A 57,671-nucleotide genomic window follows, 5' to 3' on the forward strand; every position below is an offset into this window, starting at 1 on the left:
AGTGATGCGGTAAATCTTGGCCTTGCTTGTGTTGCCCCAATGAAATGGGACATCCGCAATTTCTTCTCCACCTGCCTCGGAATAGGCTACCATACCCCGGTCGCTTCTCCATACGGCCGGCATAAACACCGTGTTCTTTCTTCGCAAAACCCGGTCGTACTGACGGACTACACTGTCCTTCAGGGAAACGAAAACGCCATCCGAATACCAGGCAATGCGGTCGTTTCCGCTTCCGGAAACAGAATCCCGATCCAAACGGTTCAGAAAGAAATATTGGGGTACCTTCAGCATGAAATCCTTTACCAAAGCTTTTTCCCATCCTTTATAGTCGGCTCCCTGCCAGATCGGCTCCCCATAGCAGGAGGTTCCAAAGAGGAATCCCAACGCATGGTCGCTTGTTTTAATATCCGGATTCAGTCCCGTTCCGGTATAAACATGGGCCGGATATTTCAGGTAATCCGCCTGCGTGAAACCATTAAAGTGCCACGCATAGGGAACATATCCTATCATATAGTCCATAACCCACTCACTGGTTATATCTATTCCTTTCGACTTCCAGTACAAAGCCGCCTTTTGCTGATACATGGCCTCGCAAATCTCCGTTTCATGATGCCCGGCGCTGGGACGTGCTATCCAGGCATCGCTATGAATCGTACCGGCTTCCTTCAACTCCGGAACCAAAGACAACAAAGAATCTATTCTCTTTTGGGTATAACCGGCCTCCCATTCTCTCTGATAATTTATCTGATAGGCCTTACGGTTGTTATACTCTCCGATGACCATCAACGAGCCGTCGGCATTCTTCGAAATCAGGTCCTTTGCCACATATTCATTCCAGAGCGGACTGTCGTCATAGGCATCGGTCATGTTAATGTGCAGACTCACGATGGTGTGATACTTGCGCGCTTCCCGGATCAGCCAGCGCAGACTCTCCAGCGCGGTGCGGTCGGCCGAACGCTTCAACAAAGGATTGGCATCAAAGAAAGCCGGGTATTTGTCATCATGCCCATTATACTGCCATCCCACCAGATAGACAATCTTCGGAATTCCCAAAGATAAATTGTCAGTAACCTTTATGGCCTCCAAAGCCTGTTCAAAGGTCATATTTACCTGACAACCGCCTTTCGGATCGGGCTTCGACAAGAACATCTTGGTGACCCACGTCTGAGAATAGTCATGATTGAAAGCTCCTAAGGAACCAATCATGCAAAGGCAAAATATCAAGAAACAGATTCTCTTGCTTTTCATATTATTTATCTCCATCCTAGCTATCAGAATATATTAATGGTAGTCACAGTCAACATTTTGCGAATCAGAGATCTGAACCTTATTGCCCTGACCTTGCATTTTTTCAAAAGAGTTATTACGCACAGTCAGTCCGTCAACACCTCTCGCATAAATGGCCGGCACGTTGGGATTATCCGACTCAAAGACATTATCCTCAATCCGGATATTGCGGTGAACAGGCCCGTCATACTTCTGATACTCCGGTGCGATGCAGATTACCGGACCGCCACATTGCAGGAAGGTGTTCCGACGAATCACCAGATCGTGAACCGGACCGGATTCATACCAACTCATCGCATCATCGGCCACAAGAATGGCGCTCATCTGCATGCCATAGAACACATTGTTTTCAATCACCGACTTGCGTCGTGTAGACAACAGAATGCCACGGGTCGGTACCCGTGAAAAGCGGTTTCCGGAGATCAGTACCTCAGGAGTCCAGGTAATATTCTCCATGACCACATTCGACAGACTGCGAACCGCTTCGGGAACACTCTTATTCAAGGTGACAATCATTTCGCGAGGATTAGCCATACGGGCTGAAGCAATCTTACCGCTCCACACGGCACGCAATGTTTCCGCATTGACCAATTCCACCTCGTCGCCCTTGAAAAAAGCCTCGAAGCCGTAAGTCTGCGGATGCATAAAGCGGATCTTCAGAGTTTTTCCATCCACATATTCCATCACTTTCAGATGTGTGCCATGCACATTGATCGGATCGTCATGAGCCCCAGCAAAGATACAGTCGGTGACGCTCACCTTTCCCTTGCATCCCGACACATGGAGGAAATCGGCAAAACCGGCGTTGGTTCTTCCGGAACCGGGCTTCGGCATGAAAGTATTGTGATGGAACGTCAGGTCCTCGCTATACTGACAGACCACACTGAAATTGCCCAGATAATGAAAATTCACATTCTCCAGACGGACATTTTCCGAACGGTTTATGAAACCGCAAACCTCATCACGGATTCCATCGCGCATCTGAAAAACGTATCCGGGCTGTGCTTCCGGTTTTCTGTCATATTGCAGATAAAGCAAATGTGGTTTGATTTCCACCGCTTTCTTCAAGCCATCCATCGGACTCCAGGAGCGCCAGGTAATATCTTTCACCGGGTCGTAAGACTGGGCTATACCCCGCTGGAAAGACCATCCGTCACCAAACCACGCCAGTTTTCCGTCCACAATCTGATAACGGGAACTGGGATGCACCTCAACAACAAGATAATCCTCTCCCACTTCCTTCACCGTGCATTCGGGCTGTGTGGGGTTTTCATGATCAATATTAAAGTTCTTGAGCACCATGTTGCGACAATGATCCACTACCAGAGAAGTCATTTCACCGGTCATCAAAAGAGTTGAACCGCAACCGTCCAGAGTAACATTCTTCAAATCTTTCAGCAACACGGCAATATGTTTTACCGGATCAGCATCTTCAGACTCCGAGGTGGTGTTGGACACATAATACAGGCTTTTTGAAGCCTCGGAACGGGAAAAGTCATATACTCCGGGCTTCAGTTTAATAGTCACCGGCTTTCCCTGACATTCGGCCGCCTCTTTAATGGCCTGAACCAACACCTGGTTATCACTTCCGTCTACCGGACTCACTTCGATAATCTTTTCTGCGGCAAAAAGGTTACAAACGCTCGAAAAGGAAAAAAATAGAAATAAGGTTTTCTTGAACATAACAGTCAATGAAATTAGTAAATACGGTTATCATAATATTCGATTTCCCTGCGGGAAGGTTTTTCGGTGCAAAATTCGCAAAAAACTCCAATATCTGCAAGCAAATCCTAGAAAACTTGATGTTTGTTAAACAATCGGCAAACCGAAATTATTCCAAGGAAAATGCGTAACTTTGCAGCCGTTTTAAAAATAATTCTTTTTATGGACAAGGTATCGGAAAACCCTTTCAAAAACCGAGAGCGCGAAAACACTTCGCTGCTGGTTGCTACGGCTCTCTTCGTGGCACTGTATCTCATTTCGAACATCATGGCCGTCAAGGTTATCGGTCTTTTCAATCTTTTTTATTTTGATGCCGGAACGGTGACTTTCCCCTTTGCCTATATGCTGGGCGATGTCATTACCGAGTTATGGGGATTCCGTATCTCCAAAAAGATTATCTGGATTACTTTCCTGTGCAACATCGTACTGGTGGTCTGCACACAAATCGGCATCTGGCTCCCTTCTCCCGCACATCTGGCAGCAACGGCCTCAGCCTACAACGAGGTGTTCACCTATGTGCCCCGCATTGTGGTGGCTTCGCTGGTAGGTTTTCTTTTGGGCGAACTGTCGAACGCCTGGATTATGGAAAAGATAAAAATCCGGATGAAAGGGCGCCACATGTGGGTCCGCACCATCGGCAGCTCGGCCATAGGCTATGTGTTCGACACCCTGCCTTTTGTGCTCATCGCCTTTCTCGGAACGGTCACCACACGAGAACTCCTGCTGATGATGGCCCTGCAATATGCCTCCAAACTGCTGATCGAATCCGTTTTCGGTACCCCGATGGCCTATGCCACCGTGCATCTCATCCGGAGATACAACCGGTAAAGTTTCCCATTAATCCATTAAATCCATTCGCATCATGAACCGATATGCAAGAATAGACACCCACATGCCCCGTGAATTTGTACTGCTTCAGGGCACAGGCTGCCGTTGGGGCAAATGCACCTTCTGCGACTATCACGAAGACCGCAGTGATGATCCTTTCCCGCTGAACCGAACAGTCCTGAATCAGGTTACGGGCTGCCACGGTGTGCTGGACGTCATCAACTCCGGCTCCGCTCCGGAACTCGATGAACAGACGCTGGAGCTGATTACCGAAATTGTCAGCCGGAAAAAGATACACACCCTGTGGTTCGAAGCGCATTACATGTATCGGAAACGGTTGCAAGAGCTTGCCGCCCGCTTTCCGCACTGCGAAGTGAAATTCCGCTGCGGTGTGGAGAGTTTCAATCCGGCCTTGCGTTCCAGCTGGAACAAGGGTATACCCCCTCAGACCACTCCGGAAGAAATAGCCCGGTACTTTCAGGGAATCTGTCTGCTGTGCTGCACCCAAGGCCAGACGCGCGAAGACATTCTGCAAGACATTGCCACGGCACGCCGCCTGTTTGAGTATTTCAGCATCAACATATTCTGCAACAACTCCACCTCCGTAAAGCGGGATGAAGAACTGGTCCGCTGGTTTGCCCGGGAAGTGTATCCCACCCTTTGCCACGAACCCAAGATTGAAATCCTGATGGAAAATACGGATTTAGGTGTCGGTTAAATATTGAAAAGTCGAGTTCCCCAAAAACAGACGCTTCAAAAAAAGCCCTCAAAACAGTTTGTCGGACTGTTTTGAGGGCATTATTATAATCAAAAAACAAATCAATTAAAGAGGAATATATTCCACAAAGGCCTCCATAGCCTCGTAAGAAGCCAAGCCTAAAGCCTGATACAGTTCGGCTGTTCCGTGGTTACGGTCCTCAGAACGCTGCCAGAACAGACGCTCGTCGTTACCCAGGAACGGTGCACTCTCCATCTGTGAAGCATGACGCAAAATCGCATTACGCTTAGAGCGCAGCTCTTCCGGACTGATCGGCACCACCATCTCGATGTTTTCAATCTCCCACTCGGCCCAGGCACCGCGATACATCCAGATGCGGCAATCCTTCAGCCACTCGGCACCATTCTCTTTCTCAATGTCGATGGCAGCAAATACGGCATCGGTACATACACGGTGTGTTCCGTGCGGATCGGCCAGGTCACCGGCAACGAAAATCTGATGCGGCTTCACCTCGCGCAACAGTTTCAACACGATTTCGATATCTGCCTCGCTAATCGGGTTCTTCTGGATTTTTCCGGTTTCATAGAACGGCAAGTCGAGGAAGTGCACACGGTTCAACGGAATACCGCTGTAAGTGCTTGCCAGGCGAGCCTCGCCACGACGGATCAGACCTTTGATGGTCAGGATATCGCGGGTATCAAAGTCGCCCGACTGCTTTTCGTTCAGGAATTTCTTAATCTCGGCATACTTCTCACGGATCACCTCATCCTTGCTGTCGTTGAACAGCTGGTTGAAGCCGTTGATGAAGTGCAGGAAGCGCATTACCTCTTCATCGCCCACGGCAATGTTTCCGGAAGTCTGATAAGCCACATGCACCTCGTGGTTCTGACGCACCAGACGCTGCAAGGTTCCACCCATTGAGATAACGTCGTCATCAGGATGCGGAGAGAAAATCACCACGCGCTTCGGATATGGGTTGGCACGCTCCGGACGGTAAGTGTCGTCTTCATTAGGTTTTCCACCCGGCCAGCCGGTGATGGTATGCTGCAAATCGTTGAACACACGGATATTCACATCATAAGCCGAACCGTAGAGCGCCAGCAACTCGCTCAGACCGTTCTCGTTATAATCCTTATTGGTGAGCTTCAGAATCGGTTTGCCGGTCACGCCGCACAACCACACGATAGCACTTCGGATCAGCTTGTTGTTCCACTCGCAGGAAGTAACCAGCCAAGGACGCTGGATGCGGGTCAGCTTAGCCGCAGAAGTCAGGTCCAGATAAACGCGGGCCTCACTGTTCATCTGCAGGAAAGAAGCCGGAACTGATTCTGACATCTTCTCTTCTACCGCACGACGCACCACATCGGCCTTTTCCTCGCCCCAAGCCATCAGGAATACATGGCGGGCAGCCAGAATGGTGGCGATACCCATAGTCAAGGCACAAACCGGCACATGCTCCTTGCTGCCGAATACCTTTACGGCCTCCTGACGGGAGTTGTTGCCCAACAGCATCAAGCGGGTCTTGGATGATGGCTGTGAGCCGGCCTCATTGAGCAGTACATTACCGCCCTGACCGATTCCGAGCAACATGATGTCCAAACCGCCACAGTCCTGCACCGCTTGTTCAAAGGCACGGCATTCGGCCGATACTTCCTGCTGCGGCACGGTTCCGTTGAGCGCATAGCATTTCTTGTACTCGATCTTGCTCAGGAAAGCATCCTGAATAAAACGGTAGTTGCTTGCTCCGTCGGCCGAAGGCAGCGGATAATATTCATAACCGATGAAGAAAATCACATGGGCAAAGCTCAGACCCTCTTCGCGGTTCATGCGCACCAGCTGTGCATATACCTCGGCAGTGGAAGAACCACCGGCCAGTCCGATGACACAATCCTTTCCCTGCTGTTCTTTCTCCCGTATGATTTTGCTTACCTTTTGTGCCAAAGCCTGGGCACCCTCAGAGGCAGACTCAAAAATATCTGTACGCACGCGCTCGTTTCTGGTCAAAGCCGAACGCTCCAATTCAGATTCCGGCTTGTAATAACGAGTAGGAATCTGATTCAGTTTAATCTGTGAACTTAAATTTGTTCTCATAAACCATTATGTTTTTACTGTTTATTAATAAGGTAGTTCAATATGAAATGACATAACCACGAAGCAAATATAATACATTCTTGTAATTATTACAAAGAAATATCACTTTTTTACAAAAGAAAAACACTCCCTGCAAAAAAGCAACGGTCCGCCCCTTTTCCAATGTCTTGAAAAAGAAAAACGGACCGTATCTGTCTGCTATATCTGTTCGAATCAGAAGTAGAAGCCAAGGCCCAGTTTCAGTCCTACTTTGCTGCCGTCGGCAAAATTGTTCAGGCTCATGTTGTAATATAAGGCCGGCTCCAATGTGATGAATTCATTCAGGAAGAAAGCGTAGCCGATTTCCGGGCACAGCTGCAGGTTGTTGACATTCTTGAGCACATGCTCATACTGCAAGCCCAATCCCAGATAAAGGCCGTTTTGCTTGATATAATAGCGGCCGCCTACACCCAGCGACACATTGTCTTCATAGCGTGTATGCGCATAACCCAGTTTTCCATAGAGCATCCAGGCGTCTTCCACAAAGATACCTCCGTTCAGATCCATGCCGAAGGTAAATTTCTCATTATTGCTATAAGACAGGTTCAACCCTGAAAAAGAAGTAGAAAAATAACAGGTGTTCTTCTCAAACTGCGCTTTGGCTCCTACTGCCATCAGCACAAACATCAAACTTAAAAGTAGTTTCTTCATAAGGTAGTTTTTTGGGAATTAATTAGTAATAGGAGTCTTGTCCCCGCCTTTACGCGTGCGATCCATCAGTTCGCGTTCGCGCTCCAGAGCCATCTTTTCTTTTTTACGGTAGAGCCACCAAAGAGCCAGAATAATCAGGGCATTCAGAACAATGGCAAAGATAATCGTTCCCGTACCGGCTGTGCTGCGCGGCAACAGATAGGCATAGATGACGATGGAATACAAGGTAAAGGCCAAAGGTATCCAGGTGGACTTTCTTATTTTGTTCTTTCTCATGCTAATTCTTTTTTAAAATTGTAATACCAGCGGACAAACAGGACCAGCAGCACGACCGATGCCACCAAGCCTCCGGCAATGCTCCAGAAATAAGGGAGCGAGAAGCCCTCGGGGGCCACCAGTATGTAAGAGGTGCACACGGCTGTCATGAAAAGACCGGGGAAGAGCGTGATGTAGAAGTTCTTCCGGTGACGCGCCAGCCACACTGTGATTGTCCAGAAAGTAAAGATAGACAAAGTTTGATTAAACCACGCAAAATAACGCCACAATATATCAAAATTAATATTCATTAAAACGGCGGCAATGACAAAAAGCGGCAAAGAGATGACCAGACGGCGCCACAGACTGTCTTGTCGGAATTTCAGAAAATCGGATGCAATGAGGCGGGCACAGCGGAAAGCGGTATCGCCGGAAGTGACCGGAGCGGCCACCACTCCCAAGATAGCCAGCACGGCACCGACCGTACCCATCCAGTCGTTGCAGATGAAATTCACGATCAGCGCGGGGTTGGAGTTTCCTTCGGAGTTGAGCAATGCCTGCAACTGTCCGTAGCCACCGGCATACTTGATGGCAGCGGCCGCCCAGATCATGGCCACGATGCCTTCGGTAATCATCGCTCCGTAGAACACACGCCGACCGAGTTTCTCGTTCTTGATGCAGCGGGCCATCATGGGACTTTGTGTGGCATGGAAACCGCTCACGGCACCGCAGGCTATCGTGATGAAAAGCATCGGGAAGATGGGCAGGTTGGCATTGGGATGATGGTTGGTAAAGGCCTCGGTAATCTCGGGCATCCAGTTGTCGTGGGTAAACAGTCCGTAGAGCACACCCACCGCCATGATGAGCAGCGCGCCGCCAAACACCGGATAAATGCGTCCAATGAGCGCGTCAATCGGCAACAGGGTGGCCAGAATATAATAAATGAAAATCACGACACTCCAGAAAGTGGCGCTTCCCCAGAATCCCCAGGTGGGTGTCATCGAAGCCAGCAGTCCGGCGGGTGTGGTCACAAAGACAGTGCCCACCAGAATCATCAGCACCAGCGAAAAGGCGCGCATCACCTGACGCACTCCGCCTCCCAGTTCGTCGCCCACAATTTCGGGTAGACTCATGCCGGCCTTGCGTATGGAAATCATGCCGGAGAAATAATCGTGCACCGCACCGCCGAAAATACAGCCCAGCACAATCCACAGATAGGCGGCGGGACCGAACAGAATGCCCATGATCGCACCGAAGATGGGACCGGTACCGGCAATATTCAGAAACTGGATGAGATAGACTTTCCAGGTGGGCATCGGAATGTAGTCCACTCCGTCCTGGTGCGTATAACAGGGAGTCTTACGCGTGGGATCGGCTCCAAACACGCGCTCCACAAAGGAGCCATAGATTAAATAGCCCAAAACCAGGGCACATAACGCTATTACAAAGGTTGTCATGATAAATTGTTTATTTGTTCCCTGCAAATGTAACAAATTTAAGGATTATTAGAGAGTGGAATTAAAAAAAACTTTTCCAACCTTTCCAGAATATCTTACCTTTGTAGTTGCTATTGATAAAACGAACTGGAAACTATGAAATTGAAATCCCTATTCTGTCTATTCTGGGTATTCTTATGCGGCATCCCGGCGCTGGCTGCGGATTATGTGGGTCCTGTAGAGGCTCCGAAACGCGAGAGCCGCGCCGTGTGGCTCACCACACTGAGCGGTCTGGACTGGCCGAAAACCAAAGCTACCGACGAGGCATCGCGCCGGAAACAGCAGCAGGAGCTGTACGACATTCTGGACAGCCTGAAAAAAATACGTATCAACACGGTGTTACTGCAAACCCGTGTGCGGGGTACCATGATCTACCCCTCGGCCATCGAACCGTGGGACGGCTGCATGAGCGGCACCGTAGGGCGCGATCCGGGCTACGACCCGCTGGCCTTTGCCATCGAAGCCTGCCACGAACGAGGCATGGAGCTGCACGCCTGGATGGTGACCATCCCGTGCTTCAAGACCTCGGCCGCCAAGGCTATGGGCAGCAAATCCGTGCTGAAAAAGCACCCGTCGCTCTGCAAGAAGCACAACGACACGTGGTATCTCGACCCCGGCATGCCGGGCACAGCCGACTATCTGAGTTCGCTGTGCGAAGAGATTGTCCGCAATTATGATGTAGACGGAATCCACTTTGACTACATACGCTATCCCGAGAACGCACGCAATTTTCCCGACCAGGCCACTTATCGCAAATATGGCAAGGGAAAGGACAAGGCCATCTGGCGCCGCGACAACATCACCCGCTGCGTGGAACGGATGTACCGCACCATAAAAAACCTCAAGCCGTGGGTCAAGGTGAGCAGCTCGCCCATCGGCAAATATCGTGACCTGACCCGCTTCTCGTCTTACGGCTGGAATGCCTACGATGCCGTGTATCAGGACGCCCAGAAATGGATGAAAGAAGGAATCCACGACATGCTCTTCCCGATGATGTATTTTCAGGGCAACCACTTCTACCCCTTTGCGGCCGACTGGAAAGAAGATTCGGGCGGCAAACCGGTGGTGCCGGGACTGGGCATCTACTTCCTGAGCGAACGCGAAAAGAACTGGGATCTGGAAGTGATTGAACGCGAACTGCAGTTCATCCGCAAGGAACAGATTCCGGGACAGGCCTACTTCCGCGCCGACTTCCTGCTGGACAACGTGAAAGGACTGTATGACTACCTGAAGACGTTCTATTATCCGTATCCGGCTCTGACTCCGGTGTGCAACAGTTGCGACTCCGTAGCTCCGTCTGCTCCGGGAAATCCGCAAATCAGCATGTCGCAATATCATGCCTCCGTGTCGTGGAACCGTTCCTATGATGCCGTGAACGGACATGATGTGCGCTACAATATCTACGCCTCACGCACGTTTCCGGTGGATGTGACGCAGGCACACAATCTGATCCGCACCGCCATGCGCGACACGGTATTCGAATTCAATCCGATGTTCGTGGGGCTCTACGGTTATCATTTTGCCATCACCGCCACCGACCGCTCGGGCAACGAAAGTGTGGCAGCCATTCTTCGGAATCCTTCGGCCGCTCCCGTATGCACTACCCCACAGACACACGGAAAGGTCATTCTGGATCAAGACGGAATGACTCTGAAACTGCCCGAAAGCGAAGCGGAATTTTTCATGATTCAGGATATGCAGGGCAGAGTGCTGCATACGGTGCCTTATCAGAAACAATATCGCACGGACGGACTGAAGAAGGGAGTGTACCAGGTACGCACGCTGGAAAAGAAAGGCTTTTCGCGCACACTGGGCTCCTTTATCAAACCTTAATGAGGCCGAATCTTACAAAAAATATTTCCCATCATATCTATCCCCTGCTCCAAAAAACAAGGTTTCCCTTGCCCGGAGCAGGGGATTTTTTATGTAACAAAAAGTAAGTTGCTGACAAACTGTCAAAATCAGTCGGTTCAGATTTGCGTTTTTGTATCCGTATTCCGGGTTATCCGGAAAAAACTGAATCTCAGAGGTCAGATTTCTTATTATCATCAAGATATTCAAAGCATTATCCCGTTTTTCTCTGTTCTTTAAGAACTCCCATACAGACAAAAAAGACGGTTTTTCCTCTCCCTTTTGAAGCCTTTTTAAAAACATTCTGAACGTTTCTGCACTTCACGGTGTTGATTTTGGCAAAACACCGTGGTGCTTTTTGCTGCCCACCATGCGAATCCTTTTCCTTCCACTCGAAAAAAACTGTATAAAAACAGTATATATGCATTCATTATTCAGAATTGATGTGAATATTTATGCAAAGATTATCCGGAATGCCTCCAAACAAACTAAGCACATGTAAGTAAAAATCATTTTCTACTATCAAAATGAAACCCGTTCATATCCCCAACAAATCTTTAACATTTTAAAGAAAATCAAGAAATCAGATACTCAAAAAACAAGAATTTTACAAAAATACAACAATATTGTTTTTATTTACAATATAAATCTTTCTCTATATCTTTGCGAAAAATAAGACTAGTCGACCTAAACTTATTTAATAATAACCCAATTACTAAATTATCCCAAGCAACAAAGATTACAAAAGATAATTACACCAAACGTCTTATTGGATTTTATCTGTAAAGTAAATCATTATAACAATTTTATAAAATCTTACGATTATGAGAAAGAGCCTATTATTAACAGCTTTATGCATCACCGGAACAATGATGCTGACTTCTTGCGAACAAATCAAGGATTTTTTTGAGGAAGAAGATGGAGGTAGTACTGAGAAAGTGGACCTCAATTATGGTTTGGATGCCGACTTTGCTTTTGAAGGCAGTTTTCAGAATTCTGTTGCCAACGGAGTAACCATAGCCAATTCCAACGATGTTAGTTTCGTGGAGGGAACCAAGAAAGATACAAAAGGTATCAAATTCAACCGTGAAAAGAATTCTCAGCTGAACATCAGCAAAGCACTGATTGGTGGAGAAGATTGGACTATTTCTTTCTGGGGAAAAGATTTATATGACGGAAGTATCTTCCATGCAGAAACAGCTAGTGGAGAACAAATTATGTCTTTGTCAGCTAATGAAGGTAAACTACGATTTGCAGATTCAAGACAGAATAACAATAATTCCGTATATTTCTGGGGCTTATCAAGTTTCAATTCCTCTTTCATCAATGATAGTCAATGGCATCATATCTTATTGACAGTAACCTATGATTCTATTGATGAAAGAAGAAAAGTAAATCTCTATATCGACAATCAGTATCAGGACCAGAAAACTTTCACATATAATACAGATGGTGTGAAATTAACATTTGGTGGTGAAATGAAACATTCTGTAAACGCCACCAATATGTCTATCGACAATTTAAGAATCTACAGTTCTCGTGCTATCAATAAGAAAGAAATTGCGGCACTTTATGAAAAAGACAAACCTAATTATGTAGCAGAAGTTCCTTCATTCGTTGTGCCACAGAGCTTGTACACTTATTATACCTTCGATAATAATCTGAATGACATTACCGAAAATAAGATTAACGGATTCTTCTCTGGTACTCCGGTTTATGCTTCTGGAGTATACGGTCAGGGAAGTGCTCTGAAAATAGAAGCTAATAATTCATCTAAAATGATTGTAACCAAATCCTTGAATGGAACACGAAAATGGAGTATCTGTTTCTGGACCAAGGATATAACGGATGGACACATTCTTTCCATGTATGATAAAAATGCATCTACAATGGTTTCATTATCAAAGAAAGGTTATGAATTAAAATTTGCAACAGGAACTCATAACAATAACAATCCCGTATACTTTGAAGGTTTCCCCACATTCAGCATTCCGGAATTAAATGACAATCAGTGGCATCATATTGCCATTACTTGTGATTATACAGAAAATAAAGCCAGACTTTATGTTGATGGTGTGGCTATTGATATAATATCAGAAACTACTTCCAATGATATCGGTAGCAAATTCGTTCTCGGCGGTGCCTGCGAAAAACCGGCATTGGATGCTGCCAGCTTCACAATTGACAACCTGCGTGTTTACGACACTCGCCTGTTAAGCGCCGAAGAGATTCAGGCATTGTATCAGGCTGGTGAATAAGAAAGATATCAAGCACTGACTAGCTAAACCTTAGCAAATCTCCCCCACTACCGGATTCGGTAATGGGGGAGAATCTTTATCAATATATCGCATCAGGCGGCTACTGAGTTTCTTTTTCTTCGGACAACCAGCCAGTAAGCCAAAAGCACCAGCAGACCGGTAAGTGTCCACGACACAGGATAAACCATCATCAGCACATTGTAGCTTCCCCACTGCGGACAAATGACATACACCCAAACAATACGAAGCAGACAGGTACCGAATATGGTCAGCACGGCCGGAGTGAGCGACCAACCCATACCACGCATGGAAGAACCGGCAATCTCATAACTGCATGCCAGAAACTGTAAAGCCAACACAATATGCATGCGGATGCCACCGTACTGGTGCACACCGGAAGTCTCTGAAAAGAAATCCAGAAAGAAATCGCTCCACGTAGCAAAAATGGTATTGAAGGCACCGCAAAAAAGAACACTCAATCCCATGCAAATCCAAAAGACACGATGCACACGGTCCATCTTTCCGGCACCGTAGTTCTGGGCAATAAAACTGATGGCCGCCCCATTGAATCCCTGAATGATAAAGTAGCAGTAATACTCAAAATTGAGCGCCGCAGACGAACCGGCAATGGCTTCTGAGCCGAATCCGTTGATGGATGACTGCACAACGACATTAGAAATGGAGAAGATAACGCCCTGCACTCCGGCCGGAAGACCGATACGGAGCATGTGAACCAGCTCACGCGTATTAATACGCATCTGGTCAAAATGAAGACGGTAAGGCTCTTCCTCACGACGCAACACCCGAATGATGAGCAGAGCACTCAGCAGATTGGCAAAACCTGTGGCGATGGCCACACCCAATACTCCAAGATGGAAGAACACCACAAATATCAGATTCAACACCGTATTCAGCACTCCGGCTGCCACCAGAATATAAAGCGGACGGCGCGTATCGCCCACACTGCGCAAAATAGCAGACCCGAAATTAAAAATCATGATAAAGGGCATGCCCAGAAAATACACACGCAGATACATCACCGCATCGGGAAGTACATCGGGAGGAGTACCCATCCACGTAAGAATCGGACGCGCTCCTACCCATCCTAGAAAAAGCAGAAAGACACCACTGATCAGAGCTACCAATGCCACGGTATTGACCGTATGGCGGATACGCTCCACATTCTGCGTTCCGATATGATGGGACAAAACCGCACAGGCTCCCATAGAGATGCCGACAAACAGATTGATCAGCAATCCGATTACCGGTGCATTACTGCCCACTGCTGCCAAAGCATTGCTGCCGACAAAATGGCCCACCACAGCCACATCGACCGAATTAAACAACTCCTGTAACAAACTGCTTGCCGCCAGAGGAAGGGCAAAAAGCAGTATTTTCTTCAACAAAGGTCCGTGAAGCATATCAATCTCATTGCTCTGAGAACGCTTCACACTTACATCCTGACTCATCTTTTTACCTGTTTTTACTACAAAATTTCGGCAAAGTTAGAGGTTTACAACTGAATAAAGAGGAAATGAGTTCGGATTTTCTGTTTTTTTCGCAAATATTTCTTTCGCTCAACAAAGCGAAAAGCAAAAGACAAACAGAAAAAAGAGCTGTATCAAACTTTATGGACAAGTAAGAATACAGCTCTTTTTACTAGAACAGAACGGATATGTTTCCAATCAAAAGTTCGTCATTTCGAGAAATAAAGTGGAACACATCTTTCCTTTAAAACTATTTTTTCAGGATTTATTTTGAAAAAATCCAAAGCAGAATAACGGCACCGACAATGGCAGTCACCATCTCGCCCAACCAGCTATAGGCTTCCAGACCTACCAGACTGAATAGCCATCCTCCGATCAGACCGCCAATCAGTCCCAGAAACAAGTTGGTGAGACAACCGCTGCCCTGTCCTTTGTGGATGCGGCTGGCTACATAACCGGCCAGAATACCGCTGATAATTCCTGTAATCATATCTTTCTGTCTTTAAAAACGCTTTTTGTAAATGTGGCAATATGGTTCCTCACCGGTCTTGGCATAATAGTTCTGGTGATACTCCTCGGCAGTCCAGAACTCTGTAGCCGGAGTCAGACGGGTAACGACATCATATCCCTTCTCTTTCAGAATGGCAATGAGTTTCTCAGAAACCTGTTTCTGCTCCTCACTGGTATAGAAAATCTCCGAACGGTACTGCGGACCAAGGTCAGGGCCCTGACCGTCGGTCTGTGTCGGATCGTGAATCTCAAAGAAATAACGGGCCAGCTCCTCAAAACTGACTTCCGACGGATCGAACTGTACGCGCACTGCCTCGGCATGACCGGTGGTATGCGCTTTCACTTCCTCATAGCGCGGATGATCTTTATGCCCGCCGATATATCCCGGCATCACGGATTTTACTCCCGGAAACTTGCGCATCATGTGCTCCATTCCCCAAAAACAGCCTCCGGCAAAGATGGCTGTTTCCAATCTTTCATTTTCCATTTATCTAGTTTTTATCATTCCAGTTTGCAAAGATATGGTTTTCCGTACAGAAGCAAAGAGCAATGCACTATTTTTATCTCCCGATCTCCTGAAAAAATCATCACTCACTTGCGACTGACTCCACCAGAAGACAAGCCCGGTAATTGGTGTCGGAATAAACCGGAGTGAGCGACAGACAACCGCCAATCAGCTTTCCGTCGAGGAAGCACGGCGGTCTGCATTCGGCATCTTCCAGAGCCCGTTTTTTCAGTTCTTCGCCATTGGCGGAATAATCTATATAGTAACGGGCCTGAACTCCTCGGGCCAACCAGCGCTGTAGCTCCAAGGCTACCATTCCCATAGTCATGCGCAAATTGATCTCCACACACGGATGCAGCAGGAAGCGCCCGTCGTCCGACCGGCAGACCATCATATCCACTCCCAACGGACCACAATAAACATTTCCTAAAGAGTCGCTCAAAATACGGCTCAACTCGCAGCATACCCAATCCAACAGTCTGAGGTCAAGCCACTGGGCCAGAATGTTTTCTTTCTCCGTTTCCGGAGCCACCACATTGCCGGAATACGCTCCCTGATGAGTCGTGGTAAAGAGCGAAAGTCCTTCATAACAGACATGCCCCTGACCGTCAGAACGGAATTCGCAGGCAAAATCACACACCTTATTATATAGTGGTTCCACAACAACCCCTCCCTGCTCTCGGATCAGTCGGGTGCACCATCCTGTAAGGGGCGGTTGTAATTGGGGCTGTCCCAACCGAAGTCCCTTGCCGCTGCCCGACCAGGGAGCCTTCAAGATGGTGCGTTCATACTGCCGAAACAAAGCGTCAATCTGCTCTGTCGAAGTGCAATAATACGAACGGCCGCACAAAGCATCACTCCAACGGGCATGAACAGCCGCTTCCGAACGGAGTTCCTGTAAAACACGCACAGCAAATTTTCTGCCGGAAAATTCCCGCAACGTACGCAACAGTTCCTCATCGGGCAACAACGAATCGTCCACACCTCCTCGCTGCAACTGTGATTTGATGAGCGGGCTCCATCCCCACGGCTCTATCCGGTCCACAGGACAGGTATCGGGATGCAAAAGAAAACGGTCGTTCAAAGAAAGCAGATCCAGCGGCTGATGAACCGGATATCGGGTTACCCACACCCGATCCGTTTCCGACGTCCACCACACCGGCAACATCTCCAGATCCAGACGCATCTTACGCGCTGAAGCCGGAGCAATAAAGTTCCACTGGTTGTTTGCCAAAGCCAGATCATTCTCAGGATTAAATACAAATAGCTTCATAAATGCAAAATTAGAAAAAACATAAATATTTTGCCAACTCTACTTTGCATTTTTCTAGTTTTACACTATCTTTGCATGACGTAAGAGACAAATATTTATGGAGACATTTTTCAGAACACATGCTTATCTGGTGGAGCACCTGAATGTGCCCGTACGGAGAGCTTTGATGGACGAAATAGACTGGAATGACCGTCTCATTGGTATCAAAGGAACGCGAGGTGTGGGCAAAACCACCTTCCTGCTTCAATATGCCAAGGAGCACTTCCGTCTTTCCGACCGTAAGTGTCTGTTTGTCAACATGAATAATTTCTATTTCCAAGGACGTGGCATCGCCGACTTCGCCCGTGAATTCTACGAATCCGGCGGACGGGTACTGCTGATTGACCAGGTGTTCAAACAGCCCAACTGGAGCAGCGAGCTCCGCAAATGCTACGATGAACTCCCTAATCTGAAAATCGTGTTCACCGGCTCTTCGGTCATGCGCCTGAAAGAAGAAAATCCGGAACTGAACGGTCTGGTCAAGACCTACAACCTGCGCGGCTTCTCTTTCCGCGAGTATCTGAATCTGCAAACCGGCAACGAGTTCAATTCCTACACCCTGAAAGAAATTCTTGAAGACCACGAGCAGATAGCCCGGCACATCTTGTCAAAAGCCAGTCCACTCGCTCATTTTCAGCACTATATCCATCATGGTTTCTATCCGTTCTTTTTGGAAAAGCGCAATTTTTCAGAGAATTTGCTCAAGACCATGAACATGATGCTGGAAGTTGATATTTTATTAATCAAACAAATTGAGCTGAAATATTTGGCCAAAATCAAAAAGTTGCTATATTTGCTCGCGATAGACAGCCCGGTGGCACCCAACGTCAGCCAGCTGGCTTCCGAGATACAGACTTCTCGGGCCACGGTCATGAATTACCTGAAATATCTGGCTGATGCACGGCTCATCAATATGATCTATCCCAAGAACCAGGCGTTCCCCAAAAAACCGGCCAAGATCATGATGCATAATCCCAATCTGATTTATGCCATCTACCCGAACCGGATGGAACTGAAAGACATTCTGGAAACCTTCCTGCAGAACACACTGTGGAAAGACCACAAGGTGAACAAGGGAGACAAAGACTGCTCCTTCCTGGTAGACGGCTCACTCCGCATCAAGGTATGCGCCGATGATGTCAAGAAGAAAAAGAACGATGTCATCTATGCCTGCCATCAGATGGAAATCGGTCACGGAAAACAGATTCCGCTTTGGCTCTTCGGATTTCTGTACTAATCAAACCAAGAAATTACAGACAACTACTATACTATCTAATAATATTAAATATTATGGCAAAAGAAAAAAAATTCATCACTTGTGATGGTAATCAGGCTGCTGCACATATTTCATATATGTTCTCAGAAGTAGCAGCGATCTATCCGATCACCCCATCTTCAACAATGGCTGAATATGTTGACGAATGGGCCGCTCAGGGACGTAAGAACATCTTTGGCGAAACTGTATTGGTTCAGGAAATGCAATCAGAAGGCGGTGCAGCCGGTGCTGTTCACGGTTCTTTGCAGGCGGGTGCTTTGACTACAACTTACACTGCTTCTCAGGGTTTGTTGCTGATGATCCCGAACATGTATAAGATTGCTGGTGAATTGTTGCCATGCGTATTCCATGTATCTGCCCGTACTCTGGCTTCTCACTCTCTGTGTATCTTCGGTGACCATCAGGATGTGATGTCTTGCCGTCAGACTGGTTTCGCTATGTTGTGCGAGGGTTCAGTACAGGAAGTTATGGACTTGGCCGGTGTAGCTCACTTGTCTACTATCAAGAGCCGCGTTCCATTCTTGAACTTCTTCGACGGTTTCCGTACTTCACACGAGATCCAGAAGATCGAAATGTTGGAGAACGAAGACTTGGCTCCACTGGTTGACCAGGAAGCTCTGAGCGAGTTCCGCAACCGTGCCCTGTCTCCAGAGCATCCAGTTGCTCGCGGTATGGCCGAGAACCCGGATACATTCTTCACTCACCGTGAGTCTTGCAATCCTTACTATGACGCAGTTCCTGCAATCGTTGAGGATTACATGAACAAGATTTCTGAAATCACTGGCCGTAAGTACGGTTTGTTTACTTACTACGGAGCAGAGGATGCAGACCGCGTCATCATCGCTATGGGATCTGTAACCGAAGCTATCCGCGAAACTATCGACTACCTGAACGCTCAGGGACAGAAAGTCGGTTTGGTTGCCGTACACTTGTATCGTCCATTCTCTGTTAAACACTTCCTGGATGCTGTTCCTGCTACTGCTAAGAAGATCGCCGTATTGGATCGTACCAAGGAGCCGGGTGCAAACGGAGAGCCTCTGTACCTGGACATCAAGGAAGCTTTCTATGGCAAGGAGAATGCTCCTGTTATCGTGGGCGGACGCTATGGTCTGGGATCAAACGATACTACTCCAGCTCAGATTCTGGCTGTATACGAGAACTTGGCTTTGCCAGAACCAAAGAACCACTTCACTCTGGGTATCGTAGACGACGTAACCTTCACTTCTCTGCCTCAGGGCGAAGAGATCGCAGTTGGCGGCGAAGGTATGTTCGAGGCTAAGTTCTACGGTTTGGGTGCTGACGGTACTGTAGGTGCCAACAAGAACTCAGTGAAGATCATCGGTGACAACACCAACAAGCACTGTCAGGCTTACTTCTCTTACGACTCTAAGAAGTCAGGTGGTTTCACTTGCTCTCACCTGCGTTTCGGTGATGATCCTATCCGTTCTACTTACTTGGTAAACACTCCGAACTTCGTAGCTTGCCACGTACAGGCTTACTTGAACATGTACGATGTAACTCGCGGTTTGAAGAAGAACGGTACTTTCTTGCTGAACACAATCTGGGAAGGCGAGGAATTGGCAAACAACCTGCCTAACAAGGTTAAGGCTTACTTTGCAAAGAACAATATCAAGGTTTACTATATCAACGCAACTAAGATTGCTCAGGAAATCGGTTTGGGTAACCGTACCAACACCATCCTGCAGTCTGCATTCTTCCGTATCACTGGTGTTATTCCAGTAGACTTGGCTGTTGAGCAGATGAAGAAGTTCATCGTGAAGTCTTACGGTAAGAAGGGTGAAGATGTTGTAAACAAGAACTACGCTGCTGTTGACCGCGGTGGTGAGTACAAGGAACTGGTTGTTGATCCGGCATGGGCTTCTCTGGAAGCTGACGCTCCTGCAGCAAACAACGATCCTGCATTCATCAACGAAGTAGTTCGTCCTATCAATGCTCAGGATGGTGACCTGTTGAAGGTTTCAGCATTCAAGGGTATCGAAGACGGTACTTGGCCACAGGGAACTGCCGCTTACGAGAAGCGTGGTGTAGCTGCATTCGTTCCGACTTGGAATGCAGAGAACTGTATCCAGTGTAACAAGTGTGCTTACGTTTGTCCTCACGCTGCTATCCGTCCGTTCGTTCTGAACGCTGACGAGAAGGCTGGCTTCAGCGCTGATACTCTGGAAATGAAGGCTCCTGCCGCTATGAAGGGCATGAACTTCCGTATTCAGGTAAGCGTTATGGACTGCTTGGGTTGCGGTAACTGTGCCGATGTTTGTCCGGGTAATCCGAAGTTGGGCAAGGCTCTGACTATGGTTCCTCTGGAGCAGGAATTGGACGAGGCTCCAAACTGGGAATACTGCGTGAAGAACGTTACCAGCAAGCAGGATCTGGTAGACATCAAGTCTAACGTGAAGAACTCTCAGTTCGCTCAGCCATTGTTCGAGTTCTCAGGAGCTTGCTCTGGTTGTGGTGAAACTCCATACGTGAAGTTGATTTCTCAGTTGTTCGGTGACCGTGAGATTATCGCCAACGCTACCGGATGTTCTTCTATCTACTCTGGTTCTATCCCATCAACTCCTTACACTACCAACGCTAAGGGTCAGGGTCCGGCTTGGGCTAACTCTTTGTTCGAGGACTTCTGTGAGTTTGGTTTGGGTATGGTATTGGCCAACAAGAAGATGCGTGCCCGCATCGAGGCTATCCTGAACGAGGCTATCGCTTCTGAGCACACTCCAGCAGAGTTCAAGGAAGCTGCACAGGCATGGATCGACGGTAAGGACGATGCAGATGCAAGCAAGGCTGCTGCCGAGAAGTTGGTTCCTCAGATCGAGGCTGGCAAGGCTGCCGGTTGCCCATCATGCGCTAAGCTGTCAGAGTTGAGCCACTACTTGGTAAAACGTTCACAGTGGATTATTGGTGGTGACGGTGCTTCTTACGATATCGGTTACGGTGGTTTGGATCATGTAATCGCTTCTGGCGAGGATGTAAACATCCTGGTTCTGGATACTGAGGTTTACTCTAACACCGGTGGTCAGTCATCTAAGGCTACTCCTCTGGGCGCTATCGCCAAGTTCGCTGCTTCTGGTAAGCGCGTACGCAAGAAAGACCTGGGTATGATTGCCACAACTTACGGTTATGTTTACGTAGCTCAGATCGCTATGGGTGCTGATCAGGCTCAGTGCTTGAAGGCTATCCGTGAGGCAGAGGCTTATCCTGGACCATCAATCATCATTGCTTATGCTCCATGTATCAACCACGGTTTGAAGAAGGGTATGGGTAAATCTCAGGCTGAAGAGGCTGCTGCTGTTGAGTGCGGTTACTGGCACTTGTGGCGCTTCAACCCAGCTCTGGAGGATGAAGGCAAGAATCCGTTCTCACTCGACTCTAAGGAGCCGAAATGGGAGGCATTCCAGGATTATCTGAAGGGCGAGGTTCGTTTCGCTTCTGTAATGAAACAGTATCCTACTGAGGCTGCTGACCTGTTCAACGCTTGCGAGGATATGGCTAAGAAGCGCTACGCTTCATACAAGCGTATGGCTGCCATGGACTGGAGCGATGAGAAAGTTGCTGAATAATCAGAATTCACATAACTCATAATGAAGGGCTTGTATCGTGAAATGCGATACAGGCCCTTTTCCTTTTCGGAAAGTTCATCCGATAAAAGGAACGACAATCTCCACGCTCCCTTTTAGCTAAAAAGAAGCCTTGCTGACCTGCCGGAGTATCCTAAAGAAAACAGAAAGAGTCGCATCATCACTCGAAAATGAGTTTCTGATACGACTCTTTCTGTTGTTATAAAATCCTTACGCAAAGCCCACAACCTTATAACGTATGCCGTAGCGCGTATGTATTCTCTTGTAAAGCACTCCTTCACAAACCAGGAACTCCTGTCCCCGCTTATGAACGACATGCACCCGATGACGGGGCAGGACTGGGATGATCATTCCGATGAATGGGCGGAATCTCTCATAATATCCCCCGTCGCAGGGACGGTAATAAAATCCGTCGTGATAATAATAACACTTCTTTCCGTGATACACCTTCTCATAATGGGGCGGTATTTTCCGGAACCGGCGATCCTCTTTTCTCTTCTTGTCCGGTTTGTGATGGTGTTTGTGTCCTCCGCGAGTCACTACCTGGGCATTTTCTGCGGCACTGACCGGGAGCGGAACACCACCGCCGAGCAGGACCAGAAATCCCAATCCATAAATCCAATTCTTCGCTTTCATGATTTTTTCATATTAAAGTTTATAGTCTGGTTTCTTCTTAAAAACATTCCCATGTTTACGGGTTCTTTTATCCTTTGATTGAAAAAAGGAAGAATGGTTTAATTTCCGCTCCCCTTTTCTACGCACAAAGAGTCCACAAAGATAAGGAAAGAAGTCCGCCACCGAAAAACAGCCATCATTTTTAAAGATATTTTACCTTTTTGGGAAGAAAAGGGAGAAAAAAGCAATCCTCTTGCCTGTTTCCCTGAAAACAAGGAACACAGGCAAGAGGATTGTCTGACAAAAAGCGAAAGTTATTTTTTGCGGATAAACACAAGTCCCTTCGTGTCGTTGCCGTTTACTCCGCAAGCCTCAACCTCAACATAGAAAGGTGTTCCGGCCTCGAAAGCATCCACCTTAAAGGTACCTGTAACCGCCTTATCAGTCTGCGATGACTGGTTGATTGAGATTTCAGCCAGTTTCTCATCGCGCTTCCACAGCGACAGATTACCCAGTTTCAGAGCATTCTGTCCGCCGGTCTGGATAAAGGCAATCTCAAATTCACCGTTTCCGGACACCTTTCCGGTGCACTCGAAGCGCCATTTTGAAGGCGAGGTCTGCACCTGAAGCGGCTTCCACTCTGTGGTAAACTCACCATACTGCTTATAAGCCGAATAGTCCGGCGCAAAATAAATAGGCAATGAGAAATGGCGGTTGTCCACCACGGTCATGGCATGAAAATCGGCTTTGTTCTTTACCCGTACCGGACCGTTATACACAGCCGAGTGGATGGTCGGATAACTGCCGTTGGTCGTATAGCAGATCGGAGCATCGGCAACCGTCGGAGTCAGCGTGAAACACAGACTGTCGCCCTCCTGAGTCATCGACTGGATTTTCGGTTCGGGCACCCGATAGTTGCAGCCCTTGGCATCGAGCTTGGCATACTGATATTTCATGCGCTCAAAAAAGTCCTCATACCGGCGCTCACCCTTAGGCAACCAGGCCACCTCGGCCAGTGCCAACATACGCGGGAAAATCAGATACTCGGCATACTGCTCGGAACGGTTCTCGTTCAGCGGAGTGATTTCCTGAAGCACGGTGCCGTGAATAAACTGGTCGCTCCAGAAGCAACCCTGCACACCCATTACCGTAGCTGCCGGACTGTAATCGTTTACCTCTATGCCATAGCACTTCTCCAAAGAGATAGGCGGCATCCAGGTGGCAGCCTTCACCTCGCCGGGAGTACGGCTTTCGGGGAAATCAAAATACAAGTGTGTGGCCGGAGTCAGAATGGCTTTATGTCCGGTGCGCGTGGCCTGAATCGTGTCACCCACATTGTGCCATATGAGAGCCACCACCTGCTCATTCAGCTTTCCGCGCTGGATGATCTCTTCCCAACCGATCACCGTGCGGTTCTTTTTCTTCATCATATCCGCCACCACATTGGTGAGATAGCCCTGAAGCTCCGAAGCCTTGCTCAATCCCTCGCGCTTCATCACCTCCTGACAGCGCGGGCACTGCTCCCAATTGGTATAAACGGCCTCATCGCCACCGATATTGATATATTTCGACGGGAAGAGTGCCACCGTTTCATCGAGCACATCCTTCAGGAACTGGTAGGAACTTTCCCTTCCCACACAAAGCAGGTCGCGACTGATAAAGTGCTGATCGGGCACCTCGTGCTGCTTGCCCGTACAACCCAGCCAGGGATAAGCCACCACGGCCGAAAGCATGTGTGCCGGGAACTCAATTTCGGGAATCACCTCCACCTGACGCAAACGGGCGTATTCCAGAATCTCGCGGATGTCGTCCTGCGTGTAAAAACCACCCAGACGGCGGCTGTCGGGACCGGCCCAGGCTCCCACCTCGGTCAGACGGGGATATTTCTTGATTTCCAGACGCCATCCGGAATCATCGATCAGGTGGAACTGGAGTTTGTTGAGTTTATACATGGCCATCATGTCGATGAACTTCTTGACAAACTCCTTATCGTAGAAATAACGGGCCACATCGAGCATCATGCCGCGCCACGGGCGTTCCGGATGGTCCACAATCTTCACGCCGGGCACGGTCCATGCCACCTGTCCGGCCAGACTGTTGCGATACACCTCTTCGGGAAACAGCTGCAACAGAGTCTGCAAGCCGTAAAATACTCCGGCTACATCCGCTCCGGCAATCCGTACACTCTTCTTGTCTACCGACAAGGTATATCCTTCAGCATGCGTATTGGCCACAGAGTCCAGCGTCAGCACAATATTTCCTTTCCGGGAATCCGGACGCACCTTAATCTCCCATCCTGTGGCCTGACGCAACATCTGCTGCAAGTATTCGGCCTGCTCTTCCAGACCTTTCTCGCAGGCAATCGTCATGCCTGATTTCAAGGTAAACTGATCTTCTGTCTGTTCCAGATGTAAGGGTTTGGGTACGAGGGAAAGCGTGTTCTGCGCTTCTACGCCAAGCGAGGCGGCCAGAAGCAGCGACATGCAAGCCAAACGCCTGAAAATGTTTCTTCGATTCATGATTTAAAGCAATATATTTAGTAATAAAGGTTTTCGTGAATAAAGGTACAACAAAGCAAAACGCAAGAAGCCATCCTTATGCCTAATTTATCTTAAAAGCTAAAAAAATGTTATCCTTTATCGGTCCACCTCACTCCCGAACCTCCATTATCTCCCATCAAAAAAACGAACATTTTCATGGATTCCTCTCTAAAAAGACTTTGAAGCGATAAGAGGCAGATTATCAACTCGTTTGCGCTCTGCAAATAATCATCACCGGCACCGGAGAAAAACATTGTGATCAAATGAAACAGACATCACGATCTTTCTGAAAAATCATCCCAATCATTTTAAAACCTCGTCAGCAAGCAGCGATTTTTCTCAGCCCTGCAATCCTGAAAATGAACAAAAGGAGCCTTGTGAACGGTTTCACTTGGCTCCTTTTGTTTAACGGGGATTAATGGTGCTCATGCTCGGGCGCATCGTGCGACAAGACAATATTTCGCACCACCTGAGTCTGATTTCCGGCAGCATCCGTACACCAGACCATCAGATGATAGTCTCCGGGAGTCGCATTGGCCGGAATCACGATGTCGTGATGATGAATCTGTGCATTGCGCATTCCGCTCAAATCGTATGCGCGGTTAAAATTAAAGTCTTCGGTAGCAGCCTTTGACAAATTATGTCCATGATGATCGAAATTGGGATGAATATTGATTTTATAGGATTTCAACATAACGTCGTCAGACAATTCCATCTCGAAATGCACTCCGTGTTCATCACCGATCAACAGCTGGTCTCCATCCTCCGGTTCAATCAGCCGGACAACCGGTTTGGTAACGTCGCCTTGTTCCTTTTCATTACATGCCACAAAAAATACAGCTAAAACGGCCATCAGGCCCCACATTGAAATATTGAATTTTGTCTTCATTTTAATAATTGTTTAAAAGGTATTTGAATCGTCAATAGAAAATTTCTTCCGGGTTCCGGAATCTCTATCTTTCTATAATAACTTAAATGGTTGAAATATTTTCTGTCCAAAAGATTACCGACAACCATTTGGACACGGAACTTCGGAAATACTGCCGAAGCACCGACATTCAGTATAGTTGCTCCAGGGGTGGACTCTTCATTCCGGTCCACATGCTTCTGGGTGAAAATTGAATGACTCTCTGCATACAGACACAACGGCCTGTGCTCCCAGGTCAAAGTCTGCCGGACAGATGCAGGAGCCGTAAAACTCAAGGCGATACGCTCTTCCAGATTAATATTGCGCACACAGTCACCCGTCAATCGATAACTCAATCCCGGCAAAAAATGCCAGACAAATGACAGTTCGCCTCCCCAAAAGAGCGCCCGAGCTCCCTGATAACGATAAATCTGACCGGCATGAGGCAACACCGACCATTCTCCAGTCGGATGTAAGTAAATAAAATTCGGATAAAAACTCGAAAAAGGAGTCAGTTCCAAACTCCCCCGTCCGAACTGCCAAGTATATGACAGGTCAAACTGCCAGCCACATTCCAAAGTCAGATGCGGATCGCCCTGCTCGTGCAGGAACGTGCCATGATGCACTCCGTTTGATGCCAGTTCATTGGCTCCGGGAAGACGGAAACTGCGTCCCATATTTACTTTGAGCAGATGCTGCCCTGCCGGCTGCCACACCATTCCCAGTGCCCAGGAACGGTCTCCGAACACACGGTTCACGGGATAGCTGCGCCAGCGATACTCTTGAATCAAAGCCTCATCATATCCCTGTTTTCTGAGATAACCTTCCAGAAAGGGATCAGAAAAAGCAGAAGCATGCAACCGTGCCCGGTCATAACGGATTCCTCCGGTAATGCTCATCCTGCTGTTTACCCGAAAAGTTGAGGTGAGAAAGACTCCCATCGTTCCTCGCCGATACTCGGGCAACAAAAAAGAATAGCCTCCGATGCGGTTCTGCTGCATCTGGAAAGACATGCCTGCCACATATTCCCAGCGAGCAGACGGCATCGCACGAAAATCTACAGTTCCGCTATAGGTATCCAACAGGAAATCCAGTTCCTTGTCGGAATCCTTATCGGGAGGCATCTGTCCGTCATAATGAGTATGAAAAGCGCTCCACTCATTCCGCCGATTTCTCTGATACCCCCAACGGGCTGTCAGAGCACCTCCTTCCCAGACACAGGTTTGATGCAGACTCACTTTCAGATGATTGACCCGACTGAACGGTAGACCGATATTCCGGCTGTCACCGTCATCCTGCACCCGGCTGATGTCCGGCACTCCATGAGCTCCCGGAAAGAAACCGGCCTTCTGGTAAGAATCCGACAGAAGCAGGCACATCCGGTAACGACTGTTCCGATACATAGTCTGTAGCGAAGCGTGTCGCTCCATTCCCGCCGTATTCTTCAACTTCTGGCCATAAACCGGAATGCATTGGGTCAAATAGACAATCGTATCTGCCGGAATCCGGTAGTCACCATAGCGCTGTTCGGAATAACGTCCTTTCAAGTACCAGTTGTCCTTACAAAAGGACAGCATCAGCGAACCGCCAAGAGAACGGTTCACAGACTTTCCCAGCACAACCGCCTCGCCTGCCATCTGATTGCCAACGGGAAACGATGACGGAGTTATTTCGATAACCCCGCCCAAGGCATCACTGCCGTAAAGCAAGGATGCCGGCCCTTTCAGTACCGTGACTTCCTCTACGTTAAAGGCGTCGATCTCCAGTCCATGATCCGAGCCCCACTGTTGCCCTTCTTGCTTCATTCCATTCTCAGCTACCGCAATCCGGTTGAAACCCAACCCACGTATCATCGGTTTGGAAAAACCGGATCCGATATCCATAGAACGCACTCCGGGAAGCAGTTCCAGCGTATGCATCAGATTCCCGCTCTGGTGCTGTTTCATAAACTCTCCGGACAGCACCTCTGTGGTGAAAGCGGTCTTGCGTTTTTTCAATTCCTGATAGGAAGCATTGACTCTCGTTTCGTCCAATTTTATCGTTTTCAGGGAATTCTGCGCATGCAAACCGGAAAATCCCCAGATAAAGCACCCCCACAGCGTAACAAAAACAGATATGATACGCATAAAAAGTTCTTTGGATAAAACATGGAATCTACAAAAAATCAAAGACAGGGAGGAGCACGTAAATAATACAAGTAAACCACAACTGCGGGCGGCTTACTTTCAGAAAAAAGAACCGGAAGAACACTGGGCTGAAGTTCTACTTGCACCGGACATGAATCTGCCGGTTCAAAAACGGATAATATGAAATGACACACCGGACAGGGATTCTGATAAGCAGAAACTTCACATTCCGATGATGGGGTAATAGACGAACGGGATGGCTCATGGTAATGCAAAGCCTTTACCACAAGGAAATGCAGAAGCAGACATAACAAAGCCCCTGCCAACACTCTCTTTTGGGGAGATACTTTTCTCATTCGCAAACTTTATCGGCTACAAATAAACAGAAAAAAACAGCACAAACAAGAAAAGGCGAACAAAAGAACCTCAAAAGAAAATCAAAAAAACTTATTTGCAAAACAAAGAATCCATGCAGCCACAGACGTTCGTTCCGGATACGCACCGATACCGAAAAAGGAAACCGGCAGACGGTGAGAACAAGGCTTTCACCCCTCATTGCACAGCCGTATGCCGGTCAGATAATTGATAACATGAAATGACGCACCGGACCGGGCTCCTGGCAAACAAAATACCACATTCCGGTGATTCAGTAGCAACCGAATAAGAAAATTCATGGTATTGTTTTTCAGGGACGTTTTCTCATTCGTCATGCGTTCGTGGTACAAATAAAAACAAAAAAACAGGCACCGGCAAAAAACGGCGTGCAAAGTAACCGGAAGGAAAAATTTAAAAACGGATTTGTCAAACCACCTCTTCGGATTCCTGCAAATCTCCCTGTCTGCGCAGGGTTTCCAGATATCCGGAAGGAGACATTCCGTATTTATCCGAAAAATTGCGGTAGAAAGTGGCGCGTGACCTGAATCCCGACAAATAAATCAATTCCTTGATATTCTTTTCGGGATATTGCAGGGCGGCACGCCGGAAGGCTTCCAACCGCAAATCATTGATATATTCATGGAAACTGCTGTAACCGGCAGACTTCACCGCTTCTGAAATCTGCTGCTCATCCTGATGCAGTGCCTCGGACAGCTGCTGCAGCGTGTAGCCGGTTCTACCGGGACACACTCCCTGAAAATAGTTTTCGATCTCCCGGAAGAGAGGCAGCGGATCCCCCGCCATAGAAGCCGGACGGGCTGTCTCCGCAGCGGCATCATATACCGAAAAGGGATTCTCGCGCAACAGATATTGCCAGGAAAAGAACAGAGTGAAGACAATGGCCGTTGCCCCGAAAAGATTGAAGACAAAATAGCTGATGTCCCACGTGAAAAGAACGTAGATGCACAGAAACAGGAACATGAATCCCATGAAAACGTACATCATGCTGTTCACCCGCCGGTAGCCTTTACGGCTCAGCAGCGGATAGAGGAAGAAAGCCAGCGGAGTGACTATCGAAAGCAGAAAAAGAATGCAGCGGAACCACACATCGGGATGGTCCATGTGGACCACCACCTCCGAAAAATCATACAGCGGGGTCAGTTCTCCATACCAGGCCAGATAGCCCGCACCGATGGCGGTAATCAGAAAGGAAGGAGCCAGATAGAGCAAGGTGCGTTTCCAAGTCAGATAGCCCGGAAAGAGCGAAGCCAGCGGAAACAAGGCCACGATGCTGGCCAACGGATATCACTTGAGCATCTTTTCCATATCGAGCAAATCCGTAAAGCGATAATCCGGTTCCTCGGCCACAATCAGCAGCCAGCCAATATTCTCCCAGGCAAAAACCCCTCCAATAGCCAGGGCAATACTGCCCCACCAGAATTTCGGACCGTTGTCGCGAGCCCGCAGCATCAGTATGCCTCCCAACAGACAGGCAAGCAAGTCCAGTGTGAGTTCCACAGTCAGATAAAGCACCCCCATATTTCAATTCCCAGTCAGTATAAGTCTTCGTTTAGTTTTTCTTGCCGCAGCACTGTTTGTATTTCTTGCCGCTTCCGCACGGACAAGGATCGTTGCGCCCCACTTTGGGTTGAGCCACATAAGGCTGTCTTGCCGCCTCTTCCTGTCGGGCAATCTCCTCGGAGGAATTTCCCAGCAGAATCCATTTCGGCGTTTCGTTCAGAAAGGCGATCAGGCATTCCATAGCGGCTTTCATATCCGCCGCATTCTTCAGGCGTGCATTGACCACCGTGGCCAGCAATGAGGAGAGGTTGCATTCATACTGATTCGAGAACCACAGATAGAGCAGCGCGGTGTGCATCTGTTCGGGGGTATAGTTCATCTTCTCCACCATCCAGTGCTTCAGTTCGGGAGTGATCCATCTTGAGAAATCCATCTGAGGCATCGTTCCGGCCGCGGCAATCTCTTCCTGCGAATAGGCCGCGGTTTCCATGGTCTGGATATTCTGACTGACATGGAACAGAATCTCTTCGGCATCGTCCAGATAAAGAGAACGCAACCAGATATCCTTCTGTTGATCCGGCTGAGGAAAGATACAGATCAGATTGCGCAATCCCAAAGACTCTTCAAACAGATCCAAAATCTCGTCCATGGTAAGTTTCCGGTCCATCAGTTCACAGACCGTCTCCAAAGTATCCTTCATCAGCAACAGTCCGTAAAGATTAAGCAGTCCGTAGGCATAGCGCTCCATTTCGTATTTCTGCACCTGCGCCGGGTCCTGCAACAGAGCCTCCCAGTCAATTCCCTGGAGCGCCTGCTTGAGTTCCTGACTGATCACAAAACGGAGTTTGAATTCATCCTTTGCAGAAAACTCCGAAGCTACCAGACAAAGATCCTCCAGACAGGTAGAACTGAAAAAGTTATAGACCTCTGTCGCACAGCTCTCATCCGAAGCGGCCAGAGCACGAAGCAGATTCACCTCATGAAGCGGCAGACGGCGCAACCATACGTGCACATCGTCCATAAAGAAATGATAAAGGCAATCCACGATTTCATCTTTGCGCCAACGGGAGTTCAAAGGCTGGTTTATCCACTGCGCCAGCCCTTTCAGTTCTTGAACCGTCTGCTTTCCCAAAGTGGTACGCAAGGAGGCAGAAATAAAAGAGGTGAGTTCTGAGGTTTCTTTCTGTTTCATGTTTTTTTAGTTCTTCTTTAATCAGTAAACCGAATTTGAGATTGTTCACACACGGAAAGGCTTCGGAAAATAAAGAAAAACATTTCTTTTCTTCCGAAGCCTTCCGGCAAACGCAAAAATAAATATTTTCCGGAACATTTAAATCAAACTGCCGGATTTAAATTTCCTAACTGCGCGTTATAATCTTACCCAAGGGGTATATTCCACCTGATAGGCGCCGACGACTCCGATCCCGCCGTCCACATTGCTATAGTCCGGACGGACGGGCGAGAATCCCATATCTCCCAGTTCGTTGTTGATTTGTGCGTTCCGGCTTTCGAGATAGCGGAAGTAAGGCTCGGAAAGCGAATAGAAGACCATGCGATAATATACATGCGAATAGGTTCCGTTGGGCCTGTCCCAGCTCCGTTCGGGATTGGTATATATTTTCAAAGTATAGGGCTTGCCCCGCAAACGCTCATTGTCCCAGATATAAAAACCGTTCTCATATTGCCGGTACTCTGTCAGCACCCCTTCCAGTCCATTACTTTCGCTCAACAGAGGTTCTTTGTCTATCTGGCAAAGCTCTGTCTGGAGGTATTGATAATGTACGGTGTCTTCCTCATAAATCCAGGCATCCTGCACCATTTTCTCCACACGCAGACCATAAAAACGCTTTCCGCCTTTATCCGTAAAGCGCAACCGGAACTCCACCATCTGACTGTTCTTCTGATTAGTCATCGCGATGTTCCAATCGTCTATCGGTATCTGTTCGGGCACCACGGTTTCTCCTTTTACATGATCTCCTTCGGGCAAACGGCAGTCTATCTGTACCTTCTGGCCGGCCTGCATGCGCTTCACATAATAATAACATCCCTTGGGCACAGCGGGCGTAGCCTGACCGTTCCACTGTACCGGACAGAATTCTCCATCCACCCACACGGAGATTTCCGCACCGGAAACAGAGGGTTTCAGTGAATCCGGACGCGTCACAGGAACACTCCGGGAGCACTGTATGACAATGGTATCCCGGTTTCCCGGAAAGACATAAAGCACCGGTCTGCCGGATTCAGCCGACGGTTGCAAATCGAACTCATAGGTACATGCCGCAAACAGCAACGGCATCAATATGGATAATATAATACGAACTGATTTCATAATTAGAATTTTAGAGTGTAACTGAAAGATGGAATCAACGGTATGTAACCCACCGAACGTCCCTTGTAACTGCCGTCTTTCTGCTGCACCACCTCGGTGTAGAGCGGGTTCAAGCGGCAATAGGCATTGTAGACACTGACATTCCAGATGCGCTCGAAGCCTCTCTTGGTGCGATGGTAAAAGTTCATCCCCACATCCAGACGGTGATAATTCGGCAATTTGATGTTGTTCGGGTATTCGGCCACCTGCGTTTCGCCTCCAAGCACAGGCGCTTGTCCGGCATCGGGCAACCAGGGATTAGACACCCGTTGCACCGGCAGAGTCATCCGGTCGCCGCTTCGATACATCCAGGCGGCATAGAGATCCATCTTACGGAAGCGGTAACGCCCTTGTAACTGAAGGATATGACGGTGATCAAAACGATCGTAAAACCAGTGTGGACCGTAAGCGTCAAACTGACGTTCGCTCCACGACAAGGTATATTGGGCCGACAGAGAAAGCCGCTCACGGACATAATCTACAGACAGGTCCATGCCATAGGCACGACCGCGCCCCTCGGTGATCCGTTCATCCCAATGGCTTGCGTTCGGAATCAGCTCCGATCCTCCGTTATAGTCCAGCAGATGGTTCATGGTCTTATAATAGCCTTCCAGAGTATAACTCAGCGGACCGGGCAGACGGCCGTACACTCCCAGCGAAACCTGGCGTGAGCGCATCGGCTGCACCTTGCGGGTGGCGGGCACCCAAAAATCCAGAGGCAGGCTCAGATTGGTATTGGACAGCAGATGCACGAACTGGCTCATTTCCGTATAAGATGCCTTGAGGGAATGCGTGTCAGACACCCGATAAAGCAAAGACAGGCGCGGCTCTACCGAATGACGGATGCTGCGGGCGGCCCCGAATGCCGTATAATGCAACCCGAGATTCATGCGGAAACGTTGCGAAAGTTCTATCTCATCTTCTCCATAGAAAGACAATTCATGCACCCAGTCAAAGTATCTGCTCCCTCCGGACAACGTATCCGAAGGCGCACCCAAAGCATGTTCTTCGCTGTAGGTCTTCATGTTCTGAGGCCGGAACCAGTGCATCAGATAATTGGAACCGAAGCGCAAATGATGGCGGTTGTTCGGCAGAAAGTCAAACTCCATCCGGTAACCGGCGTCATCGATAACCGAACGGTTCTGCTCCTGCTCATAACTACGATACTGCTCCTTTCCCTCCTTACGTTCTGTCTCTTCGTGCGTAAAGCGGTAATTGGAAGTATTGCGGGCATAAACCATTGAAAAACGGCTGTAAAAACGCGGTGAGAAAATATAGTCCCAACCGGCAGCCAGACTGATGTTTCCCCACCTCATCCGGAAATTTTTCTTCTCCTCTTCCACACAGTTCCCGTCGTTCACGCCATAAGGGTCTATGATTTGATAATCATTATGATACTTCATCAGATCATCACCCATATAGAAGGCTATATCGACCTTGCTGCGTTCCGAAAAACGGTGGGTTATTTTGGCATTCACATCCTGAAAGGCATATCTTCCGTTCAACACCTCGTCCTTCTGCGTCAGATTGTAGAGAGCAAACACCGGAGCCGTAAACAAATCGGCCCAACTGCGCCGCATGGCCAGATGAAAGGCGGTACGGTCTTTCACTAACGGTCCCTCCAGTTGCAGACGGCCGTCAAGAAGTCCCACCGAGAAACTGCCGTGAAAATGCTGAAAATCACCGTCACGCGTACGAATATCGGTCACCGAAGACAGACGGCCTCCATAGCGTGCGGGAAAACCGCTCTTGTAGAAATCCACCTGTTTGACGGCATCGGTATTGAAAGCCGAAAACAGTCCTCCGAGATGCCCCACCTGATAAACGGGAGTACCGTCCAATAGAAACAGATTCTCATCGGCCCCTCCCCCATGCACAAAAAGGCCCGAGGTCAGTTCTGCGCCGGGATGCACTCCGGCCTGAAGCTGGAGCGACTTGACCAGATCCGGCGAACTCATCATGGAGAAACCACGGTTCAGCTCCGCACCTGTGAGAGAAACCTTACCGGTTTGCGTGGTATTCAGCGCATGGTTGCGGTCTTCCATAACCACAATCTCACGCAGGGCATCCTGCTCTTTAAGCACAATATCCAGACGCAAATCGGCATCGGCACGCACTTCCTGCTCCACCGGCTGAAAACCGGTAAAGGAGAAGCGTACCCGGTTGCTACCTGCAGGCAACTCTATGCTGTAATATCCGCGTGCATTAGTCATGGTCGAAGCATCGGAATACATATCGCGCACGGTGGCGTTCATCAGGGTTTCGCCATCGGGAGCATACACATAACCGCTCCAAGTGATCCGGCGCTCCATACGCACCAGCAGAATATAGTCGCCGTCGCGCTTCCAGGAAAGACCGGAAGCGGAAAGCAAAGAGTGTAAGGCGCGCTCCAGAGACAGATCCGCAGGAGCGGCATCAACCGGAGTGTTCCAAACAGGCAAGGCGGCATCATATACAAAATGTACGGAATATTTCTTTTCCAGTTCCTGTAACTGGATTTTCAGAGGCTTCTTTTCTTCTGCCTGAAAAGACGAGCAGAACAAAGAAAAACAAAACAAAATCCCAATACGCCAGATTGGGGTACGAAAGTTTCTCATACGGTTATCGTTTTATGCGGATATTCAAAGTTGTTTCTATCATATGGATTGTCCGGTCAAGATCGCCGGCAGGCAATGTGGCAGTCAGACGTCGGTCCGGCTCCATCGCAGTCAGACGGACGCCATAATAACGGGAAAGTTCTTCAAGCACTTCCTCCAGTGGAGTATCTGTATAAACAAAGGTACCGGTGCGCCAGGCTTCGGGGTTTAAAGAAGGAGTAACCCGACGGGGAACAGGCGCTCCGTGAGGCAAAACGGCTTCCATACCACGGGTCAGCACCACACCGTCGGAATGAGTGGATGAAGCAAACAATACTCGTCCGTCGCGCACCCACGCACGAGTTTCGCGCCCCGTTTCCTGTACCTGAAAACGGGTTCCCAAAACTTTGACTTGGGCATATTGCGTAGTTACAGAAAAAGGTGCTGCGGGATTGTGGGTTACTTCAAAATAGGCTGTTCCCTTCAAAGCAACCGCTCTGTTTCCGGTCTTAAAATCGCCCGGACTATAAGATAAGGTAGCATGAGGCGAAAGGGTAACTGTCGTACCGTCGGGCAAACGGCACACTTGCAAACGGGTATCGGCCACAAGCTCCACACTGCGGTTTTCCTGCCACCATTGATATACAAAGACCGATGCTCCCAAGGCCAACAACAAACAGGCCGCCACAGCATAACGCACCATCCGGCGAAAACGTACCGCACGGTCCAAGCCCATACGGCTGCTCCACACCCGGAAAGCCTTATGCCCGTTCAGGCGCCCTTCCTGATAATAATGGACAACAAAATCCAACTCTCTTTTTTTCTGCTTTTCGTTCATATTCTTTTCTTTTTTTCGATAAGACGGAGAAAAAAAGAAAATCCACTATCCGAAAAACAAAAATTATCCGAAAAAAAAGTGATAAATGCGTTCCGCGTCGGCACGCAGACGCTTTAATGCCTTGATTACCTGATTCTCTACGGTATTTACAGACAATCCCATAACTTGTGCAATTTCCTTATGTTTCATACCGTCGCGCTTGCTCATCAGGAATATTTTCCGGCATCGGTCGGGCAAACGGTCTATGGCCTCCCACAACCGGGCCTCTTTCTGCGCCTGTTCCTCACAGGCTTCTTCTGCAAGTACCCCTTCCAGATCAGAAGGCTGTTCTCCCCTTTCCCGCGCACCATTCTTACGCACAAAATCAATGCAGGCATTCCGAAGCATGCGATAAAGATAGGCCTGTGTCAGTTCTTCATGATGCACCCGACCGGACTGTTCCCACAATTTGCAGAAACATTCCTGCACCAGATCCTCAGAAGTATCCAGATCGTGCACATAATGCAAGGCATACAGACACATTGGTCTGTAATGCTGCACAAAAACTTTTTCTATAACCGCCGCATTCAAAACTCTGTTTGTTTTTGTTAGTAGGCAAAGATAATTATTTTTTAGATTTGCTCTCCTTCAGGACTATATTTTTCATACTCACCGGCAACCCACTCCGGCATATCGGCCTGCGGAGAAACATGCAGGTGGCGGCCTCTACGGATATAGAAGGCCAAGGTGAGGAGCAAAGCCAGCAACACACAGAAGGCTATCAGATAGCGCACCAACAACTGACGGTACATCAACGGATGATTCATACCATAGCGTACGGTCCAGAAACCATTGGCGGTTGTTTGTTGCCCCACAACATTTTTTCTGCTCTCGCAAGCAGAAAAACGCATAAGCTTTTCCTTAATCTCTTTCTTCATACTTTCCCTTTTTTCATAGAAACGCAAAAGGAATGAAAAACCACTATGGCGCAAACAAAAAAAATGAGAAATACCCCAAAATCAAGGTAAAATACAATGGCCTTTCCAATTTTGAAACAGAACCACTATAAAAACCGGAAAAAGCCGTATCACACAACTCCAAACTGAGTTTGATACGACTTTTATCACTTTATTTATTCTTCACACAAATCATCATTCAACACTTTCTTCAATGCCGAAGCCTTACACAAATAAAAATAAACAGACTCCGGACCGCGCTTTGCTACCGCATAGGTATCTTCATTAACCTGATAAACCTCAAACGGGCCAGAAACCTCTACTTTCTTTTTTCCCAGTTTTTGCAGCATTTCCTGAGCGGCCTTCCAGCAGGATGGTACATCAATCCGATCATCTATAAAAGACACTTCAAAACAAATCGGAGTGGCATTTGTATGCTTCCAGACTCCACCGCGACGAGCTTTCAGATTACCGGACATATAAATGTCCACCAAAATATCTCGATTACGATATTTCTTACGAAAACCGGTATTCTTTCCTATATTATCATAGAAAATATCTGTTTCACGAGCCTGCACCTCTTCTGACATTGAAGAAAAAGTAAGTCCGTCAATTCCGTTCTCTCTAACTTTCAACCATTCAAAGAGTTCTTTCGGATCACAATAGTCATTTTCTACAAAGCTTTGGTACCCCAGCCCTCCAGCCTGATACCAGTGTCTTTCTCCCACTTCAATTCCTTCTTTATTGACAAACGTCCATTGGTTATCAGCAATTGGAACTAAAGCATTGTTGCCATAATACTTGGATTCGGGATATAAATGAACATAATTTCCATAAGTACCTATCTGATTATCCTCTACGTCAATGATTTTTCCATGATACTCTTCATCAAATGCCATTAACCGTTCTCCGGACATAAAATAAAGATGTTTATACTTGGCTGGAATCAAAACCTCTCCCTCAACATTCATAAGTCCATATAGTTCGCCGCTTGAAAAGACAAACATATCCTTACAGGAACTTTGTATATTGGAAATAGCTTCACTTAAAGGAAGTTTTTCCGTACCATCCAAAGCTATCAGTCCATATTTAGGCACCTCTCCATCATAAGCATATACCTGCAGATACTTTCCGTCAATAAGTTCTGAACCAACCCCATCATACTTCATCATATTTACTTCGCCAAGCTTCTCACCCTTAAGATTCATAATCCAATAAGGATTACGTCTTTCTCCTTCGGGCAATAAAGTCTTGGGCTTACCCAAGAGGTAACCATCTCCCAAAAAACTAAGAAACTCGTATTCTGCGGGAATCAGCACTTTACCCTTGGTATCAATACAACCATAAGCCTCAGTTTCATCGGCATAGATAAAAGCTCCATCGTAAGCTTCGGTTACCTGTTCCACATCTTTATCATTAATCTGGTCCAAACGCAAAACAACATCTCCGTCCTTATCAATCAGTTTAATCACGCTATCCGGCTCTGCCACTGCAGTCACCTCATTGACAAAATCCATAGCAGTACGATAAACCGTACCTATTTTACGAGGCTCTTTTTCTACCGTATAAAACTCAAAAAGTTCTTCTTTGTTTTGCACCAGAAAACGCTCATTCCGGGGAACACTGGGAGCATTCTCAAACTTATCTTCAAACACCACTTCTCCATCGGTGGTTACCATTCCCCAACGACCTTCCTGCTCTGACTGGACCGGAAGGTGGGTTATTTCTTTCTTCTCACCACAAGATGCCAAAAGCATCAGTGCAAATAGCGGTAAAATGTTTTTCACTTTCATGGGTATTCGTTTTCGTTTCACATATTTGTTACCTATCTCGCCTTTTTGTAATACTCTCCCTTCGGAGTTTCTGTTCTGATATATTTTGTATTCCTTATGGCAACATCAGAAATGTAAAAGAATCTTCTATAAATTCGATTTGACAAAGAAACAAAAATTATTATTATCTTCTTATATAAAACAAGTTTTTTCTAAAAAAACAGAAAACTTGTTTTATAGACTGTTTCCGAATCTGCTTCAAGAAGAAAATACCAATCGGACTTGATTAATCAACAAATAAAACCTACCTTTGCGATGAATCAACTAAATTTGAAATCATGAAAAAAATATTCGGAGGAATCTTATTCTTATTGGGATTTACAGTATGCAGCTGTTCCAACAATAAGCAAACGGAAGGAAACCAAACAACAGACAGCATTGCCTGTGATACAACTCAGGTGCCTGATATGCACAACGCCGAAAACGCACTCGACTATTGCGGCACTTACGAAGGAACCATTCCGGCAGCCGACTGTCCGGGCATCAAGGTTTCCCTCACCCTGAACGAGGACAAGACATTTGATCTTACTCAAGATTATATTGACCGGGAAAAGTTCACTTCAAAAGGAGCTTATGTCATCGACAAGAACATCCTGTATACCGTGACCGAGGACGGAGACACTACTTATTATAAAGTAGAAGAAAACCGCCTGAAGATGCTCGACAAACAGCAGCAGGTCATCACGGGTGCCTTGGCCGACCAGTATATTCTGAACAAAAAAATGTAATCAAATCATACCCATACAAGCCATTCCAACCGCCGATCACAGGCTGTCCGGAATGGCTTGTTTCATTCACTAAAACAACAGAAACATGAACATAAAGAAAATCATGATATCCGCCCTTCTGACAACTGCAACCGCAGCCACCGTTCAGGCACAAAGTCTGGCCGACTGGACAGAACGGGTGGAAAAGAACGGCAAGAGTTTCCCGCAGGAAAAAGTATTTCTTCACATGGACAATTCCTGCTATTTTCTGGGAGACACCATCTGGTTCAAAGCCTACGTAACCCGCACAGACACCAAAAAGCCGACAGACCTGAGCAAGATACTCTATGTGGAATTGCTTACTCCAGACGGTTTCTTGGTAGAACGCCAACAGATTCCGCTGGAAAACGACACCACCGGATATGGTAATTTCGTGCTTACGGACTCTCTTTACGGCGGTTTTTATGAACTGAGAGCCTACACCCGGTGGATGCTGAACTTCGGACGCATCGAACCGGAAAAAGTACCGCAGGAATTCGGTTATCAGGATTACTTCTTCAACACTGATGCCATGAAAGACTTTTTCGTGGACTACGAAAAATTATATTCCAGAGTATTTCCGGTGTATGACAAGCCTCAGAAGAAAGGAGTCTACGAACAGAACATGACCGTCAGACCCCTGATGCGTTACTTCAAGACCAAACAGGAGAAACCGAAACTCACCTTGTCCTTTTATCCCGAAGGAGGATATCTGATTGCCGGAACGGAAGGACGCATGGCTTATGAGCTGACCGATGATCAATTGAAAAAGATCTGCGCTCCCATTACCATCCGAAACAGTCAGGGAAGCATTGTGGCACAAACCACACCCAATGCTTCCGGACGCGGTGCCTTCACCCTTTCCCGCCCGGAAAAAGGGCAGACTTACACCGCAGAACTGAAATACGAAGGCTATGACTATAAGTTTGAATTACCACAGGCCGCAGAACAAGGATGTGCCCTCAACCTGATCCAGAACGACAATCAGGCGCAAATCACCCTGCAACCCGTGGGATTACCGGCCGGAAAAGAACTGGGACTGCACATTCTGAACAGCGGAATCCTGCGTAAGGACACAGTTTGCCAGATTCAGAACAACCAGCCTACCACAATCTCCATCGCCCTGAGCGAACTGCCAACCGGAGTGAATCAGGTGACTCTTTTCGATGCAGAAGGAAGAATCTATGCCGAACGGCTTTTCTTTGTGCGTCATGAAGACACCCTGCAGGAACAGTTGCACATCGAAGGCATTGAATCCGAATACAGTGCTTTTGCACCGATCCAGCTCACTCTGTCGCAGACCGCACCTGCCGATGCTCACGTCTCTCTGGCCGTACGCGACGCATCGACCATGACAACCAACTACGACAACGGCAGCATCCTGACCGAAATGCTGCTGGGCAGCGAACTGAAAGGATTTATCGAAAACCCGGGCTATTACTTTGAAACCAACGACAGCACCCACCGTGCCGATCTCGACCTACTGATGATAGTACAGGGATGGCGCCGGTACAAATGGACCGACCTTTCGGGAACCGGTACTTTCAAACTGAACTACCTGCCCGAAAAATACCAGACCCTCTCAGGCCGTCTGTATAAGGATTATGGCGATATCCGAAACCAGAGTTACGACCGCAGAAACATTCTGGACAAATATCTGTCACTCAAAGAAACTGATCCGCAGAAAGCCCAAAGCTATTATGCCAAGAACTACTGCACCATCAGTAAACCGGCCGTAGTGCATGCCGACTATGCCCAGGACACACTTGTGGTGGAGACCGAACAGTATACCGACAACGGCTACTTCTACATGACCACCCCCCGTTTCTTCGGAAAATGCGTGCTGTTCCTCTCGGCCAATGATTCTACCAACAACCAGACACCGAACCAGAATAAATCCAAAAACGGACTGCAACGCTGGATTAAAAACAAAATGGAAAGGATGAACGGTTTTGCCAACGAAGAAGCCTTCCCGGAGTATTACATCAAGCGGGACTTGTTCTTCCCGTTGAGCAGCAAGCCTTATTCTTATTATCAGGACAATCTGGCCGGAGAAGTATTCATGCCTTACGAAACGGAGTCGGCAACCAACATTTACAATCTGCCCGAAATCAGTGTGCGTTCCAACAAAGGCGGATTGAGAAAGATCAGCCGCAGCAAACCGGCTCTGGTGCTCGATGCCTACCGGGGATTCAACGATGCCCTGGATTTGGGCTTGGTCACCTCGCCACGCTATTATCAGGATTCCTTAAACCAGACAGTCAGCATGCTGGGCCGTTTTCCTCTGGCCTATACCGGCGACTACGGCACCAATACCATGCCGAAAGTACGCGTGGAATTCAACAACCGGAGCAAGTCCATGGGCTGGGGCGGCGAAGGCAAGCTGGAATCATACCGCTATCTGAAATACACCCGTCAGTTCAAGATTTACACGGATTTTGCTCCGCGTGAGCGCGGCAATGATCGTTATGCCGGTTCCAACACTCCGGAAATTGTTTTCAATGCCATCCAGTATGGCGAGAATATGGAACGGCAGACTTATCGCGACCGTTACATCATCCTGTCGGGATTTGCCGAGTGCGATGCCTTCTACAGTCCGGACTACAGTAAAAAGCCGCTCCCCGAGACCAAAGACTATCGGCGTACCCTTTACTGGAACCCCGACATTCGTCTCAAACCGGGAGAAAAGAAAACCATCACCTTCTACAACAACGGTAAAAACACCAAACTTTCGGTCGATGCGGAAGGACTGGGCCAGGACGGTACGCTCCTGAGCAAACAAATCGGAAAGAAGTAACCCAAAGCTTCCGAACTCCGTATAATCCGGTCGCTATACCGGAAAAGCAATAAGCTTCTGTTCTGATAAGAATATAAAAAACAGAAGACATTAACAAAATGCCGCCCCTTTGTCCGGATGAAACCGGACAAAGGGGCGGTCTTGGTTATACGGCATCCTCTTGAAACAGAGAACTGCCTTCATAAATTTATTTCGTAAAGTTCGCCTCATAGAAGCGTACAAAAGCCTGATTGACCAGCTTGACACCTCCAGGTGTGGGATAGTCGCCGCTGAAATACCAGTCTCCTTCGTGGTCGGGGCATGCCTCATGCAGTCCTTCAATTGTCTGGTAAACAATCTCCACCTGTGCCTCAACATTCTTCGGTTTGAGCAGATCCACCATTTTGGCCGACACCTCCTCGTCCGTAAACGGTTCGTAAATACCCTTCACGGCATTGACCATCTGCTCCTTAGGCAACGTGAGCTGCTGCTGACACTGTTCGTACACCACGCGGATGCGACTCTCCATGCCGCGTTCAAACAGCAGGGCGATGGCCGCACGGAAAGCGATGAACTGCTCCAGACTGGCCATATCAATACCATAATAATCCGGATAGCGCACCTGCGGCGAAGAAGATACGATGACAATCTTCTTGGGATGCAGACGGTCCAGAATGCTGATGATACTCTGCTTCAGGGTTGTTCCGCGCACAATACTATCGTCGATAATCACCAGATTATCCTCATACGGCACCAGACTGCCATAAGTAATGTCATACACATGGGTAGCCAGATCGTTTCGCGTATTTCCCTCGGCAATGAAGGTGCGGAGCTTGATATCCTTGATGGCCACCTTCTCGCTGCGGATGCGTTGTGACAGGATGGCCTGCAATTCGTTGTGGCTGGGCTTGTGTCCCAAAGCCTCGATACGCTTTATCTTCAGTTTGTTCAGATAATTGTCGAACCCTTCGAGCATACCATAGAAAGCCACCTCGGCCGTGTTCGGGATGAAAGAGAACACCGTGTGCACCACATCATGGTTCACCGCCTTCAGGATCGGGTCTACCAACAGTTTTCCGAGCATCTTACGTTCGCGATAGATATCGATGTCACTTCCGCGCGAAAAATAGATGCGCTCGAACGAACAGGATTTCCGGACCTTCGGTTCATTGATCTGCGTGAGGCGCATCTCACCTTTCTTGTTCAACAGAATAGCCTGACCGGGCAACAGCTCATGAATGGCGTCCGAAGGTACATTCAGCGCGGTCTGGATGACCGGACGCTCCGAAGCCAGCACCATGATTTCATCGTCCATATACCAGAATCCCGGACGGATGCCCCACGGGTCGCGCACGGCGAAGGTTTCTCCGCTACCCGTCATACCGCAAATCACATAACCGCCGTCCCACTGCGGGCTCGAAGTGCGCAGCACATTGGCCAGATCAATACGGTCTTCGATGGCATGCGTGATGTCCATGCCTTCCAGCCCCTCTTCCTTACACTGCAAAAACAGGCGCTCCACCTCACGGTCCAGACGATGGCCCACCTGCTCCAACATAATATAAGTATCAGCATATTTGCGCGGATGCTGTCCGATGGCTGTAATTGATGCAAAAATCTCATCCACATTCGTCAGGTTAAAGTTGCCGCAGAGCGCCAGATTCTTGGCTCTCCAGTTGTTCCGGCGCAAAAACGGATGTACGTAAGAGATGCCGCTCTTTCCGGTAGTGGAATAACGCAGATGCCCCATATAGAGTTCGCCGGCAAAAGGCAGACAGGTCTTGGCATAAGTGGCATCGGCCAGTTTTTCGGGAGTCAGATCGCGGAAGTTCTGATGCACATTACTGAAAATCTCCGTAATGGCTCCCGCTCCCAACGCGCGCTCGCGAAACATATATTCCTCACCGGGATCGGCCTGCAACTTCACACAAGCCAGTCCGGCAGCTTCCTGTCCGCGGTTGTGCTGTTTCTCCATCAACAGATAAAGTTTGTTCAGGCCATACATCCAGGTGCCATACTTTTCCTGATAATATTCCAACGGTTTCAAGAGGCGGATCATAGCCACACCACATTCATGCTTCAAAGGTTCCATATCTTTTACAAATGTTTTTATTTTGCCACAAATATACGGAATATTCTGCTCATAAAGACAGCAAAAACAACTTTTTACGAACTATTTTGCAGGAAAATCATTTTTTAGATAAACAAGATTCAGCGCAACAAATCAAAAAGCAGAAAAAAGAAAATTAAAAAATAAAACCAGACAAAGGCTATTTTATAAAAAACAACATGTCAGAATCCACTTTTTATTACAAATAGTAAGTTTCGTAAAAATCTCTGCAATTATTCTCGGCTCCCATTCCTGAAATCAACCGTCATCCGCTATCTTTGCACAGACATTTAGACAGGATAATAAACAAACACACAACAATATGAAAGCAAACATCATCAATGAAAGTCTTTTTGATAGAAGCAGCCGCTTATCGAATGCACAGCAACAGTTGCAGGGTAAGGGTTTGTATGATGCTTCTTACGAACATGATGCCTGCGGTGTGGGCATGCTGGTGAATATTCAGGGCGGAAAATCGCACGAACTGGTAGACTCTGCCTTGAAACTGCTGGAGAATATGAAGCACCGCGGTGCCGAAGGAGCCGACAACAAGACCGGTGATGGTGCGGGCATCTTATTGCAGATTCCGCACGAGTTCATCCTGCTGCAGGGCATCCCCGTGCCCGAAAAGGGAAAATACGGAACCGGTATGTTCTTCTTCCCGAAAGACGAGCAGAAGCAGGCTGATTATCTGAATATTATCCGCACGACTTTAGCCGACAAAGGTCTGGAACTGATGCACGTACGCCAGGTGCCTGTCGACTCTTCGGTACTGGGCAAGGATGCCTTGGCTGTGGAGCCGGACATCAAACAGCTTTTCGTTACGGCACAAGACGGAAGCGAAGTTTCCGAACAGACCTTATATATAGTCAGAAAGGAAATGGAACGACTTATTTCCGATCCGGAATTCTATGTCGTTTCTCTTTCTGCAAAGACCATTATTTATAAAGGTATGCTCTCTTCCACTCAGGTACGTACGTACTTCCTGGATCTGGAGCAGCCTTACTTTACCAGCGGTATGGCCGTGGTGCACTCCCGCTTCAGCACCAACACCTTCCCGCGCTGGAGCCTGGCACAGCCTTTCCGTCTGTTGGCCCACAACGGAGAAATCAACACCATCCGCGGTAACCGCACCTGGATGGAAGCGCGCGAAAGTGTGCTGTCCAGCCCTACCTTGGGCGACATCACTCCCCTGCGCCCCATCGTACAGCCGGGCATGAGCGACAGTGCCTCGCTCGACAACGTGCTGGAGTTTCTCGTACGCTCCGGTCTGAGCCTGCCACACGCTATGGCCATGCTCGTGCCGGAATCATTCAACGACAAGAACCCTATCAGCGAAGAGCTGAAGGCTTTCTATGAATACCACTCCATCCTGATGGAGCCGTGGGACGGTCCGGCCGCCCTGATGTTCTGCGACGGACGGTATGCCGGCGGTATGCTCGACCGTAACGGACTGCGTCCGGCACGCTACCTCATCACCAAAGACGGCATGATGGTAGTAGCCAGCGAAGCGGGAGTGATTCCTGTGGCTCCGGAGCGCGTTCAGGAAAAAGGACGCCTGCAACCGGGAAAGATCCTGCTGATCGACACCGAGAGCGGACAGATTCACTACGACGGCGAACTGAAAGCCGAACTGGCAGCCGCTCATCCTTACCGCCAGTGGCTCTCTACCAACCGCATCGAGCTGGACCAGCTGCGCAGCGGACGCAAGGCAGAAAACAAGGTGGACGACCTGAACCGCCGTCTGCGCAGTTTCGGATATACCCGCGAGGACATCGAGCGCACCATCGCTCCGATGTGTAGCACCGGTTCGGAACCGACTGCCTCTATGGGTAACGACACCCCGCTGGCCGTCTTGTCCGAACAGCCTCAGCTGCTGTTCAACTATTTCCGTCAGCAGTTTGCCCAGGTGACCAACCCGGCCATTGACCCGATCCGCGAAGAACTGGTCATGTCGCTCACCGAATATGTGGGTGCCATCGGTCAGGACATTCTGACTCCAAGCGGCACACACTGCAAAATGGTACGTCTGCCCCATCCGATACTGACCAACACGCAGCTGGATATCCTCTGCAACATCCGTTACAAAGGCTTCCAGTGCACCAAGCTGCAAATGGTATTCGACACCGCATTGGGTACCGACGGACTGGAGCAGCGCCTGCAGGAACTCTGCCACGAGGCTGAGGAAGCCATTGCCAGCGGAGCCAACTACATCATCCTGTCCGACCGTGGTGTGGACGAACAGCACGCCGCCATCCCATCCCTGCTTGCCCTGAGTGCCGTGCACCATCACCTCATCCGGGTACAGAAGCGCCTGCAAACCGCCCTGATTGTTGAGAGCGGCGAGGTGCGCGAAGTGATGCATGCCGCCCTGTTGTTGGGCTACGGTGCCAGCGCCATCAATCCGTACATGGCTTTTGCCGTGCTGGACGATCTGGTGAAGAGAGGCGAAGTACAGATGAACTACGAAACCGCCGAGAAGAACTATATCAAGGCCATCTGCAAGGGTCTGTATAAGGTGATGAGCAAAATGGGTATCAGCACCATCCGTTCTTATCGCGGCGCCAAGATATTCGAGGCTGTGGGCCTCAGCGAAAGCGTCCTGAAGAATTATTTCGGCACCGAAATCTCCACCATCGGCGGAGCCGGACTGAAAGAGATTGCTAAAGACTATCTGTTCTTCCACGATGACGGCTTCTGCCACACCCATGAACAGGAAGACCTGTTGCCTTACATCGGCCAGTTCTCTTACCGCAAGGGCGGCGAGCAGCACGCCTGGAATCCGGAAACCATCGCCAGTCTGCAACTGGCCACCCGTCTGGGCAGCTACAAGAAGTTCAAGGAATTCACCCATCTGGCCAACGAGAAGGAACACCCGATATTCCTGCGTGACTTCTTCAGCTTCAAGCGCAACCCGATCAGCATTGACGAGGTTGAGCCCGTTTCGGAGATCGTGAAGCACTTTGTAACCGGTGCCATGTCTTTCGGTGCCATCAGCAAGGAAGCGCACGAGGCTCTTGCGCTGGCCATGAACAAACTGGGCGGACGAAGCAACACCGGTGAGGGTGGCGAAGACAGCGACCGCTTCCATGAAACTTACGACGGCATCTCGCTCAACAGCAAGACCAAACAGGTGGCTTCGGGACGTTTCGGTGTCACCGCCGAATATCTGGTCAATGCCGAAGAAATACAGATCAAGGTGGCCCAGGGAGCCAAGCCGGGCGAAGGCGGACAGCTTCCGGGTTTCAAGGTGAACGAGGTCATTGCCAAGACCCGTCATTCCATCCCGGGCATCTCGCTCATCTCTCCTCCACCTCATCACGATATCTACTCTATCGAGGATCTGGCACAGCTTATCTTCGATTTGAAAAATATAAATCCTCAGGCCAAAATCAGCGTCAAGCTGGTGGCTGAAAGCGGTGTGGGCACCATTGCCGCAGGTGTGGCCAAAGCCAAGGCCGACCTGATTGTCATCTCGGGTGCCGAAGGAGGAACCGGCGCATCACCGGCCTCATCCATGCGCTATGCCGGAATTTCTCCGGAAATCGGTCTGAGCGAAACCCAACAGACCCTCGTTCTGAACGGACTGCGCGGCAAGGTGCGCCTTCAGACCGACGGTCAGATCAAGACCGGACGCGACATCATCAGCATGGCGCTCTTGGGTTCCGAAGAGTTTGCCTTCGGAACCACGGTACTGATTGTGCTGGGTTGTGTCATGATGCGCAAATGCCACGCCAACACCTGCCCGGTGGGTGTGGCCACCCAAGACCCGAAACTGCGTGAACGCTTCCGCGGACACTATCAGTATCTGGTGAACTATTTTGAATTCCTGGCTCAGGAAGTGCGCGAATATCTGGCCGAGATGGGATTCACCCGTCTGGAGGACATTGTGGGACGCACCGACCTGATCGAAATCAAGCCGCGACCGGAAGGAAGCAAGGCGGCTTTGGTGGACTTCAGCCGTCTGCTGCATCGTGTGGATACCGATGCCGCTATCTGCCACTGTACCGAGCAGGAGCATGAGATTGACACGGTGCTGGACCGCCGCATTCTGGCCGACGCGCAGCCTGCCATCGACGGACAAACCCCAACAGAGTTGGAATACCCGATCCGGAACACCGACCGTTCGGCCGGAACCATGCTGTCGGGAGCCGTATGCAAGCAGTACGGTCATGCCGGACTGCCCGACGAAACCATCCGCGTCACCTTCCGCGGCTCGGCCGGACAAAGCTTCGGTGCTTTCCTGGCCCACGGCATCCACTTCAAGCTCGAAGGCGAGGCCAACGACTATCTGGGCAAGGGCCTGAGCGGAGGTGTCATCTCCGTTTATCCGGACCGCCAGAGCGATTTTGCTCCCGAGCAGAACATCATTGCCGGAAACACTCTGTTATATGGCGCCATCAGCGGCGAGGTCTACATCAACGGACAGGCGGGCGAGCGCTTTGCCGTGCGCAATTCAGGAGCCATCGCCGTGGTAGAAGGAGCCGGCGACCACTGCTGTGAGTATATGACCGGCGGACGCGTGCTCGTTCTAGGCGAAACCGGAAGAAACTTTGCAGCCGGAATGAGTGGCGGTATCGCCTACGTGTGGAACAAGAAAGGCGACTTCGACTACTTCTGCAATATGGAAATGGTAGAGCTTTCTCTTCTGGAACACAAATCTTCGGTAAAAGAAGTCAAGGAACTGCTCCGCAAGCATTACGAACACACCGGCTCACCGCTGGCCAAGGATATGCTGGAGCACTGGGAACAGTATGCCGACCAGTTCATTCAGGTCACCCCGATTGAGTACAAGAGGGTGCTGGCCGAGGAACAGATGGCCAAGCTGAAGGAAAAGATCGAAGCCGTTCAGCGCGACTATTAACCGACAGCCGCCCCAAGAGAGTTTCAAAAAGAATCATCAACCCACAAAAACATCACAAGAATCATGGGAAATCCAAAAGCATTCTTAACCATACCGCGCCAGACTGCGGGCTATCGCAGCATTCACCAACGCATCACGGACTTTGCAGAAGTAGAGCAGACCCTCAACACCGGAGAACGCAAGTTACAGGCTTCCCGATGCATGGACTGCGGAGTGCCGTTCTGCAACTGGGCCTGCCCGTTGGGCAACCGCCCGCCTGAATTTCAGGATGCCCTGTTCAAGGGAAAATGGAAAGAGGCCTACGAAATACTGAACGACACCAACGACTTTCCGGAGTTTACCGGACGCATCTGCCCGGCACTCTGCGAAAAGAGCTGTGTGCTGAAACTGAGCATGGACGCTCCCGTAACCATTCGCGAAGACGAGTGCGCCATCATCGAGGCGGCCTTCCGCGAAGGATATGTGCAGCCCAAGACCTATGCCCGCAACGGAAAGAAAGTGGCTGTCATCGGTTCCGGACCGGCCGGACTTGCCGCCGCCAACCAGCTGAACCACATGGGCTATGAGGTAACCGTATTCGAAAAACTGGAATATATCGGCGGACTGCTCCGCTTCGGTATTCCGAACTTCAAGCTGAACAAGGCCGTGATCGACCGCCGCCTCAAGATTATGGAGGCCGAAGGCATCCGTTTCCAGCCCAATACCGAGATCGACCTCACCTGTCTGCCCGAAGGCTTCGATGCCTACTGCGTATGTACCGGTACCCCGCAGGCCCGCGATCTGAATGTGCCGGGCCGCGAACTGAAGGGAATCCATCTGGCCATGGAGATGCTGGCCCAGCAGAACCGTGTGCTGGCCGGACAGCATTTCAGCGACGAGGAACGCATCCAGGCACACGGCAAGCATGTCGTTGTCATCGGCGGCGGCGATACGGGAAGCGACTGTATCGGTACCAGCAACCGCCACGGAGCCGCCAGCGTTACCCAGATCGAGATCATGCCCAAACCGCCCGTAGGTCACAATCCGGCCACCCCGTGGCCACAATGGCCCGTAGTGCTCAAGACCAGCTCCAGCCACGAAGAAGGCTGTACCCGTCGCTGGTCACTGACCACCAACCGTTTTCTGGGCGAGAACGGACATGTCACCGGTATGGAAGTGGAAGAAGTGGAATGGATACCTTCTGCAGAACCCGGCGGACGCCCCACCATGCAGCCTACCGGAAAGAAAGAGATACTCAAGGCCGACCTCGTTCTGTTGGCCATGGGCTTCCTGAAGAACAACCTTCCGGAACTGCCGGAAAATGTGTTCGTGGCAGGCGATGCCGCCACCGGTGCCAGTCTGGTCGTGAAATGTATTGCCGGCGGACGCAAGGCCGCACGCGACATCGACGCTTATCTCAAGAAATAAACAACACAAACACGCATCTTATAACCAACAACATAAACACGAACAACTATGTGTGGAATCGTAGCAATATTCAATATCAAGGAGCAGTCCAAAGCCTTGCGCGACAAGGCGCTGCGGATGTCGGCAAAGATCCGGCACCGCGGTCCGGACTGGAGTGGCATCTACTGTGGCAAAAGCGCCATTCTGGCGCACGAACGCCTCTCGATTGTAGACCCGCAAAGCGGCGGGCAACCCCTGTTCTCACCCGACCGGAAACAGATTCTGGCCGTGAACGGCGAGATTTACAACCATCGCGACATCCGCAACCGCTACAAAGGGAAATATCCCTTCCAGACGGGTTCCGACTGCGAGGTGGTGCTGGCCCTCTACCGTGAAAAAGGCATCCGCTTTCTGGAAGACCTGAGCGGAATCTTTGCCTTTGCCCTGTATGACGAGGAGAAAGACGAGTTTCTGATTGCGCGCGACCCGATCGGAGTCATTCCGCTGTATATCGGTTATGATGCCGACGGCACCGTGTACTGTGCCAGCGAACTGAAAGCGCTTGAAGGATTCTGCGAGCGTTATGAGCCTTTCCTTCCGGGACATTACTACTGGAGCCGTGAAGGCAAGATGACCCGCTGGTACGAACGCGACTGGTTTGACTATGCCGCCGTAAAGGATGCGCCCACCAGCGTTCCGGCACTGAAGGAATCACTCGAAGAAGCCGTCAAGCGCCAACTGATGAGCGATGTGCCTTATGGCGTGCTGCTTTCAGGCGGTCTGGACAGTTCCATCATCTCGGCCGTGGCCAAGAAATTCGCTTCACGCCGCATCGAAAGCGACAGCCGGAACGAAGCCTGGTGGCCGCAGCTCCATTCGTTCGCCGTGGGTCTGAAGGGAGCCCCCGATCTGGCCAAGGCCCGCGAGGTGGCCGATCATATCGGAACCGTGCATCATGAAATCAACTACACTATTCAGGAGGGACTCGATGCCATCCGCGACGTGATCTATTACATAGAGACCTATGATGTGACCACCGTGCGCGCCTCTACCCCGATGTATCTGCTGGCCCGCGTCATCAAGAGCATGGGCATCAAGATGGTGCTCAGCGGTGAGGGTGCCGACGAGGTGTTCGGCGGTTATCTCTACTTCCACAAAGCGCCAAACGCACAGGCCTTTCACGAAGAAACCGTGCGCAAGCTCTCCAAACTGCATCTTTACGACTGTCTGCGCGCCAACAAATCACTCTCGGCCTGGGGAGTCGAAGGCCGTGTCCCCTTCCTCGACAAGGAATTTCTGGATGTGGCCATGCGCCTGAACCCGGCATCCAAGATGTGCCCCGGTCAGGAAATCGAAAAGCGCGTACTGCGCGAAGCCTTTGCCGACATGCTTCCGGCATCCGTGGCCTGGCGACAGAAGGAACAGTTCTCCGACGGTGTGGGTTACTCCTGGATTGACACACTGAAAGAAATGACAGCTCAGGCCGTAAGCGACGAAGAAATGGCCCATGCAGCCGAACGCTTCCCGATCAACCCGCCACAGAACAAGGAGGAATACTATTACCGCAGCATTTTCGAAGAACACTTCCCGAGCGAAAGCGCCGCACGCAGTGTGCCAAGTGTACCGAGCGTGGCCTGCTCTACCGCCGAAGCTCTGGCATGGGACGCTTCTTTCCAAGGCAAGAACGACCCGAGCGGAAGAGCGGTGAAGGGTGTTCACGAAGAAGCTTACGAATAAAAAAGGAAAAGCAGAATTGCCGATAACTTTATCTTTTAGACTAAACCTCAATAAACAAAAAAAACATTATGATGATTTGAAAATTTCATCATAATGTTTTTTCTATTTCATCAGCACGAACTGTTCTGATACTTTTGGTGTATCGTAACCTACAGCATGGCGGCATACTTGCGTACCTGCTTCAAGCGCTCCATAAAGGAAGGATCAGCAGCTGCCTGTTGCATATTGTATTTCAACTGTAAGCGCATTAAGGAATCTGCCGGAACATTTAGTGCCGCCTCAAAAAGCATTGCAGTCTGCGTCGTGACAGGACGACAACAATTAAGAATGTCATTCAGAATCTTGTAAGATATTCCCATATTCTCTGCCAGTTTACGCTGCGAGATCTTACGGTACTCAATCTCGTCCTTCAGCACCTCACCGGGATGAGTGGGATATGCTGGAGTAAGATTATTGGCAATCATCATCGAATCTGTTCCTTGTATCTCTATCATAAAACGTCAGCTATTTATAATGGTTCGACTTGTCCGTCTACCCCGTAATATACATCTCTTGCAAATACTTTTCGTTGAATATTATTTCCATGCTACTCTGTATTGTTCATGAATCAAAGATAATAAATTGTCGTCCATAATAGTCCACTATAAAAGTGGAAAATTTATTATCTAACTATAGCGGGGAATATTTTTCTTTCCATTCCATCAGCAACTCATCGGCAAGATATTCATCGCTAAGGCAATGCATATCAGCTACTCCATTGCTGATAAGTTTATAAGTTTCAGAATCATAGAAGAAGGAAAGTGCATCTTCGTATTTAATCTGCAACTTATCAGCAAACAAACGGACAATACGCGCATATTTCATCTGCAAAACTATTTTATCAGCCAACATGATCACCTTCCTCCTGCTTTTATTTCTTCTGCTCCTACAAAATGTAAATGATGTAAAAGCACATCTTGATTTAATATACACAACTGATGATTAGGATGTTCATATGCCAATCTGCCAAGCGCATCCTCTTTACTCATAGCTCCTGAAAAATACAAATCTATTGTATTAAATACTTTATCATTGGCTATACCACCTTCCACAATATCATACGCTATTTCATTAAGTCCCTTACGGCATTTACCAACATAATCCAACCACTCTTCATCATAACTTTCAAATACTTTCACGACATAGCCAGACAAGTCCTCGTCCAACAGATATTCATTAACAAAAGCACATTTACCACGCAACAAGAAACGTTGTGCATATTTTTCTGCTTGCATGCGTATTGATGTCAAATAAAAGCCTTTACCAAAATCCAGATGTTCACGTGAATGATATACATCAGGACTTTCTATCACTATATCTGAAGCATGATACAGTCTCATTCCAAAACTCCTTTCTCCTTCATATATGAAATCAAGTCGTCCACAATATATTCTTTACTGAATGTATGTAGCACCTCATATCCCGGTAACAGATATTCTGTAAGAATACCAGATGAGCGCAACATACCATATACTTTACCTGCACTCATTTTCAAAGCATCAGCCAAACTGCCGACACAAAACGTTGTAAAACACAGCTGCTCAAAATTCATAAAATAACAAATAGGTATGTATATGCAAATATAAAACTTATTAGTTAGATATAACCCTGCCAGCATATATTTTTTTCATCTTCTTTGGCATTTATGATTTTCATTCTTTGCTTGCTTTAGCATCAAACGCAAGAAGCCCCCGGCACTGCCGAAGGCTCCTGTTGTTTTATTCTCTTATCTTACTTTTCAATAACCGCCGATACAACCCACTGGTGGATTCTCCATGTATTCCTTCATGTCCTCCTTTCTTTTTAGGGGTTATACTTCGATTATCTTCTGTTGCGGGCGGAATCGGAATCCTGTTCGACGCTTTGTTTCCTATTTCTTCAATATTGACTGACTGTTACCGTCGCCATTTCGTACTTCTAATCCTTGCGACTCAATGGAGCATTCATACTTTTTGCAGATAGAGCAAAAAAACAAATTCTGAGTATAAGGTATTCATCCCCGCTCGCCTTTGCGCCAACGTGCCGGAGAGCAACCTTCTTTTTCTGTAAAGATTTTACTAAAATAGCTCAAAGACAAGAAGCCGGACTCCTCGGCCACCTGACTTACATTCATTTCCGGATGCTCCAACAACATCTTCTTGGCATAATCCAAACGAAGCGAAGTGACCCACTCACGGAAAGACATTTTATAAATATTCTTGATATAATGGCTCAGATAGGTACGGTTGGTATTCAATGCACGAGCCAGATCCTCAATGGTAAAACCGGGCTCTGTGAAGGAATTGCCGGCAATCCAGTCATTCAGTTTGCCGGATATGCCTTCATAAAATTGCGGATTGTCCGAAGCCTCTGCTTCCTCTTCGTCATCATCGGCATCCGGGTCCTTCTTTACTTCCAGCGCACGCTCCACCTGTTCATAAAATAAAAGGTAATTCAAATAGGAACAGAACAAATAGATGTAAAAAGGAATGGAAGAAATGATCCACAAATAAACATATTCGTCCGGCAAAAAGGTAAGCAAACCGCAACTCACTCCATAAATCACCGCCCAATAAGTATAAATAGACATCCATTTGATATATACGGCTATATAATCGGAGTGAGTATCATCAAACGAACGGACCGAACGGCGGTAGGTAACTATAATACGGCGCGCCAGCCATATTCCATAAGAAAACAGCCATATCGTCATAAAGAACAAACCGACATGACGGGGAGTTCCCTTAGACAAACCGAAAAGCACCCAAACAGAAAGTCCCGTAAACAAAACCCACGCAGAAAGATGAAACCAAATACGCTTGGGAGTCAGATAAAAACGGTTGAGCAGGGTGATTAGCGCCGAACTGAAAAGCCAATAACATAAAAAACAATTACTTACTTTTTCCATTTTAGCTCTTTTTGAAAGCAAATAATTTATCAGAAAAATTAAAAATCAACACTGCCTCATCACAGCATTTTCAGAGAAAGTTTCAGATTGAAACATACAACATTTTCAAACCATCAAAATCAAACTTACAAAGCCAGATTATCCTCAAAACGTAAGTAACTCAATTTTCTTTTCAGAAAGATGCATCGCAACAGAATATTCAAAACAAAAAGAAATAACTTTGCATCAAAGAAAAGCAAAAAGAAAGCACAAAACTAATAAAACATGAAAAGAGTCATCAGCTTTACCAAAATGCACGGAGCAGGTAATGATTATATATATGTGAACACACAGTTGTTCCCGTTGCCTCATCCCGAAAAATGGGCCGTAGCCTGGAGCCGACCGCATACGGGCATAGGAAGCGATGGGCTGGTACTGATCGGACCATCGGAAACCGCTGACTTCAGCATGCGGATTTTCAATGCCGACGGCTCCGAAGCCCTGATGTGCGGCAATGCCAGCCGGTGCATCGGAAAGTATGTGTACGAATACGGACTCACCGACCGGAAAGATATCCGGCTGGAAACGCTTTCGGGCATCAAACACCTGCACCTGAACACCAAAGAAGGACGAGTAGAATCGGTCACCGTGGAAATGGGAATGCCTCAAAATATCCGTGAAACTGACCTTTGTGGCATATATCCCGGAAAAGGCATCGCCTTGTCGGTCGGCAATCCGCATCTGGTAATTTTTGTGGATGACATCTCAACGGTGCGGCTCGAAGAAATCGGTCCTCAATTAGAACATCATCCGGATTTTCCGGACCGCGTGAATGTAGAGTTCGCACAGATTCAGGAGGACGGACACATCCGGATGCGAGTGTGGGAACGAGGTTCGGGCATCACGATGGCTTGCGGTACCGGCGCCTGTGCCACTGCTGTGGCCGCCGCATTCAGCGGACGCTGCGGACGGACATCAAGAATTACCATGGACGGCGGTACACTGACGATTGAATGGAATGAAGAAGACGGACAAATCCGCATGACCGGACCGGCCACACGGGTGTTCGACGGAGAAATAGAGATTGACGAGTAGGGATAACAACAACACAAACACATTATTTATATATTAAAGCAAAAATTATGCTACGCATCAATGACCATTTTCTGGAATTGCCGGGAAGCTATCTGTTCTCGGAGATTGCACGCAAAGTAGGAGCCTTCAAGGAAGAGCATCCCGAAGCACAACTCATCCGCCTGGGAATCGGCGATGTGACCCGGCCGTTGCCCGAAGCCTGCATCCAGGCCATGCATCGGGCTGTAGACGAAATGGCCGACAGCGCGACCTTTCACGGATACGGACCGGAACGGGGATATGACTTCCTGATCGAGGCAATCATCCGCAACGACTTCGCACCTTACGGCATCGAGATGGACGCATCGGAAATCTTTGTCAGCGACGGAGCCAAAAGCGATACGGGCAACATCGGCGACATTCTGCATACCGACAACCGGGTGTGTGTCACAGATCCGATCTATCCGGTATATATCGACAGCAATGTCATGGCCGGAAGAGCTGGAACACTGGACAAACAGGGACGGTGGAGCCGCATCACCTACATGCCCTGCACCGCAGAAAACCAGTTTGTGCCGGAACTGCCGGAGCAGCCAGTAGACCTGATTTACCTATGCAGCCCCAACAATCCCACCGGTACGGCACTGACCCGCAAACAGTTGAAACGGTGGGTGGACTACGCTCTGGAGCACGACTGCCTCATCCTGTTTGATGCCGCCTACGAGGCGTTTATCCGCGAAGAGGAAGTGCCCCACTCCATCTACGAAATCGAGGGAGCGCGCCAATGTGCCATCGAGTTCCGAAGTTTCTCCAAGACCGCCGGATTTACGGGGGTACGCTGCGGATACACCGTGGTGCCTCAGGATGTTTGCGGACGCACCCGGGACGGACGGAGAGAAAAACTGAACCCGATCTGGAACCGGCGCCAGTGTACCAAATTCAACGGCACCAGCTACATCACCCAGCGAGCAGCCGAGGCGGTTTACAATCCGGAAGGAAAACAGCAGGTGAAGGCCACCATCGACTTTTATCTGGAAAATGCCCGCATCATGCGCGAAGGACTGACCGAAGCCGGGCTGACCGTTTACGGAGGAGTCAATTCGCCTTATCTGTGGCTTCAGACACCGCAGGGCGTTACTTCCTGGGAGTTCTTCGACCGGCTGCTGCATCAGGCTCATGTTGTAGGCACACCGGGATCGGGCTTCGGCCCCAGCGGCGAAGGTTATCTGCGCCTCACCGCCTTTGGCAACCGGGAGGACTGCATCGAAGCCATGAAGCGCATCAAGAACAGAATTTGAGAAAAGAAAATCACAAAACGATAACAACAACCATAACACAAGATTAGCTATGTCTACACTGAGATTCAGAGTGGTGGAAAGCGCGTTTCTCAAGAAACCGGCCCACGTAGAGGTTCCCGCCGAAAGACCTTCGGAATATTTCGGCAAATATGTGTTCAACAAGGAAAAGATGTTCAAGTATCTTTCCGAACCGGTTTACCGCAAACTGATTGACGTGATTGACAACGGCAGTCCGCTGGACCGCAGCATTGCCGACGCCG

44 protein-coding genes (2 of these 44 running past the window's edge) are annotated in these 57,671 nt (G+C 48.7%); 15 read left to right on the plus strand and 29 right to left on the minus strand.

What is annotated here, in order from left to right; genetic code table 11:
* Both DXA74_RS03530 and DXA74_RS03535 read right to left on the minus strand, forming a co-directional pair.
* Nucleotides 1-1,206: the 5' portion of an endo-alpha-N-acetylgalactosaminidase family protein gene (locus DXA74_RS03530; RefSeq protein ID WP_158576009.1), read on the minus strand. Its footprint begins 120 nt before the window's first position; only the first 1,206 of its 1,326 coding nucleotides appear in the window; it begins with the start codon at nt 1,204-1,206; the stop codon falls past the left edge of the window.
* Nucleotides 1,207-1,281: 75 nt separating this feature from the next.
* A complete protein-coding gene (locus DXA74_RS03535) occupies nt 1,282-2,892 on the minus strand; it encodes a right-handed parallel beta-helix repeat-containing protein (protein ID WP_158576010.1) in 1,611 nt (536 codons plus the stop codon).
* A 279-nt stretch (nt 2,893-3,171) separates the two neighbouring features.
* On the opposite strand from DXA74_RS03535, the gene DXA74_RS03540 reads away from it, so the two are divergent.
* Both DXA74_RS03540 and DXA74_RS03545 read left to right on the plus strand, forming a co-directional pair.
* Nucleotides 3,172-3,837 carry a queuosine precursor transporter gene (locus DXA74_RS03540; RefSeq protein ID WP_158576011.1) on the plus strand — a complete coding sequence of 222 codons (666 nt, stop codon included), beginning with the start codon at nt 3,172-3,174 and terminating at the stop codon, nt 3,835-3,837.
* Nucleotides 3,838-3,871: 34 nt separating this feature from the next.
* Nucleotides 3,872-4,555, plus strand: coding sequence for a radical SAM protein (locus DXA74_RS03545; RefSeq protein WP_147401023.1), 684 nt, complete (start codon nt 3,872-3,874; stop codon nt 4,553-4,555).
* A gap of 105 nt (nt 4,556-4,660) precedes the next feature.
* Here DXA74_RS03545 and DXA74_RS03550 read toward each other — a convergent pair whose 3' ends face one another.
* From DXA74_RS03550 to DXA74_RS03565, 4 genes are all read right to left on the minus strand, one after another.
* A complete protein-coding gene (locus tag DXA74_RS03550) occupies nt 4,661-6,646 on the minus strand; it encodes a glucosamine-6-phosphate deaminase (RefSeq protein ID WP_118525456.1) in 1,986 nt (661 codons plus the stop codon).
* Nucleotides 6,647-6,859: 213 nt separating this feature from the next.
* A complete protein-coding gene (locus tag DXA74_RS03555) occupies nt 6,860-7,336 on the minus strand; it encodes an outer membrane protein (protein ID WP_118525457.1) in 477 nt (158 codons plus the stop codon).
* 18 nt (nt 7,337-7,354) lie between these two features.
* Nucleotides 7,355-7,612, minus strand: coding sequence for a hypothetical protein (locus DXA74_RS03560; RefSeq protein WP_118525458.1), 258 nt, complete (start codon nt 7,610-7,612; stop codon nt 7,355-7,357).
* Nucleotides 7,609-9,048, minus strand: coding sequence for a carbon starvation protein A (locus tag DXA74_RS03565; RefSeq protein ID WP_118525459.1), 1,440 nt, complete (start codon nt 9,046-9,048; stop codon nt 7,609-7,611). The genes DXA74_RS03560 and DXA74_RS03565 overlap by 4 nt, the downstream gene beginning before the upstream one ends.
* A gap of 135 nt (nt 9,049-9,183) precedes the next feature.
* Between DXA74_RS03565 and DXA74_RS03570 the strand changes: the two genes are divergently transcribed.
* Together DXA74_RS03570 and DXA74_RS03580 are read left to right on the plus strand one after the other, a co-directional pair.
* A complete protein-coding gene (locus tag DXA74_RS03570) occupies nt 9,184-10,920 on the plus strand; it encodes a glycoside hydrolase family 10 protein (protein WP_118525460.1) in 1,737 nt (578 codons plus the stop codon).
* 842 nt (nt 10,921-11,762) lie between these two features.
* The gene (locus tag DXA74_RS03580; RefSeq protein WP_118525462.1) at nt 11,763-13,196 is read left to right on the plus strand and encodes a LamG-like jellyroll fold domain-containing protein; all 1,434 of its coding nucleotides are present in this window, start codon (nt 11,763-11,765) and stop codon (nt 13,194-13,196) included.
* Between the two features lie 92 nt (nt 13,197-13,288).
* On the opposite strand, the gene DXA74_RS03585 is transcribed toward DXA74_RS03580, so the two are convergent.
* The 4 genes from DXA74_RS03585 to DXA74_RS03600 form a co-directional block, all read right to left on the minus strand.
* Nucleotides 13,289-14,665, minus strand: a complete 1,377-nt coding sequence (locus DXA74_RS03585; protein ID WP_118525463.1) for an MATE family efflux transporter — start codon at nt 14,663-14,665, stop codon at nt 13,289-13,291.
* Between the two features lie 283 nt (nt 14,666-14,948).
* On the minus strand, nt 14,949-15,173 hold the full coding sequence (locus tag DXA74_RS03590; protein WP_118525464.1) for a GlsB/YeaQ/YmgE family stress response membrane protein: 225 nt from the start codon (nt 15,171-15,173) through the stop codon (nt 14,949-14,951).
* Nucleotides 15,174-15,185: 12 nt separating this feature from the next.
* Nucleotides 15,186-15,680, minus strand: coding sequence for a peptide-methionine (S)-S-oxide reductase MsrA (gene msrA / locus DXA74_RS03595; protein ID WP_118525465.1), 495 nt, complete (start codon nt 15,678-15,680; stop codon nt 15,186-15,188).
* A gap of 100 nt (nt 15,681-15,780) precedes the next feature.
* Complete coding sequence (locus DXA74_RS03600) at nt 15,781-16,971, minus strand: hypothetical protein (protein WP_118525466.1); 1,191 nt, start codon at nt 16,969-16,971, stop codon at nt 15,781-15,783.
* Nucleotides 16,972-17,068: 97 nt separating this feature from the next.
* Between DXA74_RS03600 and DXA74_RS03605 the strand changes: the two genes are divergently transcribed.
* The gene (locus tag DXA74_RS03605; protein WP_118525467.1) at nt 17,069-18,247 is read left to right on the plus strand and encodes an ATP-binding protein; all 1,179 of its coding nucleotides are present in this window, start codon (nt 17,069-17,071) and stop codon (nt 18,245-18,247) included.
* 53 nt (nt 18,248-18,300) lie between these two features.
* On the plus strand, nt 18,301-21,864 hold the full coding sequence (gene nifJ, locus DXA74_RS03610) for a pyruvate:ferredoxin (flavodoxin) oxidoreductase (protein WP_118525468.1): 3,564 nt from the start codon (nt 18,301-18,303) through the stop codon (nt 21,862-21,864).
* A 228-nt stretch (nt 21,865-22,092) separates the two neighbouring features.
* Here the strand turns inward: nifJ and DXA74_RS03615 are convergent, their stop codons facing one another.
* The 4 genes from DXA74_RS03615 to DXA74_RS03630 all read right to left on the minus strand — a co-directional run bounded on the left by DXA74_RS03615 (nt 22,093) and on the right by DXA74_RS03630 (nt 28,070).
* Nucleotides 22,093-22,518, minus strand: a complete 426-nt coding sequence (locus tag DXA74_RS03615) for a DUF6515 family protein (protein WP_118525469.1) — start codon at nt 22,516-22,518, stop codon at nt 22,093-22,095.
* A 293-nt stretch (nt 22,519-22,811) separates the two neighbouring features.
* Nucleotides 22,812-25,016: a beta-N-acetylhexosaminidase gene (locus tag DXA74_RS03620; RefSeq protein ID WP_118525470.1), complete on the minus strand. Its 2,205-nt coding sequence runs from the start codon at nt 25,014-25,016 to the stop codon at nt 22,812-22,814.
* 436 nt (nt 25,017-25,452) lie between these two features.
* Complete coding sequence (locus tag DXA74_RS03625) at nt 25,453-25,926, minus strand: DUF4625 domain-containing protein (RefSeq protein ID WP_118525471.1); 474 nt, start codon at nt 25,924-25,926, stop codon at nt 25,453-25,455.
* Nucleotides 25,923-28,070, minus strand: a complete 2,148-nt coding sequence (locus DXA74_RS03630; RefSeq protein WP_118525472.1) for a TonB-dependent receptor — start codon at nt 28,068-28,070, stop codon at nt 25,923-25,925. The genes DXA74_RS03625 and DXA74_RS03630 overlap by 4 nt, the downstream gene beginning before the upstream one ends.
* Between DXA74_RS03630 and DXA74_RS16195 the strand changes: the two genes are divergently transcribed.
* Nucleotides 28,060-28,254, plus strand: a complete 195-nt coding sequence (locus DXA74_RS16195; RefSeq protein ID WP_147401024.1) for a hypothetical protein — start codon at nt 28,060-28,062, stop codon at nt 28,252-28,254. The genes DXA74_RS03630 and DXA74_RS16195 overlap by 11 nt on opposite strands.
* A gap of 617 nt (nt 28,255-28,871) precedes the next feature.
* Here the strand turns inward: DXA74_RS16195 and DXA74_RS03635 are convergent.
* The 9 genes from DXA74_RS03635 to DXA74_RS03670 form a co-directional block, all read right to left on the minus strand.
* A complete protein-coding gene (locus tag DXA74_RS03635) occupies nt 28,872-29,744 on the minus strand; it encodes an AraC family transcriptional regulator (protein WP_233550448.1) in 873 nt (290 codons plus the stop codon).
* A 6-nt stretch (nt 29,745-29,750) separates the two neighbouring features.
* On the minus strand, nt 29,751-29,978 hold the full coding sequence (locus DXA74_RS16555; protein WP_233550449.1) for a hypothetical protein: 228 nt from the start codon (nt 29,976-29,978) through the stop codon (nt 29,751-29,753).
* A gap of 37 nt (nt 29,979-30,015) precedes the next feature.
* Entirely contained in the window at nt 30,016-31,158 is a 1,143-nt protein-coding gene (locus tag DXA74_RS16880; protein WP_304650882.1) for an SEC-C metal-binding domain-containing protein, read from the minus strand.
* Nucleotides 31,159-31,335: 177 nt separating this feature from the next.
* Entirely contained in the window at nt 31,336-32,295 is a 960-nt protein-coding gene (locus DXA74_RS03645) for a DUF4249 domain-containing protein (RefSeq protein WP_118525473.1), read from the minus strand.
* 2 nt (nt 32,296-32,297) lie between these two features.
* Nucleotides 32,298-34,931, minus strand: coding sequence for a TonB-dependent receptor domain-containing protein (locus DXA74_RS03650; protein WP_118525474.1), 2,634 nt, complete (start codon nt 34,929-34,931; stop codon nt 32,298-32,300).
* A 4-nt stretch (nt 34,932-34,935) separates the two neighbouring features.
* Nucleotides 34,936-35,748, minus strand: coding sequence for a FecR family protein (locus DXA74_RS03655; protein WP_118525475.1), 813 nt, complete (start codon nt 35,746-35,748; stop codon nt 34,936-34,938).
* 63 nt (nt 35,749-35,811) lie between these two features.
* Nucleotides 35,812-36,288, minus strand: a complete 477-nt coding sequence (locus DXA74_RS03660) for an RNA polymerase sigma-70 factor (protein ID WP_233550450.1) — start codon at nt 36,286-36,288, stop codon at nt 35,812-35,814.
* A 71-nt stretch (nt 36,289-36,359) separates the two neighbouring features.
* On the minus strand, nt 36,360-36,665 hold the full coding sequence (locus DXA74_RS03665; RefSeq protein WP_118525477.1) for a hypothetical protein: 306 nt from the start codon (nt 36,663-36,665) through the stop codon (nt 36,360-36,362).
* A gap of 194 nt (nt 36,666-36,859) precedes the next feature.
* Nucleotides 36,860-38,476: a WG repeat-containing protein gene (locus DXA74_RS03670; RefSeq protein ID WP_118525478.1), complete on the minus strand. Its 1,617-nt coding sequence runs from the start codon at nt 38,474-38,476 to the stop codon at nt 36,860-36,862.
* 317 nt (nt 38,477-38,793) lie between these two features.
* Here DXA74_RS03670 and DXA74_RS03675 point away from each other — a divergent pair, with 317 nt between their 5' ends.
* Together DXA74_RS03675 and DXA74_RS03680 are read left to right on the plus strand one after the other, a co-directional pair.
* A complete protein-coding gene (locus tag DXA74_RS03675) occupies nt 38,794-39,243 on the plus strand; it encodes a copper resistance protein NlpE (protein WP_118525479.1) in 450 nt (149 codons plus the stop codon).
* Nucleotides 39,244-39,328: 85 nt separating this feature from the next.
* Entirely contained in the window at nt 39,329-42,058 is a 2,730-nt protein-coding gene (locus tag DXA74_RS03680; RefSeq protein ID WP_118525480.1) for a hypothetical protein, read from the plus strand.
* 187 nt (nt 42,059-42,245) lie between these two features.
* Here the strand turns inward: DXA74_RS03680 and DXA74_RS03685 are convergent, their stop codons facing one another.
* Nucleotides 42,246-44,129, minus strand: coding sequence for an amidophosphoribosyltransferase (locus DXA74_RS03685; RefSeq protein WP_118525481.1), 1,884 nt, complete (start codon nt 44,127-44,129; stop codon nt 42,246-42,248).
* 352 nt (nt 44,130-44,481) lie between these two features.
* Between DXA74_RS03685 and gltB the strand changes: the two genes are divergently transcribed.
* The 3 genes from gltB (at nt 44,482) to asnB (ending at nt 52,134) form a co-directional block, all read left to right on the plus strand.
* Nucleotides 44,482-49,011: a glutamate synthase large subunit gene (gene gltB, locus DXA74_RS03690; protein ID WP_370448485.1), complete on the plus strand. Its 4,530-nt coding sequence runs from the start codon at nt 44,482-44,484 to the stop codon at nt 49,009-49,011.
* Nucleotides 49,012-49,074: 63 nt separating this feature from the next.
* On the plus strand, nt 49,075-50,418 hold the full coding sequence (locus DXA74_RS03695; RefSeq protein ID WP_118525483.1) for a glutamate synthase subunit beta: 1,344 nt from the start codon (nt 49,075-49,077) through the stop codon (nt 50,416-50,418).
* Nucleotides 50,419-50,466: 48 nt separating this feature from the next.
* Nucleotides 50,467-52,134 (plus strand): asparagine synthase B, encoded by a 1,668-nt coding sequence (gene asnB / locus DXA74_RS03700; protein ID WP_118525484.1) that lies wholly within the window; start codon nt 50,467-50,469, stop codon nt 52,132-52,134.
* A 149-nt stretch (nt 52,135-52,283) separates the two neighbouring features.
* On the opposite strand, the gene DXA74_RS03705 is transcribed toward asnB, so the two are convergent.
* The 5 genes from DXA74_RS03705 to DXA74_RS03725 all read right to left on the minus strand — a co-directional run bounded on the left by DXA74_RS03705 (nt 52,284) and on the right by DXA74_RS03725 (nt 55,060).
* Complete coding sequence (locus DXA74_RS03705; RefSeq protein WP_118525485.1) at nt 52,284-52,628, minus strand: HigA family addiction module antitoxin; 345 nt, start codon at nt 52,626-52,628, stop codon at nt 52,284-52,286.
* Between the two features lie 175 nt (nt 52,629-52,803).
* Nucleotides 52,804-52,998, minus strand: coding sequence for a DUF3791 domain-containing protein (locus tag DXA74_RS03710; RefSeq protein ID WP_233550451.1), 195 nt, complete (start codon nt 52,996-52,998; stop codon nt 52,804-52,806).
* A 29-nt stretch (nt 52,999-53,027) separates the two neighbouring features.
* Nucleotides 53,028-53,513, minus strand: a complete 486-nt coding sequence (locus tag DXA74_RS03715) for a DUF3990 domain-containing protein (RefSeq protein ID WP_118525487.1) — start codon at nt 53,511-53,513, stop codon at nt 53,028-53,030.
* Nucleotides 53,510-53,791, minus strand: coding sequence for a DUF3791 domain-containing protein (locus DXA74_RS03720; RefSeq protein WP_370448482.1), 282 nt, complete (start codon nt 53,789-53,791; stop codon nt 53,510-53,512). Before DXA74_RS03720 ends, DXA74_RS03715 begins: the two co-directional genes overlap by 4 nt.
* 375 nt (nt 53,792-54,166) lie before the next feature.
* Nucleotides 54,167-55,060, minus strand: a complete 894-nt coding sequence (locus DXA74_RS03725; protein WP_118525488.1) for an AraC family transcriptional regulator — start codon at nt 55,058-55,060, stop codon at nt 54,167-54,169.
* 264 nt (nt 55,061-55,324) lie between these two features.
* Here DXA74_RS03725 and dapF point away from each other — a divergent pair, with 264 nt between their 5' ends.
* The 3 genes in view from dapF to DXA74_RS03740 are tightly spaced (at most 49 nt apart) and all read left to right on the plus strand, a layout consistent with a single transcriptional unit that may run on beyond the window.
* Nucleotides 55,325-56,134 (plus strand): diaminopimelate epimerase, encoded by an 810-nt coding sequence (gene dapF, locus DXA74_RS03730; protein ID WP_118525489.1) that lies wholly within the window; start codon nt 55,325-55,327, stop codon nt 56,132-56,134.
* A 47-nt stretch (nt 56,135-56,181) separates the two neighbouring features.
* The gene (locus tag DXA74_RS03735) at nt 56,182-57,411 is read left to right on the plus strand and encodes an LL-diaminopimelate aminotransferase (protein ID WP_118525490.1); all 1,230 of its coding nucleotides are present in this window, start codon (nt 56,182-56,184) and stop codon (nt 57,409-57,411) included.
* A 49-nt stretch (nt 57,412-57,460) separates the two neighbouring features.
* Nucleotides 57,461-57,671, plus strand: partial view of a glutamine synthetase III gene (locus DXA74_RS03740; protein ID WP_118525491.1) — the beginning only. The gene runs 1,976 nt beyond the window's last position; the window shows 211 of its 2,187 coding nt (coding positions 1-211); its start codon is at nt 57,461-57,463; the stop codon falls past the right edge of the window.

Origin of the sequence: Bacteroides sp. OF04-15BH (assembly GCF_003477995.1) — a bacterium.
Lineage (GTDB): Bacteria > Bacteroidota > Bacteroidia > Bacteroidales > Bacteroidaceae > Paraprevotella.

Coding starts and splice junctions, on each gene's coding strand:
- DXA74_RS03540 (WP_158576011.1), top strand. CDS start 3,172: ATGGACAAGGTATCGGAAAACCCTTTCAAAAACCGAGAGCGCGAAAAC.
- DXA74_RS03545 (WP_147401023.1), top strand. CDS start 3,872: ATGAACCGATATGCAAGAATAGACACCCACATGCCCCGTGAATTTGTA.
- DXA74_RS03550 (WP_118525456.1), bottom strand. CDS start 6,646: ATGAGAACAAATTTAAGTTCACAGATTAAACTGAATCAGATTCCTACT.
- DXA74_RS03555 (WP_118525457.1), bottom strand. CDS start 7,336: ATGAAGAAACTACTTTTAAGTTTGATGTTTGTGCTGATGGCAGTAGGA.
- DXA74_RS03560 (WP_118525458.1), bottom strand. CDS start 7,612: ATGAGAAAGAACAAAATAAGAAAGTCCACCTGGATACCTTTGGCCTTT.
- DXA74_RS03565 (WP_118525459.1), bottom strand. CDS start 9,048: ATGACAACCTTTGTAATAGCGTTATGTGCCCTGGTTTTGGGCTATTTA.
- DXA74_RS03570 (WP_118525460.1), top strand. CDS start 9,184: ATGAAATTGAAATCCCTATTCTGTCTATTCTGGGTATTCTTATGCGGC.
- DXA74_RS03580 (WP_118525462.1), top strand. CDS start 11,763: ATGAGAAAGAGCCTATTATTAACAGCTTTATGCATCACCGGAACAATG.
- DXA74_RS03585 (WP_118525463.1), bottom strand. CDS start 14,665: ATGAGTCAGGATGTAAGTGTGAAGCGTTCTCAGAGCAATGAGATTGAT.
- DXA74_RS03590 (WP_118525464.1), bottom strand. CDS start 15,173: ATGATTACAGGAATTATCAGCGGTATTCTGGCCGGTTATGTAGCCAGC.
- msrA (WP_118525465.1), bottom strand. CDS start 15,680: ATGGAAAATGAAAGATTGGAAACAGCCATCTTTGCCGGAGGCTGTTTT.
- DXA74_RS03600 (WP_118525466.1), bottom strand. CDS start 16,971: ATGAAGCTATTTGTATTTAATCCTGAGAATGATCTGGCTTTGGCAAAC.
- DXA74_RS03605 (WP_118525467.1), top strand. CDS start 17,069: ATGGAGACATTTTTCAGAACACATGCTTATCTGGTGGAGCACCTGAAT.
- nifJ (WP_118525468.1), top strand. CDS start 18,301: ATGGCAAAAGAAAAAAAATTCATCACTTGTGATGGTAATCAGGCTGCT.
- DXA74_RS03615 (WP_118525469.1), bottom strand. CDS start 22,518: ATGAAAGCGAAGAATTGGATTTATGGATTGGGATTTCTGGTCCTGCTC.
- DXA74_RS03620 (WP_118525470.1), bottom strand. CDS start 25,016: ATGAATCGAAGAAACATTTTCAGGCGTTTGGCTTGCATGTCGCTGCTT.
- DXA74_RS03625 (WP_118525471.1), bottom strand. CDS start 25,926: ATGAAGACAAAATTCAATATTTCAATGTGGGGCCTGATGGCCGTTTTA.
- DXA74_RS16195 (WP_147401024.1), top strand. CDS start 28,060: ATGATACGCATAAAAAGTTCTTTGGATAAAACATGGAATCTACAAAAA.
- DXA74_RS03630 (WP_118525472.1), bottom strand. CDS start 28,070: ATGCGTATCATATCTGTTTTTGTTACGCTGTGGGGGTGCTTTATCTGG.
- DXA74_RS16880 (WP_304650882.1), bottom strand. CDS start 31,158: ATGAAACAGAAAGAAACCTCAGAACTCACCTCTTTTATTTCTGCCTCC.
- DXA74_RS03645 (WP_118525473.1), bottom strand. CDS start 32,295: ATGAAATCAGTTCGTATTATATTATCCATATTGATGCCGTTGCTGTTT.
- DXA74_RS03650 (WP_118525474.1), bottom strand. CDS start 34,931: ATGAGAAACTTTCGTACCCCAATCTGGCGTATTGGGATTTTGTTTTGT.
- DXA74_RS03655 (WP_118525475.1), bottom strand. CDS start 35,748: ATGAACGAAAAGCAGAAAAAAAGAGAGTTGGATTTTGTTGTCCATTAT.
- DXA74_RS03665 (WP_118525477.1), bottom strand. CDS start 36,665: ATGAAGAAAGAGATTAAGGAAAAGCTTATGCGTTTTTCTGCTTGCGAG.
- DXA74_RS03670 (WP_118525478.1), bottom strand. CDS start 38,476: ATGAAAGTGAAAAACATTTTACCGCTATTTGCACTGATGCTTTTGGCA.
- DXA74_RS03675 (WP_118525479.1), top strand. CDS start 38,794: ATGAAAAAAATATTCGGAGGAATCTTATTCTTATTGGGATTTACAGTA.
- DXA74_RS03680 (WP_118525480.1), top strand. CDS start 39,329: ATGAACATAAAGAAAATCATGATATCCGCCCTTCTGACAACTGCAACC.
- DXA74_RS03685 (WP_118525481.1), bottom strand. CDS start 44,129: ATGGAACCTTTGAAGCATGAATGTGGTGTGGCTATGATCCGCCTCTTG.
- DXA74_RS03695 (WP_118525483.1), top strand. CDS start 49,075: ATGGGAAATCCAAAAGCATTCTTAACCATACCGCGCCAGACTGCGGGC.
- asnB (WP_118525484.1), top strand. CDS start 50,467: ATGTGTGGAATCGTAGCAATATTCAATATCAAGGAGCAGTCCAAAGCC.
- DXA74_RS03705 (WP_118525485.1), bottom strand. CDS start 52,628: ATGATAGAGATACAAGGAACAGATTCGATGATGATTGCCAATAATCTT.
- DXA74_RS03710 (WP_233550451.1), bottom strand. CDS start 52,998: ATGAAATATGCGCGTATTGTCCGTTTGTTTGCTGATAAGTTGCAGATT.
- DXA74_RS03715 (WP_118525487.1), bottom strand. CDS start 53,513: ATGAGACTGTATCATGCTTCAGATATAGTGATAGAAAGTCCTGATGTA.
- DXA74_RS03720 (WP_370448482.1), bottom strand. CDS start 53,791: ATGCTGGCAGGGTTATATCTAACTAATAAGTTTTATATTTGCATATAC.
- DXA74_RS03725 (WP_118525488.1), bottom strand. CDS start 55,060: ATGGAAAAAGTAAGTAATTGTTTTTTATGTTATTGGCTTTTCAGTTCG.
- dapF (WP_118525489.1), top strand. CDS start 55,325: ATGAAAAGAGTCATCAGCTTTACCAAAATGCACGGAGCAGGTAATGAT.
- DXA74_RS03735 (WP_118525490.1), top strand. CDS start 56,182: ATGCTACGCATCAATGACCATTTTCTGGAATTGCCGGGAAGCTATCTG.